The following is a 55,665-nucleotide window of genomic DNA, read 5'->3' on the forward strand; positions in this document are numbered from 1 at the left end:
CGCCCGGTTACATTCCGAACCCGGAAGCTAAGCCTTACAGCGCCGATGGTACTGCAGGGGGGACCCTGTGGGAGAGTAGGACGCCGCCGAACAAAATTTGGAGAAAACCCCCGTGCCATCGGCGCGGGGGTTTTCTGCGTTCCAGGGGGCCCCTCGCGTCCGCCGGGCAGGGCTGAGGGTAAAGTCAGGGGGCATCGTTGGCTTAATGACCCAGGAGGCCCCCGGGTGGAGGTCCAGGAGACCCGTGTCCAGACAGACCGGGTCCTCACCATCCCCAACATCCTCAGCATGGCGAGGCTCGTCGGCGTACCCCTGTTCCTGTGGCTGATCCTCAGGCCGGAGTTCGGCGGGCCGAAGAGCGACGGATGGGCGCTGCTCGTCCTCGCGCTGAGCGGTATCAGCGACTATCTCGACGGGAAGCTCGCACGTCGCTGGAATCAGATCAGCAGCCTCGGCCGGCTGCTCGACCCCGCCGCGGACCGGCTCTACATTCTATCCACCCTGGTCGGGCTGACCTGGCGCGAGATTCTCCCCATCTGGTTGACGGCTGCACTGGTGGCGCGGGAACTGGTCCTTCTGGTGATGGTGGGGATCCTCCGGCGGCACGGCTATCCGCCGCCCCAGGTGAACTTCCTCGGCAAGGCGGCCACCTTCAACCTGATGTATGCCTTCCCGCTCTTGCTGCTCAGTGACGGAAGTGGCTGGATCCATGAACTCGCTGCTATTTTCGGATGGGCGTTCGCCGGATGGGGTACAACCCTGTATTGGTGGGCAGGGATCCTCTATGTGGTCCAAGTCCGCCGAGTTGTCAAAGCGGACGCCGCAGCCGATTGAGCTCGCCACTGCGCGTAGGTGAGGCCAGGTCGCTCCCGCTCCTCATGGTGATGGGCGATACTTGACGAGCACAGTCGGCTGGACCGTCGTCTCTTAGAGGAGGACGCTTCCGACATGAAGGCCGTCGTGATGGCCGGAGGCGAAGGCACACGCCTTCGCCCCATGACCTCGAGTATGCCCAAGCCGCTCCTGCCCGTGGCCAACCGCCCGATCATGGAGCACGTGCTCAGGTTGCTCAAGCGGCATGGGCTCAGCGAAACCGTAGTCACCGTCCAGTTCCTGGCGTCACTCGTCAAGAACTATTTCGGCGATGGCGAGGAGCTCGGAATGGAGCTCACCTATGCCAACGAGGAGAAGCCACTCGGCACCGCCGGCAGCGTGAAGAACGCGGAGGAGGCGCTGAAGGACGACGCCTTCCTCGTGATCTCCGGTGACGCTCTGACCGATTTCGACCTCACCGAGCTCATCAATTTCCACAAGGAAAAGGGCGCGCTCGTCACCGTATGCCTGACGCGCGTGCCCAACCCTCTCGAATTCGGCATCACCATCGTCGATGAAGAGGGAAAGGTCGAGCGGTTCCTGGAGAAGCCGACCTGGGGTCAGGTCTTCTCCGACACCGTGAACACGGGCATCTACGTGATGGAGCCCGAGGTCTTCAACTACGTCGAAGCGGACGTGCCCGTCGACTGGTCCGGTGACGTCTTCCCGCAGCTGATGAAGGAGGGCAAGCCGGTCTACGGGTACGTGGCCGAGGGGTACTGGGAGGACGTCGGTACCCACGAGAGCTACGTGAAGGCCCAGGCTGACGTGCTCGAAGGAAAGGTCGACGTCGAACTCGACGGCTTCGAGATCTCTCCGGGGGTTTGGGTCGCCGAGGGAGCCGAGGTGCACCCCGACGCCGTACTGCGCGGACCCCTCTACATCGGCGACTACGCCAAGGTCGAAGCCGATGTGGAGATCCGCGAACACACCGTCGTCGGCTCCAACGTCGTCGTGAAGAGCGGGGCCTTCCTCCACAAGGCCGTCGTCCACGACAACGTGTACATCGGCCAGCACAGCAATCTGCGCGGCTGCGTCGTCGGCAAGAACACCGACATCATGCGCGCCGCCCGGATCGAGGACGGCGCCGTCATCGGCGACGAATGCCTCGTCGGCGAGGAATCGATCATCCAGGGCAATGTGCGGGTCTACCCGTTCAAGACGATCGAAGCCGGTGCCTTCGTCAACACGTCGGTGATCTGGGAGTCCCGCGGACAGGCCCATCTGTTCGGGGCCCGCGGCGTCTCCGGCATCCTCAACGTCGAGATCACGCCCGAGCTGGCGGTACGGCTCGCGGGGGCCTACGCGACGACCCTGAAGAAGGGGTCCACCGTCACCACCGCCCGAGACCACTCCCGCGGCGCCCGAGCGCTCAAGCGGGCGGTCATCTCCGCCTTGCAGGCCAGCGCCATCGACGTACGGGACCTGGAGAACGTGCCGCTGCCCGTGGCGCGCCAGCAGACGGCCCGGGGCAGCGCCGGCGGAATCATGATCCGGACGACGCCCGGGGTGCCGGACTCCGTCGACATCATGTTCTTCGACGAGCGCGGCGCCGACCTCTCGCAGGGCAGCCAGCGCAAGCTCGACCGCGTGTACGCCCGCCAGGAGTACCGCCGGGCGTTCCCCGGCGAGATCGGGGACCTGCACTTCCCCTCCAGCGTCTTCGACTCGTACACCGGATCGCTGCTCAGGAACGTCGACACCAAGGGGATCGCCGACGCGGGCCTCAAGGTCGTCGTCGACGCCTCCAACGGCAGCGCCGGCCTGGTGCTGCCGAGCCTGCTGGGGCGGCTCGGTGTCGACTCGCTGACCATCAACCCGGGGCTCGACGAGTCGCGGCCCACGGAGACCGCCGACGCCCGGCGGTCGGGGCTGGTCCGGCTCGGAGAGATCGTCGCGTCGGCGCGGGCCGACTTCGGCGTCCGGTTCGACCCGGTCGGTGAGCGGCTGTCGCTCGTCGACGAGAAGGGGCGGATCGTCGAGGACGACCGGGCACTGCTGGTGATGCTCGACCTCGTGGCCGCCGACCGCCGCAGCGGACGGGTCGCGCTGCCCGTCACCACCACCCGGATCGCGGAGCAGGTCGCCGCGTACCACGGGACGCAGGTGGAGTGGACGACGACGTCGCCCGACGACCTCACACGCGTGGGACGCGACGACGGGACCATCTTCGGCGGCGACGGGCGCGGCGGATTCATCGTGCCCGAGTTCAGCAGCGTGTTCGACGGCACCGCCGCGTTCGTCCGGCTCCTCGGACTGGTCGCGCGGACCCAGCTCACCCTGAGCCAGATCGACGCGCGGATCCCGCGGGCGCACGTCCTCAAGCGGGACCTCGCGACACCGTGGGCCGTCAAGGGACTCGTCATGCGGCGGGTCGTCGAAGAGGCCGGTGACCGCTCCGTGGACACCACCGACGGCGTACGGGTCGTGGAGGCCGACGGACGCTGGGTCATGGTGCTGCCCGACCCGGCCGAGGCCGTCACCCACCTGTGGGCGGAGGGCCCCGACGACGCCTCCGCGCAGCAGCTCCTCGACGAGTGGACGGCCGTCGTGGACAGCGCCGGCCGCTGAGCCGGCGACGGGCCGGTCACCCCCCAGCAGGGCGGTGACCGGCCCGTCCGTGGGGCCATTCGGAGGTAGCGGGCCCGACGTGCGACGATGTGCGGCATGCCGCAGCAGCACCCCGTTCGGAGCAGCCCCAAGCGCCTCACGCGCCCCGATGCGTCCATGTCGCTGCTGACCAACGTGATGGACCACAGCCTGGACGACGGGTACGCGGAGGCCGCGGCCCGCAAGCGGGCCGCGGGGCAGAGCGGGCTGCCGAAGACGCTGCGGGCGAAGCTGGGACTCGCTGCCGGCCTGGTGCTGGCCGCGCTGGTCGTCACTGTCGGGGCCGCGCAGGCCCGGATCGCGGCGCCGGTCGTGGCCAAGGAACGCGACGAGCTGATCGACCGCATCGACCGGGAGAGCGACTCCGCCGACAAGCTGGAGGGCCAGGTCGACTCGCTCCGTACCGACGTGGGCGCCAAGCAGCGCGAGGCACTGCGGAAACACGGTGGCGAGCAGGGCGAGTTGGTGGGGATGCTGTCCGGGGCGCTCGCCGTGCACGGACCGGGCGTCAAACTCGTCGTCGACGACGCCAAGTCGGCCCAGAGCGGGACGGGCGGACCGCGCGAGAGCGCCGACTTCTCCGACACGGGACGGGTGCGCGACCGCGACATGCAGCGCGTCGTCAACGGCCTGTGGGAGTCCGGCGCCGAAGCGGTCAGCGTCAACGGACAGCGGCTCACCGCCCTGTCCGCCATCCGGGCCGCCGGTGACGCGATACTGGTCGACAACAAACCGCTGGTGCCGCCGTACACGGTGCTCGCGGTGGGGGACGGACAGCGGCTGAGCACCCGGTTCCAGAACAGCTCCGACGGGTTGTACCTGCACGCCCTGACGGAGAACTTCGGGATCCGGAACAGCATTTCGACGCAGGACGACGTCAAGATCCCCGCCGCGCCCAGCGTGATCGTACGTACAGCACAGCCGAGAGCAGAGCAGAAGGGCACATCGTGATCGCCGTACTGGGCCTCGTCGTGGGAGTCGTGGTCGGGTTGTTCATCCGTCCCGAGGTTCCGGCGGTGGTGGAGCCTTACCTTCCGATCGCCGTCGTCGCTGCGCTCGACGCGGTGTTCGGCGGGCTGCGCGCCATGCTGGACGGCATCTTCGACGACAAGGTGTTCGTCGTGTCGTTCCTGTCGAACGTCGTCGTGGCCGCGCTCATCGTCTTCCTGGGCGACAAGCTGGGCGTGGGCGCGCAGCTGTCGACCGGTGTCGTCGTCGTGCTCGGCATCCGGATCTTCTCCAACGCCGCCGCCATCCGGCGGCACGTCTTCCGGGCGTGAGGCCGATGAACCCGGACGGGACTCCGCAGGGCCCCGAGCCCCGCGAGACGCCGCGGGCCGCCGCGCCCGCGCACGGGCTGCGCAAAGAGCTGCCGGCGGAGGTCCGGGCGGCCGCGCCGCAGGAGCCCCGGCCGGAGCCGGCGGGCGAGCCGCAGCTGACCGGGCGTCAGCGGCTGGCGAAGGGGCTGTGGCCGCCGCGCGTGTCACGCGCCCAACTCATCGTGGCCGTGCTCTTGTTCGTCCTGGGCCTCGGACTCGCCATCCAGGTGCGGTCCAACAGCGACAACAGCGCGCTGCGCGGCGCCCGCCAGGAGGACCTCGTGCGCATCCTCGATGAACTCGACGACCGCACTCAGCGTCTGGAAGATGAGAAGCAGGGCCTGGAGGACCAGCGCACCGAGCTGGAGAACAGCTCGGACCAGGCCGAGGAGGCCCGCAGGCAGACGGTCGAGAAGGAGCGCCAACTCGGCATTCTGGCGGGCACCGTCGCGGCCCAGGGCCCGGGGATCACGATGACCGTCAGGGACCCGAAGGGCGCCGTCGAGGCCGACATGCTGCTCGACGCGATCCAGGAACTGCGGGCCGCGGGCGCCGAGGCGATCCAGGTGAACGGGGTACGCGTGGTGGCCAACACGTACCTGACGGACGGAACCGGAGGTAAGGGGGTCAGCGTCGATGGACACAAGATCACTCAGCCGTACACCTTCAAGGTCATCGGCAAGCCGCAGGACCTCGAACCGGCCCTCAACATCCCCGGAGGTGTCGTGCAGACGCTGGAGAAGGAGCAGGCCACCGTGGACGTGAGCCGTTCGGAGAAGATCGTCGTGGATGCCTTGCGAGCGGCGCGACAGCCTGATTACGCTCGGTCGTCCTCGCAGTGAGGCACGCGTGCATGGGGGATGTAGTGCGAGGGCATGAGGTTGCGGGGGGTCGGCGCACCGTAGGCGGGGTGCGTGGTGGAAACTGTTTGGCGGATACGGACGTTGTGAGGATGTCCGTGTTCGTGATGTACGCCGATGTGTGCAGTCAGGGTTCGTCCTGCCCCACGGGCGGGTCTGTTTCGGTCAAGGGGAATCGCCCGTGAAGTTGTTTGCGAAGTTGTTCGGCAAGAGCGCACGTGAGGATGGTCGTCACCGTGCGTCGCGCCAGGGAGACGTGCCGGAGACGCAGGTGGGCGAGCGCCCGCTGTTCCGGGACCAGGTCGGTGGAGACAATTCGGGCGGACAGGGCGCGTCGTCTGTTGACCCTGCCGGTTCCGGCCGCATAGGTTTCGGAGAACCGTCGCCCTCAAGCTCGGGTGGAGGGTTTGGCCCTGGCCCGTACGCGTCCCAAGCCCCCGCGGGGCAGCCGCGGCAGGAGGATCCGTCCATGTCTGCTCTGGTGTGTCAGAGGTGCGGGAACCGGAACGGCGAGAACAGCCGGTTCTGCTCCAACTGCGGTGCGCCGTTGCGGGGCGGCGTGGCGGCGGAGGGGCCGTCGGAGACCACCTCCACGATCTCCATCTCCGGTCTCGAGTCGTACGACCCCGAGGCCACCGGCCAGACGCAGCTCCCGACCCTGTCGCCCGAGGCGCAGGCCGCGGTGGACGCGCTGCCGCTCGGCTCGGCGCTCCTGGTGGTGCGGCGCGGCCCGAACTCGGGCAGCCGCTTCCTCCTCGACGGCGAGCTGACCACGGCGGGCCGTCACCCGCAGAGCGACATCTTCCTGGACGACGTGACCGTCTCGCGCCGCCACGTGGAGTTCCGTCGTCTCCAGGACGGCTCGTTCACCGTGTCCGACGTCGGCAGCCTCAACGGCACGTACGTGAACCGTGAGCGCATCGACTCGGTGACGCTGAACAACGGCGACGAGGTGCAGATCGGCAAATACCGGCTGGTCTTCTACGCGGCGACCCAGCGAGGTATCTGACCCACCAGCGAACCGTCAGGAAGGTCCATGCTTCACACACCGAGGGGTGGTGCCGGCAGCGGCACCGCCACCGCGGACAGTCGGCTGATGAGCATCGGCACCGTGCTGAACGTGCTGCGCGACGAGTTCCCCGAAGTCACGATCTCCAAGATTCGCTTCCTGGAGTCGGAGGGTCTCATCGAGCCGCAGCGGACGCCCTCGGGCTACCGCAAGTTCAGCCCGGAAGACGTCGAGCGACTCGGCCACGTCCTGCGGATGCAGCGGGACCACTACCTGCCGCTGAAGGTCATCAAGGAGCAGCTCGACGCCCTGGAGCGGGGCGAGCCGCTGACCGTGCCCGCCGCGGGCCGGTCCGGCGACGCGGCCGCGGACGAGGGCGGTGACGTCCCGACCGCCGCGCGCGTCGGGCGGGACGAGCTGCTCGCCGCCGCCGGGATCGATGAGGCGGAGCTCGGCGAGTGGGAGTCCTACGGGCTCATCGCCCCGCTGCCCGACGGGGGCTACGACGCCTCGTCGGTGCTGGTGGCCGAGCTGGTCGGCGAGCTGGGCCGGTTCGGTATCGGGCCGCGCCACCTGCGGGTCATGCGGGCCGCCGCGGACCGTGAGGCGGGCCTGGTGGACTCCGTCGTCGCCCCCCTGAAGGTGCACCGCAACCCGCAGACCCGGACGCTCGCGCAGGCGCGCGCCACGGAGCTCGCGGGACTCACGGTGAAGCTGCACGCGGCCCTTGTGCAGACCGCTCTCGGGGTGCGTCTTCCCTGATCACAGGGGCGGGTGAGCGGCGCCGGCCCGGCATGCGGCGCATGCCCGACTACCCAAACCTGCCGGGCACGTCCTAGGGTTGCTGTGTGAACGAGCTCGACGTCGTAGGTGTCCGGGTCGAAATGCCCTCCAACCAGCCGATCGTGCTCCTGCGTGAAGTGGGAGGCGACCGCTACCTCCCCATCTGGATCGGACCGGGGGAGGCGACGGCCATCGCCTTCGCACAGCAGGGCATGGCCCCCGCGCGTCCGCTGACGCACGACCTGTTCAAGGACGTGCTGGAGGCGGTCGGGCAGGAACTCACGGAAGTACGCATCACGGACCTGCGGGAAGGCGTCTTCTACGCGGAGCTGGTGTTCGCGAGCGGCGTGGAGGTCAGCGCCCGCCCGTCCGACGCCATAGCGCTCGCGTTGCGCACCGGCACGCCGATCTTCGGCAGTGACGGGGTGCTGGACGACGCCGGGATCGCGATTCCGGACGAGCAGGAGGACGAGGTGGAGAAGTTCCGCGAGTTCCTCGACCAGATCTCGCCCGAGGATTTCGGGACGAACAGTCAATGACCGGTGGATATGCCCGCGTGTCGTGACGGGAGGCGGTCGCCTGGTGGCGGCCGCCTCGGCACATTCGGCTAGCCTTTCCCCGCGGTGGGGTACGGGAAACCACTCTTAGGGTGATTATCACTCGGCGTGGCGAGTGTGGCGTTCGTTGACGCACCCCCAGTGACTGCCTACCGTCGAGAAGGCAGGTCATAAGAGGAGGTCGGCGTGAGAAGCAGCGGCGACGGTACGGCGACGGGCGGTCCGTACTCGTTTCACGGCAGCGCGGCCGATCACACACCGCAGCGTCCGCAGGCGGTGCCTGTGGCGGCGGGGGCGGACGGCGACGCGACGTCCGAGCAGGTCGGATACCGGGGACCGACCGCGTGCGCGGCGGCCGGCATCACCTATCGGCAGCTCGACTACTGGGCCAGGACCGGCCTGGTCGAGCCCAGTGTGCGGCCCGCCTACGGGTCGGGCACCCAGCGGCTCTACAGCTTCCGGGACGTGGTCGTCCTGAAGGTCGTGAAGCGGTTCCTGGACACGGGGGTCTCTTTGCAGAACATCCGGACCGCGGTGCAGCACCTGCGGGAGCGGGGGTTCCGGGACCTGGAGCGCATGACCCTGATGAGCGACGGCGCCACCGTGTACGAGTGCACGTCGTCGGCCGAGGTCCACGATCTGCTCCAGGGCGGACAGGGGATCTTCGGCATCGCCGTGGGGGTCGTCTGGCGGGACGTGGAGGGCGCGCTGTCCCAGCTGCACGGGGAGCGCGTGGACACCGGCGAGAGCGTCGTCAGGCCCAACCCCGCGGACGAACTCGCGAGGCGGCGCAACCGGGCCGTGTGACGTGGCGCGGCCGCGTTGTCAGTGGCGTAGGGCAGCATCGGAGGGGTGAGGACCGCACCGACGATTCTGCATCTCGACATGGATGCCTTCTACGCCTCCGCGGAGCAGGCGGCGAAGCCCAGCCTGCGCGGGAAGGCCGTGGTCGTGGGCGGGCTCGGGCCGCGCGGGGTCGTGGCCACCGCGTCGTACGAGGCGCGCGTGCTCGGGGTGCACTCCGCCATGCCGATGGGGCAGGCGCGGCGGCTCGCGCCGAACGCGGCGTACCTCGTGCCGAGGTTCCGGCTGTACCGGGATGTCAGCGAGCAGGTGATGGCCCTCCTGCGGGAGCTTTCGCCGCTCGTGGAGCCCCTGAGCCTCGACGAGGCGTTCGTCGATCTGGAGGCCGGTGAGAGGGCCTGGGACGCGTCCTCTGCGGAGGCCGTGGGGCAGCGTCTGCGCGAGGACATCCGAAGGGTGACCGGACTGAGCGGGTCCGTGGGCCTCGCCGTGTCCAAGATGCTGGCCAAGATCGCCTCCGAGGAGGCCAAGCCGGACGGGCTGCTGCTGATACCGCCGGGGACCGAGCGCGAGCTGCTCGGGCCGAAGTCCGTACGGATCCTGCCCGGCGTCGGCCCGGCCACCGGGGACCACCTGCGCCGGGCCGGGATCCACACCGTCGAGGAGATCGCCGAGGCGGGCGAGGACGAGCTGGTGCGGATGCTGGGGAAGTCCCACGGCAGCCATCTGTACGCCATGGCGCTCGCCCGGGACGAGCGGCCCGTCGTCGCCGAGCGGGACTCCAAGTCCGTGTCGGTCGAGGACACGTACGACGTGGACATCCACGACCGGGTGCGGGTCCGCACGGAGGTGCAGCGGCTCGCCGACCGGTGCGTGGAGCGGCTGCGGGCCGCGGGGCGCTCGGGGCGGACCGTGGTGCTCAAGGTGCGGCGGTACGACTTCTCGACCCTGACCCGGTCCGAGACGCTGCGCGGGCCGACCGACGACCCGGGGGTGGTGCGGGAGGCGGCGGCCCGGCTCCTGGAGGGCGTGGACACCACGGGCGGCGTGCGGCTGCTCGGTGTCGGGGTGACCGGGCTCGCCGACTTCACGCAGGAGGACCTGTTCGCGCAGGCCGCGGCCGCGGCGGCCGCGGAGGAGGAGGCGGTGGCCGCGACGGCGGCACGTGCCGAGCCCGAGACCGCCGGGGGCGGGGGGCCGGCCGAGGGCGCCGCCGAGGAGGCCGTCGCCCGGCGCTGGATGGCGGGGCACGACGTGCGGCACGCCGAGTTCGGGCACGGCTGGGTGCAGGGGAGCGGGGTCGGGCGGGTCACCGTGCGGTTCGAGACGCCCTACTCGGTCGTGCCGGGGCGGGTGCGGACGTTCGCCGTCGACGATCCGTCGCTGGAGGCCGCCGAGCCGCTGCCGCTGGTGGAGGTCCCCGTCGGGACCTGAGGGGGCTTCGCGCCGGGCTCAGGTGGGGTCGGGGTCCGGGGAGCCCGCGATGCGGCCGAAGGCGACGTCCGGGTCCGCGGGGGCGGTGATGTCCAGGCCGTAGTGGTGGTACAGCTGGAGTTCCTGCTCGGGGGAGAGGTGGCGGCCCACGCCGAAGTCGGGTGCGTCCTTGATCAGGGAGCGGTCGAAGGGGACCCGCAGGGTGCCGTCGACCAGATCGCTCGGCTCCAGGGGGACGAAGGCGTCCCGGCTGAACAGGCCGGTCCGTATGGCCGCCCACTCCGGAACGCCCGTGGCGTCGTCGAGGTACACCTCGTCGATGGTGCCGATCTTCGTCCCGTTGCGGTCGAGTGCCTTGCGGCCGATCAGGTTGCGCGGATCGATGTCGGTCTGCACGGGCCCTCCAGCTGGTCGCAACTCGTCTGTAAGCACTACGAAAGAGCACATTGAGGAAGGTGGCCACTCGAGGGTGACGGCCAAGTCGCCGCTGGTACGCTGGCGAGTGGCTGCTGACCCCGTGCGGGAGAGTCCACCGACTGCCGTCGGAGGACGCCGAAGGAGCAAATCCTCCCCGGAATCTCTCAGGCCCCTGTACCGCACGGACGAGGTCACTCTGGAAAGCAGGGCGGGTGCACGGTGCCCGCCCTCACCGACGGTGAAAGCCGGTGTGCTCCCTTCCGTGATCGGGCGGGGCGGCCGGTGAAGCTCTCAGGTTGAGATGACAGAGGGGGAGGCCGTCCGGGCACCAGCGCCTTGGTGCCCCTCGCAGGTCGTGCTGACCAGGAGGCCTCCGCCCATGACCGCCCACCGCATTCCGCTCGCGCAGCTGGAGCAGGGAATCCCCTTCGAACAGCGTCACATCGGTCCCGACGACGCCGCTCGGGCCAAGATGCTCGCGCAGGTCGGCTACGGCTCGCTCGACGAGCTGACGGCGGCCGCGGTGCCGGACGTGATCAGGAGCGCCGACGCCCTGGAGCTGCCGGAGGCCCGCACCGAGGCCGAGGTGCTGGCCGAGCTGCGCTCGCTCGCCGACCGCAACCAGGTCCTCGGTTCCATGATCGGCCTCGGCTACTACGGGACCTTCACGCCGCCCGTCATCCTGCGCAACGTCATGGAGAACCCCTCCTGCTACACGGCCTACACGCCGTACCAGCCGGAGATCTCGCAGGGCCGCCTGGAGGCGCTGCTCAACTTCCAGACCATGGTCGCCGAGCTGACCGGGCTGCCCACCTCCGGCGCCTCGCTGCTCGACGAGGGCACGGCCGCCGCCGAGGCCATGGCGCTGTCCCGGCGCATCGGCAAGGTCAAGAACGGCGTGTACGTCGTCGACGCCGACGCGCTGCCGCAGACCACGGCCGTCATCCGGACCCGGGCCGAGCCGACCGGCGTCGAGATCGTCGTCGCCGACCTGAGCGCGGGGATCCCGAGCGAGGTCGCCGAGCGCGGAGTCGTCGGTGTGCTCGTGCAGTACCCGGGAGCCTCCGGCGCCGTGCGGGACATCAAGCCCGTCGTCGACCAGGCGCACGCACTGGGCGCCGTCGTCACCGTCGCCGCCGACCTGCTCGCCCTCACCCTGCTGACCTCGCCCGGCGAGCTGGGTGCCGACATCGCCATCGGCACCACGCAGCGGTTCGGCGTCCCGATGGGCTTCGGCGGGCCGCACGCCGGCTACATGGCCGTCCGCGAGAAGTTCGCCCGCTCGCTGCCGGGCCGGCTCGTGGGCGTCTCCGTCGACGCCGACGGCAACAAGGCGTACCGGCTCGCCCTCCAGACGCGCGAGCAGCACATCCGCCGCGAGAAGGCGACCAGCAACATCTGCACCGCGCAGGTGCTGCTCGCCGTCATGGCCGGCATGTACGCCGTCTACCACGGGCCCGACGGACTGCGGTCCATCGCCGGGCGCACCCACCGCTACGCCACGCTGCTGGCCGCCGGTCTCACGGCGGGCGGCGCCGAGGTCGTCCACGAGGCGTACTTCGACACGGTGACCGTGCGGGTGCCCGGGCGCGCCGCCGCCGTGGTGGGCGCGGCCCGGGAGAACGGGGTGAACCTGCGGCTCGTCGACGCCGACCACGTCTCGGTCGCCTGCGACGAGACCACCACCCGGGCCCAGCTGGGCATCGTGTGGGAGGCCTTCGGCGTCGACCGCCCCGACATCGAGGCGCTGGACGCCGCGACCGGGGACGCGCTGCCGGACGCCCTGCTGCGCGGCGACGAGTACCTGAGCCACCCGGTCTTCCACCAGTACCGCTCGGAGACGGCGATGCTGCGCTACCTGCGCCGGCTCGCCGACCGTGACTACGCGCTGGACCGCGGCATGATCCCGCTCGGCTCCTGCACGATGAAGCTCAACGCCACGACCGAGATGGAGCCGGTCACCTGGCCCGAGTTCGGTCAGCTGCACCCCTTCGCGCCCGCCGAGCAGGCCCAGGGCTACCTCACGCTCATCCGTGAGCTGGAGGAGCGGCTCGCCGAGGTCACCGGCTACGACAAGGTGTCCCTCCAGCCGAACGCCGGGTCGCAGGGCGAACTCGCCGGGCTGCTCGCCGTCCGCGGCTACCACCGGGCCAACGGCGACGACCAGCGCACCGTCTGCCTGATCCCGTCCTCGGCGCACGGCACCAACGCGGCCAGCGCCGTCATGGCCGGCATGAAGGTCGTCGTCGTGAAGACCGCCGACGACGGCGAGATCGACGTCGAGGACCTGCGCGCCAAGATCGAGCAGTACGCGGACCAGCTGGCCGTGCTCATGATCACGTACCCGTCGACGCACGGGGTGTTCGAGGAGCACGTCGCGGACATCTGCGCCGCCGTGCACGACGCCGGCGGCCAGGTCTACGTCGACGGCGCCAACCTCAACGCGCTGGTGGGGCTCGCCAAGCCGGGGCACTTCGGCGGCGACGTCTCGCACCTGAACCTGCACAAGACCTTCTGCATCCCGCACGGCGGCGGCGGCCCGGGTGTCGGGCCGGTCGGTGTGCGGGCGCACCTGGCGCCGTACCTGCCGAACCACCCGTTGCAGCCGAGCGCCGGTCCCGAGACGGGCGTCGGGCCGATCTCCGCCGCGCCGTGGGGCTCCGCCGGGATCCTGCCGATCTCCTGGGCGTACGTGCGGCTCATGGGCGGCGAGGGGCTGAAGCGCGCCACCCAGGTGGCGGTGCTGTCGGCGAACTACATCGCCAAGCGGCTCGAACCGCACTTCCCGGTGCTGTACACCGGCCCGGGCGGGCTCGTCGCGCACGAGTGCATCATCGACCTGCGGCCGATCAGCAAGGCCACCGGGGTCAGCGTCGACGACATCGCCAAGCGGCTCATCGACTACGGGTTCCACGCGCCGACCATGTCGTTCCCGGTCGCCGGGACGCTGATGATCGAGCCGACCGAGAGCGAGGACCTCATCGAGCTCGACCGGTTCTGCGACGCGATGATCGCGATTCGCGGCGAGGTCGAGCGGGTCGCCACGGGCGAGTGGCCGGCCGACGACAACCCGCTGCGGAACGCTCCGCACACGGCCGGGATGCTCGGCGGGGAGTGGGCGCACGCGTACAGCCGGGAAGAGGCTGTCTTCCCGGCCGGGGTGTCGGCCGCCGACAAGTACTGGCCGCCGGTGCGGCGGATCGACCAGGCGTTCGGTGACCGGAACCTGGTGTGCTCCTGCCCGCCCATGGACGCCTACGAGGGGTGAGTCCGCAGAACGGCGCGGCCGGCCGTCGTCGGTGGCCGGTCGCGCGGTTCCCCCTCGCGCCCCTGGTGCGGCTCTAGGCCGCCGTCACCACCGTCAGGGGGCGGTGCGGGGCGATCACCGTGCCGTTGGGCAGCAGTTCACCGGTGTCCTCGAAGAGGAGGACGCCGTTGCACAGCAGGCTCCAGCCCTGCTCCGGGTGGTGGGCCACTGGGAGTGCGGCTTCCCGGTCGGGGGAGTCCGCTGTCGGGCACGGTGACTGGTGCTGGCACATGGAGGGGTTCTTTCGCTGCGTAGTGGTCTCGATGAGGAGGGCCGTGCTGGTCGCACGGGTCGTGCTGGTCGTGCTCGCTGTGCTGCGGCGTGAAGGCTTGTTCATGGCCGCCCCCGTTTTCCTTTGGTCGGAACCCAGTGTTGCCCTGCGGGCGTCGTTCCGCAGGGATTTCGTTGCAGCGGTCCTCACAGGTTGGAGACGCGTCACCCGTGCGGACGGTTCAGCTCAACGGCACTGTCCCTTCGGGTGGTTCGGGGTGGCCGGATGGGGCTAGTCCGCCCGGGGCGGGCGGGTGGGCAGCACTGTGCCCCGCGTCCGGACGGCGGCGACGCGGGGCACAGGTCCGCGCACGGGTCAGGCGAGCAGGGTCGTGGCGGCTCGCGCGGGCGTCAGCCGCAGGCTGAGCACCGGCAGCAACTCGGCCACGCGGTGCGGTCGGTGGGCCGCGATGCCGGGCGGGGCCGGCGCGAGCGGTACGAGGATGTCGTCGGCCGCCGGATGACCGGTCGCCGGGTCGGCGGTGTGGTCCCCGTGCAGCCACAGGGTGAGCATGTACAGCTCGGGCACCGAGAGCAGCCGGGGCTGGTAGTGCTTGGGCAGGGTCTCGGCCTGGCGCAGGGCGTGCTCGGTGGACGTGATGTAGGGGCCCTCGAAGAAGTGCGAGAAGGCCCAGCCGTCGGGGGTGAGCATGGTGTCGGCCGCGGCCACCGCCCGCTCCCCGCAGCGGATCAGGAAGCGCCAGCCGGTGAGCCGGGCGTGCGAGGGACCGGTGGTCTCGCCGATGCGGTCCAGGACATGGACGGGAAGCGGCAGTTCGGGGCTCGCGGGCCCCTGGGCGGCACGCAGTGACGGGGTACGGGCCTCACGGACGGCGGTGGGGGAACCGAGGGCCGTGAGAACGCTGCGCAGGGCGGGCGCGGGAGCCGGAGGGACATGCAGCGGCATGGTGGGTCGCCTCTCATTCGACAGGCACATGGTGCGAGGGCGGTGCGGGAGAGCGGACGGCGCTGTCTGCTGCTGGGGGCACGTGAGTACACAGAAGGTGCGGGGCGGGCCAGAGAGGGCGGGGGCATCGGCCACGGGCGCCCATACTCTGTCTCGTCGCGGAGTTTATACGACGTATGTTCACTCGATGTTTCGGCTACCAGACCCCGTGGTAACGGCAAGGGCTTAATCGGCCGGAGATTCCGAGATATTTTGCGGGTATATCCCGTGGTTCCTGCGAGCGATCCGCTCGTGACCTCGGTATCTTTCCGTCGAGCGGTCGGCCGGTTCTCGTCGGCGTTTTTCACCAGACCCCTGCCCGATGAATCTGCGAACGGCCGCATGCCTAAGGAATGTGCCTCGGGGTAACTGCGTGGAGCGTACTGCTCCGCGGGCCCGCGCGGGGCGTTATCGATCACATCGCCTGGGCATCATCCACCGTGACATGCGGCCGGATGGTCGGGCTGCCCGTGCGAGGAGGGACACTTCCATGGGGGAGAAGGTCGTTGCGGGTTCGGTCGATCCGACGGACCGGCGGCGCTACCGGGACAAGCACCGTGAGTGTCTCGAGGGGCTCCAGAGGCTGCTGGACGAGAAGCGGTTCGACCGGCCCAAGAATCTCATGGGTCTGGAGATCGAGCTGAATCTCGCCGGGCCCGACGGCATGCCGAGAATGATGAATGCGGAAGTACTGGAGAGGATCGCGAGCCGCGATTTCCAGACGGAACTCGCGATGTTCAATCTCGAAGTGAATATCGCGCCCCACCGGCTCGGTGGCCGGGTGCTCGACCAGCTGGCGGAGGAGCTGCGGACCGGCCTCGGATATGCGCACCGCAAAGCCAACGAGGTCGCCGCGGGAATCGTGATGATCGGCATTCTGCCGACGCTGGGCGCGGAGGACCTGGTGTCCGCGAACCTCTCGGACGTCGACCGCTACACCCTGCTCAACGACCAGATCGTCGCCGCGCGGGGCGAGGAGTTCGCCCTCGACATCGACGGTGTGGAGCGGCTGACCTGCACCTCGGCCTCGATCGCCCCGGAGGCGGCGTGCACCTCGGTGCAGCTGCACCTCCAGGTCACGCCGGGGCGTTTCGCCGACGTGTGGAACGCGGCGCAGGCCGTCGCCGGGGTGCAGATCGCACTCGGTGCCAATTCGCCGTTCCTGTTCGGGCGCGAGCTGTGGCGGGAGTCGCGGCCACCCCTGTTCCAGCAGTCGACGGACACCCGGCCGCCGGAACTCGTCGCGCAGGGGGTGCGCCCGCGGACCTGGTTCGGGGAGCGGTGGATCGATTCGGCGTACGACCTGTTCGAGGAGAACCTGCGGTACTTCCCGCCGCTGCTGCCGCTCATCGACGACGAACAGCCGCTGGAGGTCGTCGAGAAGGGCGGGACGCCGAGCCTCGCCGAACTCGTGCTGCACAACGGCACCGTGTACCGGTGGAACCGGCCGGTGTACGGGGTCGCCGACGGGGTGCCGCACCTGCGGGTGGAGAACCGGGTGCTGCCGGCCGGTCCCACCGTCACCGACGTCATCGCCAACGCGGCCTTCTACTACGGCGTCGTACGGGCGCTGGCCGAGGACGCGCGGCCCGTGTGGTCGCGGCTCCCCTTCGAGGCGGCGTCCCGCAACTTCGACACCGCCTGCCGGTACGGGATCGAGGCCCGGCTGGAGTGGCCGCGCCGGGGCCGGTTCGGCGGCACCGAGGAGATCCCGGCCGTGACGCTCGTACGGGACGAACTGCTGCCCCTCGCCGCGGCCGGGCTCGACGCCTGGGGGGTCGAACCCGCCGACCGGGACTTCTACCTCGGGGTCATCGAGGAGCGCTGCGTCCGGCGGACCAACGGGGCGCAGTGGCAGGCCGCGACCTACCACCGCGCCCTGGAGAGCGGGCTGGACCGGGACGCGGCGCTCGCGGCGACCACCCGCCGGTACGCCGAGCTGATGCACATCGGCGATCCGGTCCACACCTGGCCCGTGGGGCTGCCCGAGCCCGCCGTGCCGCTGCGGTGATCAGTTGGTCCGCGCCCCCGCCTCCATGATGGCCTTGAGGATGACCTGCTGGATGTCGGCGGGGTCGCGGACCTGGTGGCCCGAGCCGCCGGTGGCCTCGGCGATCTGCTCGATCTCGTCCTTGTCGGTGTGGGGGCCGACGGCGATCGCGATGAGGGGCACCGGCCGCTCCGCGTCGGTCAGCGACTGCAACTGCTGGAGCAGGCTGCTGCGGGAGATCGAGCCCGGGTCCTCGTTCACGCCGTCGGTCACCACGACCACGGCGTTGAACTTGCCCTTCTTGTACGTCGCCTTCGCGTCCTTGTAGGCGGCGAGCGTCGTGTCGTACAGACCCGTCGCGCCGTCGGGGACCGGCTGGAGCGCGGCGAACGCGGCGGACAGGCGCTCGCGCTGGGTGCCGGAGCCGCTGCGGTCGCCGAGGCGGGCGGTCGGCACGAGCTTCTTGAAGTCGCGGTCGCCGTCGAGCTTGGTCGCGAACTCCCACAGGCCGATGTCGTCCTCGTCGGTGAAGGAGGTGGACAGGGCCGCCAGCATCGACGCCTTGGTCACCTCCATCCGGGACTCGTCGCGGCCCGGCGCCGGGTTCGCCATCGAGCCGGAGGCGTCCACGACCACCAGGACGCGGGCGCTCTGCACCGTGATCGTCCACATGCCGAGGGTCTGTTCCAGCTGCTCGTCCGTCGCCGGTTCGCCGGCGGCCTCGGCGTACGGCTGCGGCGCGCGTCCGCCGGCGCCCTCGGCGACGGACTTCACGGCCGTGTCGTCCTCGCTGCGGAACCCGTACCTGCTCAGGATCCGGTGTCCCTCGGTGGTGTTGAGCAGCGTCATGAAGCGGACCGCGGCGCGGCTCTCCTCGGTGCTCAGCGAGGCCTCGTCGACCAGGGTGAAGGGGTAGGTCAGCGCCGGCGAGCCGTCCTTGGGGTAGAAGAGGTCGAGGTCCGCGGAGTCGTCCGCCTCGGCGTTGTGCGCGAAGGCGGCCTGCTCGGAGAGGACCAGCGCCTCGTTGCGCTTGGGGTTGCCGCTCTCGGTGCCGGAGTCGTCGCGGGCGACCGTGTCCATCAGCTGCCCGTCGCTGTCGGATGTGCGATGGGAGAGGATCTTCGCCATGGCGGCGGCCTGGGTGCCGTCGTCGCCGGACTCGGCCGAGGCCGCCGCGAGCTTGGTGAGGGCGAGCAGTCCCGTGGCGCTGCGCGCCGGATCGGCGGCGCCCAGCCGGAGCTTGTTCTCCTGGAACGCGGCGCCCGCCAGCTCCGTCCAGCTGTACTTCTTGGCGGGGAAGCCGAAGGTCTTGGCGGCCGCGGGGACCATGCCCACGCCGATCGGTGACGTGGCGACCGTGCCGGTCGTCGACACGCTCGTCGCCTTGTCGTTCTGCTCGACGCGCTTGACCCACAGCTCCGCGTCCGGCACCCAGGCCTGGAAGTCCTCCCCGCCCCCGCCGGAGCGCAGGCCGTCGGCGACCTTGTACGAGTCGCGGGCCGAGACGGCCACGTCGAGGCAGGCGCCGTCCGAGGTCACCTCCTCGTCCTTGGCGTGGGTGGCCGCGGCGCGCAGCGCCGGGGCGATGTCGGGGGAGGCGGCCACGCTGAGACGGACCGTCTTTCCACAGGAGCCGCCGAGGTGGATCAGGTCGCCGCGGAGGGCCACGGCCGTGCCCGCCGCGACGACGAGGACCAGGGCCGTCGCGATCGCCACCGTCCGGCCGCGTGCTCGCGGCCGGCGGTCGGCCGTGGCCGTCCCGTGTTCGTCGGGCATGCTGCTGTGACGTCCCATGACGTTGGAGCCCCTCCCTGAGCCGTGAAGGCAGTTGCGATATAAGCGGTGAAGCAAGAGAGGGGAGCGGTTCGCCGGACTGCGGCGCCCCGTCCCCCTCGGCCTGTCGCGCGCGATCTTCGTACCTGCATTCGAGACCCTAGCGGGGCGGCGTGAGGCATGAGGCGGGAATACACAACTGAAGGCAGGTGTACAGGTGGAGGCAGGGTCAGTGGCCGGATCTTTTCCCGGCGAGCGGCTTTCACAGCGATTCCTACGGGACGAGACGCTGCTCGTTCTGGGGCTTTCGCTCGGTGCGAGTGGCGTGTCCGCGCTGATCAGCTTTGTCGGATCGGTCACCAAACCGGGGGGTCTGAAGGATCAGGCGGCGACCCTCAACGCTTCGGCGGCTCCCGGGCGACCATGGCTGGATCTGGCGTGGCAGTTGTTCGGGATCGCCAGCGCGCTCGTGCCCGTCGCGCTCGTCGCGCATCTGCTGCTGAGGGAGGGCGGGAGTCTGCGCACGCTCGGCTTCGACCGTACGCGGCCGGGGTTCGACGCGGTGCGCGGCGCCGCGATCGCCGCCGTGATCGGCAGTTGCGGGATCGCCTTCTATCTGGCGGCGCGCGGGCTCGGGTTCAACCTCACGGTGGTGCCGGAGGCGCTGCCCGACGTGTGGTGGAAGTATCCGGTGCTGATCCTCTCGGCGGCGCAGAACGCCGTGCTGGAGGAGGTCATCGTGGTCGGCTATCTGCTGCGCAGGCTCGGGCAGTTGGGCTGGACGCCGGGCACGGCCCTCGTCGCGTCGTCCGTCCTGCGCGGCTCGTACCACCTGTACCAGGGTATCGGCGGCTTCTTCGGCAACCTGGCGATGGGCGTCGTCTTCGCCTGTCTGTACCGGCGCTGGGGCCGGGTCGGGCCGCTGGTCGTGGCCCACACCCTGCTGGACGTCGGCGCGTTCGTCGGATACGCGCTGCTGGCGGGGAAGGTGGGCTGGCTGCCCACGGCCTGAGCGCCACCGGGCTTCGGTGGCGCCCAGAGGCCGGTCAGCGGCCCGCGTCGCCGACGGCCGTCTGCGCCAGGCGGCGGCGGACCGCGGCGAGTTCCGCCGCGATGGCGGCGGTGCGTTCCGTGTCGCAGTGGACCGACGCCTCGTGCTGGACGCCCTCGGTGACGCGCCGGTGGCGCAGGTGGGTGGGGGGATGCGTGGAGTCGGCGGCGTGGCCGCGCCGGACGCCGACGCGGCGCAGACGCTCGTACTCGACCTCCGGGACGAGCGCGACGCACGCGGCGACGCGCTCCCACAGGTGCTCCTCCGCCTCGCGGCGGGCGGCGGAGCCGCTGGAGCGGGACGCGACGATCGCCTCGCGGCGCCGCGCGTTGTCGGCGGACGGGGTGACGAGGAGCCGGTCCAGCAGGCCGGCCGCCGCCGCGCTGGAGCCGACGCGCGCCGCGGTCCCGTCGGCCAGGTACTCGGCGCGCTGGGACGCCCGCAGCGTCAGCCGGTCGAGACCGCTCAGCAGCCCGCGCGCGATCCAGCGCGGCGGGGCCATGACGACGTTCGCGAACCACTGGGCGAGACCGGGAGCGCTGCCGGGGGCGAGGAAGTAGAGCCACAGGGCGAGGGTGTCGAGGGCGCGTGCGACGACCGCCGTGTGCCGGAGGTCGCCGTGGGCGAAGTGGCCGAGCTCGTGCCCCAGGAGCGCCACGCGTTCCTGGGGGGTGAGGATCTCCCAGAGGGTGAGCCCGAGGTGGAGGAGGCGGCGGTGCCGGATGCCGTAGGTGGTGACGTGCGCGCCGGCGTCGGGGCCGAGCACGATCACGTCGACGCCCGTGGTGCCCGCCGCGGCGGCGATCTCGTCGATCAGCGCGAAGAGGCGGGGCGCGTCGGGGCGCCGCAGGACCGGGGCGTCGGCCGGCAGCCTGCCGAATCGGGGCCGCAGGGTGCAGCCGAGCACCAGCAGCAGCGCGCCGATGACGGGCAGGGCGCCGTGTCCCCAGCCGAGCACGAGCAGGAGCAGTCCCGCCACGGCCAGGCCTGCGCTGACGGTGTGGACGGCGAGCGCGACCACCACGGCGAGCACGCCGGACGGGTCCCGGCGCGCGGGTTCGTCCATCGCGGCGAACAGCCGTTCGCCGTAACGCCGTGCCAGCCGGCGGCGCAGTGCCTCGGCGCGTCCGGGGACGGGGTCGGGGGCGCCGGGGTCGACGTTCCAGTCGCAGGCGGCGCACCACGCGACGTACTGCTCGTCGGCGGGCAGCGCCGCGTCGCAGTCGGGGCATCTCTGGCCCCGCCCGGTCTCCGTGCTCCGAACCGTCATGGTCTCTCCCCACCCCTGGGCGCGCGGGCGCCGTCGTCGACGCGTCCGGCTCCCCTGCCGGGCACGTGAGTGCTCCCGGAGCGGGTTCCGGAGCGACGACGCTCGCGGCCCGGCTCCGGAGTCAGCGCCGAGGATACGACAGGGCACCGGCCGGGGGATCATGGATTTCGGTGCGATGGCGGGGTGATGGGGCGTGGAGAGGGGTGGGGGCAGGGGAGGGGAGGAGGGTAGGGACGACTTGGGACGGCTCGGGAAGGTTCAGGGGCGGGTGTTGAGGTCGCCGTCGATCACCGTCACGGCGGTACCGGTGAGCAGGGTGCGCCCGCCCCGCACCGCGACCCGGACCAGGCCGGTGCGGGCCGACGCCTGGAGGCCCGTGAGGTCGGTGCGGCCGAGGCGCTCGGCCCAGAACGGGGCGAGGGCCGTGTGGGCGCTGCCGGTCACCGGGTCCTCGGCCACGCCGACGTTCGGGAAGAAGCACCGGGACACGAAGTCGTAACCCCGTGCCGGGTCCTCGGCGGGCGCGGTGGCGATGATGCCGCGCGCGGAGTGGAGGCCGAGCGCCCTGAGGTCCGGGGCGAGGTCCAGGACCGTGCGCTCGTCGGGGAGTTCGACCAGCAGGTCGCCGACCGAGGGGCCGGTGTCGCGCACGGACAGCGGCCGGGCGCCGAGCGCCTGCGCGAGACCGTCGGGCACCGGCTCCTCGGTGAGCGGCGCGGTCGGGAAGTCCAGGGTGAGGGAGCCGTCCTCGTTCGGGGTGGCCACGAGGATCCCGCTGCGGGTGGCGAACCGGACCGGGCCGTGCGTCGTCCCCGTGGAGCGGAGCACGTGGGCGGTCGCGAGGGTCGCGTGCCCGCACATGGCCACCTCTGTCGTGGGCGTGAACCAGCGCAGGGCCCAGTCCGCGTCGCCGCCCGCGGGCAGCGGGTGCGCGAAGGCCGTCTCGGCGTGGTTCACCTCCGCCGCGACGCTCTGCATCCAGGCGTCGTCGGGAAAGGCGTCGAGGAGCAGGACACCGGCGGGGTTGCCGGCGAAGGGGCGGGAGCTGAAGGCGTCCACGATTCGAATCCGCATGTCAGTGACGGTAGGCGATGGCGGGGGCCTTGGCCGGGGGCGTGGGCGTGGGCGTGGTGGGGGCTGGGGCCGTGGGGGTGGCCGGGTGGTGACCTGTCGTACGTGATCTGGTGCCTCGGACGCGGGATGACGTGGGATGTCGGCGAAGGTCGGCCGACTGACCCCGAGTGGGTTCATCCGTGCGCTGTCGGGTGTCAGTGGCAGGCGGCAGACTGCGCGCATGGACGATGCCCTTGGATCTGATCGCGGCGACCGTACTCGCAGCGACCGTACTAGCGGCGATCGTGCTCGCGGCGACCGTGCTGCGCCGGTCTGGGTCCGCTCCATGGGCGGGCCGTTGATCGTGGTGCCCGAATCCTGCGTCGGTGCGTGGGACGGGTGCACGGAGGACGGATCCGTGCTGGGTGAGGAGGCTGGCCGCGATGACTACGACCGAGCTTGCGAGGTCGATGACTTGGCTGGCGTGATCGCCGTGCGCGGGAAGGGCGCCACCGCGCTGGTCCTGGCCGATGAACCCGCCACGACGTGCTTCCTGCCGGAGGAACTGCTCTTCGTGCGCTGGCTGGCAGCGGATGCGGAGGAAGAACTGTTCGCCGGGGTGGACGCGGTCGTGGCCGACCCGGACACCCCGTGGGAGGACAGCGGCCTGTGGGTCGTCGACGGCCCGGCGGTGCTGATGGACTCGGCCGTGGCCGGCGCGGATCTCGGCGTGGAGTATCCCGGGGGCGGCCGCCCGGAACAGGCTCCCGTACGGCTTCCGGCAGGCCGGTGGAGGGTCCGCGCCGTCCACACGAAGACCGAGTTCGCGTGGGTCGGCGTGGTGCGGCTCGTCGCCGAGGACGGCTCGGTCCGCAGACCTCCTACGACCAGTGCTGTTCGAACTCGCTCCGGCTGATCTCTTCTTTCACGAGCACCGGGTCGAAGAGGTCCACGATCGGTGGGTTGAACGGCCAATCGTCCGGGCCGCTGCGCACGGCGGTGCCGTCCTCAGCCAGCTCCCCCTGCGCACGCTGGGCGTCACGCTCGGCGCGCGGACCCTCCAGCCCAGGAGGCATGAGCGGACCCTCGATGTCGACTTCCTCCAGGCCCGCGTCCCGCGACCGGGCCACAGCGTCCGGGGCGGTGACGACCTCGACCCACGCGAACGTTTCGAGCACCTCCCGCTCGGAACGCGCGCGGACCCACCATCATGAACCGCCCATCCCGTAGTCGTGCAGCACGCAGATCAACTGCGTCAGAGCCCCTGGAGCGTGGCTGGATCATCACTGCTGCATCTCATGTTCCACATCTACGGTCTGGTGCCGCGTAGTCCCGTCTGGCCGCAACCGTCACATGGAGAAACTCATGCGATTAAGATCCGTTTTCGGAGCATTCGCCCTGGGAGTGGTACTGACCGCCGCGGGCACGCAGGGCGCACTGGCGGATCCTCCGTCAAACCCGTACCCGCCGGAGGCCACGGTGGTCTTGCCGGGATCGTCTTCCATGCAGAGCATCAGCTGTACCTTCAACGCCATCAAGCCCAACCACAGCGGCTCGAAGATGACGGGCGTCGGCGGCATCAAGACGTGTTCGGGCGGGCCTGTGGCCTGCTCCAGCGAGGCCGATCTTGAGTTCTACAACAACTTCTCCAACATGTGGATGACAGCTGCCACATCGCGCCAGCACAATTGCGCGCCGCCAGCGCGCACCTCGACCTCGACAGCCACCTGTGTGAGCCACTCCGGTGACCCGAAAGTGAGCTGGCGCACCTCCACAGTCGGCTCCTTCGTCGCCAGCGACGGCCGGGTAGGAACGGGCGCCGTGAACAGCTCCCTTCTGTCCATAGGCTGCTCATAGCGGAAGAATGGAGGGCTTGCAGTCGAAGAGAGGACGACGTGAGCTTGGATCACAGGCTGCTCTGGCATCAGTGCGTGCACTTCGGGCGCGTTCTGTTGCCCATGGCGGACCGGCAGGAGTTTGGGCGGGCCCGCCGTCACGACACGTTGAGGGCCTGGGACATCCAGATCACCGAGGGCGAGTACCTCCTGGAGGTCTTTGCCGCTCTGGCGGCCCAGGTTGCTGCGGTTGAAGTCGCCTCGTCCGCTGCGTCCGTTGCCAAGCTCGCTTCCCTGCCCCTGAGTGCCGTGGCAGATGTGGCCACGGGGAAACAGGAATTCGAACTGCTCGTTGGGGTCCCCGATGCTCCTGTCGACGCTCGCGACGAGCAAGGACTTGCTCTCTTGCGCCTGTATGCCTACTCCGGCGGGAAGTACAGCCGCCAGCTGTTCCGGCTGAGCAGGGAACTGCGCAGCATCCTGCTGGACCTTGCCACCCACGAGCAGCGACCGGCGCGCACGTGCGGAGATCTTCTCCGCCAAGCGGCCGAGGACGACCTACACCCGTGAGCAGGTCCGGCCGAAGGCGGGGGAGGGCGGTCCCATGTTCATCCGGCGTCTTGCGCAGGCCAACCACCTCCCACCCCTCTACCTGCGGAGGTTCCTCAACGAACCGCCTGGCCCCCGGGGTAAACCGTCGTGGGCCGGCCTCGCCGCAATCACGGGTCGACGGCAAACCACGGCGTCCTGCCGGATCTGCGAGAAGCCGATGAAGATTCAGATCGGACAACGCCACCGGCTCTGTTCATCGGCATGCCGCCGCACCGCCTACCTTCAACGCCAGCGTGATGGAGATGCTGCCACGACCCCGCTCCGATGACGGCCGGAGCGTTCAGGAGACCCGTCTCTGCATGGCCTGTGAGAAGCCCCTGCCTCCAGGCGCATACGCCCACCGTCGGACGTGCTCAGCCACCTGCCGGCTGCAGGCAAGCCGCTGGAGTCGCATTGCCTCACCGGCAAAGTTCACCCAGCCACTGGCGGATCGGTGCGAGTTCTGTCACGAGCCGTTCCCGAAAAGCAGGCCCAGTACCGGTATGCGTCGCTGGTGCTTTAGGCGATGCAGGCAACGAGCCCACCGAGGACTCGACCCGGCTCCCTACAGAATCCGGACCTGTGGGCACTGCCAGGAGCTCATCGAGCGAAACGAGCTCGGCACAGCACCTCAATGGTGCTCAAGGAGTTGCCGGGAGAAGGCCAAGCGCCGCCGCAGGGCCACTGCCGCCGGTAGTTAGTCCGACGAAGCTGATTCATCAGGCGATGCACGGAGCGGCTCGGATCAGGGGTCCCCGCGGGTGGGGTGGAGAACAGCCTCGGCGATTTCGCGAACGCGATCCAGCGTGATGCCGTTGCGTTGTTCGACGGCGAGGGGATGGTCGGTGGGCTCCAGCTCGATGAAGGGACGCTGACCGACAGGACGTATGTGGACGTGCGTCTTCAGGTTGATGGTGCTCGGCGAGTACGGCGAGAGTTCGGTGGACAACCACCCGAAGTACGGACTCTCGGCCTCGCGTCCGGGTGTCTCCCACATGTCTGCCGCGCGGGAGAAGTTCTCCCTGCTCAGGGACGCCCAGACGGCCCATGAGAACACATCGTCACTGCCTATGACTGGTATCTCGACCAGCCCCTTAACGACATAGTGCTCAGCCTTGATCACGCACTGGTCGGAGGAGAGCAGGCTGTCGTCTGTGTCGGTGAAGCTGGGGTCCCCGTAGTAGGGAGCCGTGGCCGAGTAGTTCATCGACAGCGAGTGCGACGCACCTCGCTGTCAGGCCCCGCCTGAGTCTGCAGAGAGATCGGGGGAAAGTGCGTCACCACCGTCACCCCAACAGGGATCCGCAGGACAAGGTGTCAGTACGGGCCTGAGACTGCGTCACCTGGAGCCCCTCGCCAGAGCAGATTCGCTGAGACGAACGGTCGAGACGGCATGGTCACTGAGACGAAGTCGGATCCGAACACCTTCGTTGAGACCTTCGCAACCTTCGCTAAGACAGGTCAGTCGTGCAGCACGAGGATCGGGCCCTGTTGCCAAACGAACTGTTCCGATATATCGTTGAGGCATCGCGATCGGTCAATGATCGCGGTCATCGAAACCCACGATCAGTTTGCGAAAGGACTGATTCCCATGCGTACCCACGGACACGACCACGGACATGGACATTTTGGACCCGGTCACCACGAAGGTCGGCCCGGATTCGAGGAGCGGCGGGCGTTCGGACCCTTCGGGCCCGGCTTCGGACCCGGCCCCGGCGGCCCCTGGGGCGGTCGAGGCGGGCGCGGTGGCGGCCCGCGCGGCAGGGCCCGGCGCGGCGACGTGCGCGCCTCGATCCTGGCGCTGCTCAAGGACCGCTCGATGCACGGCTACGAGATGATCCAGGAGATCGCCGAGCGCAGCGGCGGCGCGTGGAAGCCGAGCCCCGGCTCGGTCTACCCGACGCTCCAGCTGCTGGAGGACGAGGGCCTGATCGCCAGCGCCAGTGAGGGTGGCAAGAAGCTGTTCTCGCTCACCGACGCGGGCGCCACCGCCGCCGAGGAGGGCCCCGAGGCCCCCTGGGAGGAGGCCGGCCGCGGCGTCGACTGGGAGGCCATGAACGAGATCCGGCAGGCCGGCTTCGGTCTGATGGAGGCGTTCGGCCAGGTCTGGAAGACCGGCAGCAAGGGCCAGCGCGAGCAGGCCGTCGGCGTCATCAACGAAGCACGCAAGAAGCTGTACCTGATCCTCGCCAACGAGGACTGAGCCCGGTGCGGGCCCAGGCCGAGGCCGGGGGCAGACAGCTGAAGAGGCGTCCCGTACAAGAAGTGCGGGGCGCCTCTTCGTGTGCGTGTGCGGGGACGCCCGGAGTCACGCCACCAGGCCGGCCAGCTTGCGCAGCGACTCGTTGAGCGCCGCGGTCGCCGAGTCCTTCAGCTTGCCCGCCATCAGCGAGACGGCCGCACCCGTGAACTCGCCGTCGACCCGGACCGCCGTCGCCGCACCGTCCGCGGTCAGCGTGTAGCGCGTGCCGACGTTCACGCCCATCGGGCCCTTGCCCCTGATCGCCAGGGTGCGGGCGTCCGCCAGGTCCTCGACGGTCCAGGTGACCTCCGCCGGGAAGCCCATCAGCTTCATGTTCTCCTCGAACCGGCCGCCCACCTCCAGGTGCGTCGGGGGGCCCTTGGGGAAGCTGGTGTGGGTGGCGTTCCACTCCCCGTACACGGAGAAGTCGGTGAGCGTGGCCCAGACCTTCTCGGCCGGTGCCTCGATGCGTGCTTCCGCGCTGACTTCGGCCATGCGGCCACCCCTTTGACGAGTAGTGAGCCATGATGCGTCGTCGCGGAACGTAGCCGGGCGGCGTCGAACATTCAATACTGATGAACCGTCAGAACCGCGTGATCCGTGCGCTCAGTCCAGGAGCTGGATCTCCGCCGCGTCGAAGACGTCGTACGCGCGTGGATGCGGGCCCTCGTCGTGGCAGTGCCAGGCGTCCCAGAACAGATCCGCGGGCAGCGCGTCGGCCGGGGCGTACACCCGGTACACGTAGAGCCAGCCGTCCGTCGCGGGCAGCGCCACGAGCCAGCACCTGCTCTCCATGACTGTGACGGACGAGGAGCGCGGGGGGCGCGGTTGCGTGCGCGGCGCGGTGCGCAGGGGCGCGCGCCCCTGAGGGGCGGACCCGCGGACGTCCTCCGCGGACGTCATCCGCAAGGAGGAGACGCCACCCGTCCGTGCCCACCTTGCGTCGGACGCGAAGATGCTCCCCTCCGGGGATGCTCGCGTGCATCGCGCCTGATGGGGTGGGGTACGTGCAAAGTTCTTCCCCGTCCGGCGCCGACGCGTGCGGCCACCTCGTGCCCGATCCCGACGACGCCCCGCTCAGTGACGAGCTGGCCCTGGTCGTCGCGGGGGCCCGGCGGCGCGCGGTCCGGGACGGGGACCGGCAGGTCGACTCCGCGCATCTGCTGCACTCCCTCCTGGAGGCCGACCCCGACGTGCGCGCCGCCTTCGCCGACGGCGAGCAGGTCGTACGGCTGCTCGGCTATCTCGTCCAGCGCAGCATCGGTTACGGGCTCCAGTGGCAGGGCGCCCTGGAGGACTCCGGCGCCGTGCCCGTGGTCCGCGGCGGCGCCCCGGGATGGTCGCCGGTCGCGGCCGCCGCGATGGAGGCGGGCACCCGGCGGGCCGCGGAGCGCGGTGACGAGCGGGCGCGCGGGGTCGATGTCCTGGCGGCGCTCGCGACGGTGGAGGAGTCGCGGGCCGTCGAGGTGCTCGGCCGGGCCGGCGTGGACGTCGACGGGCTGCGGCGGCGCCTGAGCTGAGTCGGCGGGTGGCGGGAGCCGGCCGGTGGGGCGGGCGTCGGGGGACGGGGCGCGCCGGTGGTCGAGCCGCGCTGCCGGGTGGTGTGGTGGGCCGGCGGGTGGTGTGAGTCGGCGTGGTTTTCACTGGTATGCGGCGCTGTCGACGGCTGTTGGGTCATCTCCGACGGTATCTACGGGCATCTAAAGGCATCTACGGGTATCTACGGGTATCGGCGGATGCCAGTGTCCGGGCCGTGAGACAGGCGTCATCCGGGGTGACGGTCATGACGGGTCCTGTCATGATGTGCCGATGCACGGGTCACAGGGATCTCAGGGCTCCGCGACGGCGCGGGGGAGTGCGGCACCGGGGAGCGGGGCGGCAGCCGGGCGGGGCTTCGGGCTCGGGCTCGCGCTGGTCTCCGCGCTCGCCTTCGGCGGTTCGGGCGTCGCCGCGAAGCCGCTGATCGAGGCGGGGCTCGACTCGCTCCACGTGGTGTGGCTGCGGGTCGCCGGGGCCGCGCTCGTGATGCTGCCCGTCGCCTGGCGGCACCGCGCGCTGGTCCGCGAACGGCCGCTGCTGCTGGCCGGGTTCGGCCTGCTCGCCGTCGCCGGGGTCCAGGCGTGCTACTTCGCCGCGATCTCCCGCATCCCGGTCGGGGTCGCCCTGCTGGTCGAGTACCTGGCGCCCGCGCTGGTGCTCGGCTGGGTGCGGTTCGTGCAGCGCAAGCCCGTGACGCGGGCCGCGGCGCTCGGCGTGGTCCTCGCCGTCGGCGGTCTGGCCTGCGTCGTCGAGGTGTGGTCGGGGCTCAGCTTCGACGTACTCGGGCTGCTGCTCGCGCTGGGCGCCGCCTGCTGCCAGGTCGGCTACTTCGTCCTGTCCGACCAGGGCAGCGACGCCGACGAGCGCGGGCGAGGCGTCCCCGATCCGCTCGGTGTGATCGCGTACGGGCTGCTGCTCGGCGCGGTGCTGCTCACCGTCGTCGCCCGGCCCTGGGGCATGGACTGGTCGGTCCTCGCGGGCAGCGCCGACATGGACGGCACCGCCGTGCCCGCCTGGCTGCTGCTGTGCTGGATCGTGCTGCTCGCCACCGTCGTCGCGTACGTCACCGGCGTGGTCTCGGTGCGGCGGCTCTCGCCCCAGGTGGCGGGGGTGGTGGCCTGCCTGGAGGCGGTCGTCGCGACCGTCCTCGCCTGGATCCTGCTCGGCGAGCACCTGTCACCGCCGCAACTGGTCGGCGGGGCCGTGGTGCTGGTCGGGGCGTTCATCGCCCAGTCGTCGAAGACGGCCGCGCCGCCCGCCGCCGTCGAGCCCGACACCGTGCTGTCCCCGGAGAAGAGCTCCGTCTGACCCGTGCCGGCCCCGGCGGCACCGCACACGGCGCAGTGCAGTCGCTCGCCGGGTGCGGCAGGGCCACGGCGGGCACGGGGGCCGCGCCCGTAGCGCGCGTGCCGCTCCTACGCCTCCCGGCGGCGCCGCTCCTGCGCCGCGAGCGCGGCGGCGTCGCGGGGGTCGCCGCGATCGGCCAGCCCCCGGGCGATCCGGTCCTGGACCTCCTCCGGCTTGTGGCCCGCGTACTTGAACTTGGCGCGGACCTCCGTGACGTCCAGCCGGAGCCCGCGGATCCCGGCGAGCAGCCGCCCGTACGGCGCCGCACCGACGGCCGCGGCGGCGGACATGCCGGGCGGCTGGAAGTGGCCCAGCTGACGGTTGAGCAGCGCGGCCTTCTCCTCGGGGTCGTCCACGACGTGCGCGGTGCAGCGCAGTTGCACGGCGGTGTAGACACTGGTCGGCGTGCCGTGTTCGGGCGGGTCGCCGGGCAGCGCCTGCCACGGGCCCCGGACGAAGGCGTAGTCGTCGACGACGCTCAGCAGCACCTCGGGGTCGGCCGCCAGGGCGGGCCACACCGGGTTCGGGCGGGCCAGGTGGGCGACGACCTCGCCGTACGGGCCGCGCCCCGCCTCGTACGCGAAGTGCATCGGCTGGACGGACGGGGGCTCGCCCGGCAGGCCGTTCACCGCGAGCTGCCCGAAGTCGTGGGCGGCGAGCCACGCGTGCCACTCGGTGTCGGCGCGTGCCGCGTCCCAGGGGTGGATCAGCATCACAGGTCCCGCAGATAGTCCGGGACGTCGATGCCGGCGGCGAGGTCGGTCGACGGGACCACGGGGTCGTAGCCCTTCCGGAGCGGGACCACGCCCGACCAGTGCGGCAGGTCCAGGTCCTCGGGCTCGTCGTTCGGTCCGCCGGTGCGCAGCTTCGCCGAGACCTCGGCCAGATCGAGGCTGAGCACGGAGGTCGCGGCGAGCTCCTTGGCGTTGGCGGGGCGCGAGTCGGCGGCCCGGCCCGGTACGACGTGGTCCACGAGGGCGTCGAGCGCCCGCCGCTTCTCGTCCGCGTCCGTGACCGGGTGCGCCGTGCCGTGGATGACCACCGAGCGGTAGTTGATGGAGTGGTGGAACGCCGAGCGGGCCAGGACCAGGCCGTCGACGTGCGTCACCGTCAGGCAGACCGCGAGCCCCGGGTCCTGCTGCCCCGCCATGCGCAGCGGGCGCGAACCGGTGGAGCCGTGGACGTAGAGCCGGTCGCCGACCCGGCCGAAGAGGGTCGGCAGCACCACCGGGGCGCCGTCGCGCACGAAGCCGAGGTGGCAGACGTAGGCCTCGTCGAGTATCGCGTGCACGAGGGCGCGGTCGTAGGAGGCGCGTTCCTTGGACCGGGTGGGAACCGTGCGGTCCGTGGGGGTGTAGGCGTCGGGCTGGGGCTGCGACTGCTGCTCGGCGGCCGTACTCATGTTGCGAACTCCATTGCACTAGTGCAAACTACGGATTGTGCTAGGAGAGTATCCGATCAGAGGGCGGCGCGCAGCGGACATTTCCGCGAGCGTCGAGCAGGCGGTCGCCGACGGCGGCCTCGAACCGGGGCAACTGCTGCCGCCGATGCGGGAGTTGGCCGAGCGGCTGGGGGTGAACCCCAATACGGTCGCCGCCGCGTACCGCACGCTGCGCGAGCGCGGGATCATCGAGACGGCCGGGCGGCGCGGCAGCCGGGTGCGCCCGAAGCCCGCCATCACCGCTCGCGAGCACATCCGGGTGGAGGTGCCGGAGGGGGTGCGGGACGTCTCCGACGGCAATCCGGACGTCGCGCTGCTGCCGAAGCTGGCGGAGGCGTTCGCCGCCGCCGCCGCGGCCGGTGACGCGGACCCCGTGCTGTACGGCAGCGAGGCGCTGGAGCCCGGTCTCGAACTGCCGGCCCGCGCCGCGCTCGACACGGACGGGGTGCCCGCCGGTCCCGTCGCGGTGCTGTCCGGCTCGCTCGACGCGATCGAGCGGGTCCTCGCCGTGCATCTGCGGCCCGGGGACGCGGTCGCCGTCGAGGATCCGGGCTGGGGCAGCGTGCTCGACCTGGTGCCCGCGCTGGGGCTGCGGATCGTGCCGGTCGGTGTCGACGACGACGGGCCGCTGCCGGACGACGTGGAGCGGGCGCTGCGGGAGGGGGCCCGGGCCCTCGTCGTGACCTGCCGGGCGCAGAACCCGACGGGGGCGGCCGTCGGCGCGGCGCGGGCGGCGCGGCTGCGCGCGGTCCTCGCCCGCCACCAGGACGTGCTGCTCGTCGAGGACGACCACGGGCACGGCATCGTCGACCTGCCGCTGCACCCGCTCGCCGGGGCGACCCGGCGCTGGGCGTTCGTGCGCTCGGTGGCCAAGGCGTACGGGCCCGACCTGCGGCTCGCCGTCCTCACCGGCGACCCCGGCACCGTCGACCGGGTGTGCGGGCGGCAGCGGCTCGGGCCCGGCTGGGTCAGCAGGATCACCCAGCGCGCCGTGGCCGGGCTGTGGGCGAGCGGCGCCGTCGACGCGCGGGCCGTCGCCGCGTCGTACGGCGAGCGGCGCGACGCCCTGATCGCGGCGCTCGGGGAGCGCGGGGTCGCCGCGTCCGGGCGCAGCGGGATGAACGTGTGGGTGCCCGTGCCGGACGAGACCGGGGCGGTGGCGCGGCTGCTGCACGCCGGCTGGGCGGTGGCGCCGGGCGCCCGCTTCCGGATCGGGGCCGGGCCCGGCGTGCGGATCACCGTGTCCCGGGTGGCGGCGGGCGAGATCGCCGGTCTGGCGGACGTGGTGGCCGCCGCCGTCCGGCCGGGGAGCGGGCGCCGCTATGCGTGAGCGGGGCGCCCGCGGCGGGGGCGCGCGGTCGGGCGTCGCCCCGTGCTGAACCTGGAGCGGCTGCGGGTGCTCGACGCGCTCGCCCGTCACGGATCGGTCAGCGCGGCCGCCGGGGCGCTGCACGTCACGACCTCCGCCGTCTCGCAGCAGATGGCCAAGCTGGAGCGCGAGGCGGGGCAGCAGCTGCTCGCCCGGCACGGGCGCGGGGTGCGGCTCACGGACGCGGGGCGGCTGCTCGCCGACCACGCGGCGCGCATCCTGTCCCAGGTCGAGCTGGCCCGGTCCGCCCTGGAGGCCCAGCGCGGGCAGGTCGTCGGCGAGCTGCGGATCTCGGCGTTCCCGACCGCCGCCCGCGGGCTGTTCCCCCGGGCGCTGGCCGCACTGCGCGCCGCCCACCCCCAACTGCGTGTACGGTCACGCGAGTTGGAACCCGAGAGCGGGGTCGCCGGGGTGCTGCGCGGCGACCTCGACCTGGCCGTCGCGCTCGACTGGTACAACAAGCCGATGCCGCTGCCCGACGGGCTGGTCACCGCGAACATCATGGACGACCCCGCCGATGTCGCCCTGCCCGCGGGCCATCCGCTCGCCGGGCGGGCCGCGGTGGGCCTGGAGGACTTCGCGGACGACGAGTGGATCACCTGGGGCGAGGGCGAGTTCTGCCACGAGTGGCTGATGTTCACGCTGCGCGCCAAGGGCATCGAACCGCAGATCGTCCACCGCGCCGCCGAGACCCACACCCAGCTGGGCCTCGTGGCGGCCGGCCTCGGGGTGTGCGTGGCGCCGCTGCTCGGGCGCGAACCGGTCCCCGAGGGCGTGGTGACCGTGCCGGTGCGCCAGCGGGTGCGGCGGCATGTCTACGTCGTGTGGCGGGCGGACGCCGACCGGCGGCCCTCCATCAGGGCCGCCGTCGACGCGCTGCGGAAGGCCGGGGCGGAGGTCGGTGCGGCGGGCGGTGCGGCGGGCGGTGCGGCGGGCGGAGGTGGCGGCGAGGGCGGCGCCGGGGGTGGTGGCGCGGGGTGACGGGTGCCGGTTGCCGGGCCCCGGCTGGGCAACGGGCGCCGTCTACAGGTCCGCCAGCTTGCGGAAGTCCCATGAGGTGATCTTGTCCGGGGTCAGCCGGGCCCACGCGTGCCGGCCGTCGTAGACCATGGTCGGCAGGCCGAAGTTCTTCTGCGCGAACCGCCGCTCGGGCGCGTCGAGTTCGGGGCACGGCTCGCCCGTGCGCGGGGACTCGCCGACGAACTCGACGCGGCCGGACAGCTCGACCCCGCGCAGCTCGCCGTAGTCCTCGCCCGCGTCGACCACCACGGCCACCCGCCCGTCGGCCCGCAGATCGGCCCAGCGGCGGCTGCGGTCGAGCGAGTACAGCCACAGCGCGCTCCCGTCCCACAGGAACCACAGCGGACTGACGTGCGGGGTGCCGTCGGCCGACACCGTGGCCACCCGGCAGGTGCGCTGCTCCGCGAGGAAGGCGTCCCGCTCCTCGGGGCTCATCATGATTCTGCGGCCCCTGCGCTGGGCGACGGTCATGGGTACTCCTCGACGAGATCACTGACGACGTGTCAGGAAGGCAGCATGGGGGCTCTTCCCTCCCGGCGCAATGGTGGCTACTCTCCACCAGCCCCCACGGCACCGGCACGGCGCACCGACACCGACGACGGGCAGGGAGAATCATGCCGACACACGAGAAGCTGGTCGAACTGCTCGCCCCGGCCACCACCGTGCTGCTCACCGTGGAGTGCCAGCAGGGAGTCGTCGGCACCGACAGCGCCCTGCCCGAACTGGCCGACGAGGCACGCAGGTCGGGCGCCCTCATCCGCGTCGCACGGCTCGTGGCCGCCGCCCACGAGAGCGGGGTGCAGGTCCTGCACGCGGTCGCGGAGCGCCGCCCCGACGGCCGCGGCGCGAACCGCAACGGCCGCCTCTTCCGCGCGGCGGAACGCCTCCCCGTGCAGCAGCTCACCGGCAGCAGGGCCGTGCGGATCGCCCCGCCCGTCGAGGTCGCCGACGAGGACCTCGTCGTACGGCGGCTGCACGGGCTCTCCCCGATCGCGGGCACCGACGTGGACCCGCTGCTGCGCAACCTCGGCTGCCGCACCCTCGTCGTCACCGGGGTCTCCGCGAACGTGGCGATACCGAACGCGGTCTTCGACGCCGTGAACCTCGGGTACGACGTCGTCGTGCCCGGCGACGCGATCGCCGGGGTGCCCGCCGACTACACCCCGGCGATGATCCGGCACACGCTCGCCCTGGTCGCCACCGTGACGACGACGCAGGACGTGCTCGGCGCCTGGAAACGCCGCTGACCCGACCCGTGCGGGGGCGGGCCCGGCCGTCAGGCGAGGGTGATCGAGTCGCCGCTCACCTTGATCTGCTTCGCGGGCAGCGGCTGGGTGGCCGGCGGGTTCTTGACGCTGCCGTCCTCGATGGAGAACTTGCTGCCGTGGCACGGGCAGTCGATGGTGCCGCCCTCCACCTTCGTCACCTTGCAGCCCTGGTGCGTACAGGTGGCGGTGAACGCCTTGAACTCGCCCTTCCTGGGCTGGGTCACCACGACCCCCTGGTCGGCGAAGATCTTGCCGCCGCCCTCCGGGATGTCCGAGGTCCTGGCCAGTGCTCCGCCGTCGGCCGCCGTGGCCCGGCCCGCGGGCTCGGACCCGCCGTCGTCGCCGGAGCCGCACGCGGTGAGCGCCGCGGCGATCCCGGCCGCGCCGACGGCCGCGACGACACTGCGGCGGCACGGGCCGGGAGCGGCGGGGCCGGTGGGAAGGTTGGGGCCGGTCGGGGCGGACTCCTGCGAAACGGTCATGCCGTCGGTTCCTTTCGATGGGGCGGGCCGGATCCGTGGGGGGTTCCCTCTCCGGTACGTGTGGTCGCCCCGGAGTGTTCAACGCCACGCCGATCCCATCATTCGGCGCCCCGCGCCGCGACGGCGCCACGACCCGTGATGTCATCCCATCGGGCGAGACATCGGGCCGGTGCTCCCGGTGCCGCTCGTCACACCCGGAGCAGCAGGCGGACGCGCAGTCCCTCGGCCGAGGTGGAGGACACGTCGAGCTTGTCCGCGACGGACGCGGCGATCGTCCAGGCCCAGCCGTCCGTGAGCGCCGCCTCGACCTGGCCCTGCGGCTGCGGCTCGTAGGCGATGTTCAGGTCGACCCAGTCGTCCTCCGCGCGCGCCGTGACGCTGGACACGTCGATGCCGTGCTGCTGGGCCGCGGAGATCAGCTCCGAGACGGTGAGCAGGGCGTCGGAGCGCGCCGACGGGGAACAGTCCGGCAGGGTGTCGAGCAGACGCCCCAGGGCCTCTTTCGCTTCCCCGGCGTCGGCCGGTCGCCCGGTGAGTCGATGATCGGCGGGCAGCGTAGTCATGCCTTCTCCTCGGTTTCCGGTCCCGCGGTCCGGCGGCGGGGCCTCAGGCCACACGTGACCTGTGGCGCGTCATCCAAACGCCGCGGCGCCGGGAGCCAGGCCCGCGGCCTCGGCCAGGCGCCACCCGTCGGCGCAGGCCACCGCGGCGCGGGCGGCGCGGAGCGGGTCGTGCCAGGAGTGCGCGGGCGGCGCGGGATCGCCCGCCTTGAACCGGGCCTCGGCCTCCACCCACAGGGTCAGCGCGTCGGGCTCCGGCGACCGGTGCCCCCGGGGCGCCGCGCCGTCCGCCGCGGGGAAGCGGCGCCGCACCAGCGCGCGCCCGGGCGGTACGCGCCCGTACGGCTCGACGTCGACGCCCACCCGGCCGGGCCCGGCGGCCGCCGCGACCAGCCCGTCCGCGTGACTCAGGCTGATCCCCAGCCCGGGGCGGCGGGGCAGGAACGGCCGGCCGTGCCCGGCGCGGTCGCAGTCGGGGCAGTGCTGGTCGAGCTCCACCTGGTGCGCCGGGCGGCCGGTGACCCGGGCGGCGCACCAGCGCAGCAGCAGCCGGGCCGCCAGGACGTCGTCGCGCCGGGCCGGGACCCGTACCCGCGCGAGCCGGTGGCGCTCCCAGCCGGCGAGCGCGCGCTCGTCCGCGCCGGGGGCGCCCAGCACCTCGGCGGTGCGGGCGACCACGACGAGCGTCGGGCCGCCGGACGGCCGGGGCGCGGACGGTTCCGGCGCCCGCGCACTCACGCGGGGGCGGTGCCGGACGTGCTCAGGAACCGTTCCCGGATGCGGTCGAGCGTGCGGAAGTCGTCGATGGTCGACGTCTGGAGGTCGATCGTCTCGCCGCTGATCGACTCCAGGAGGTCGATGAACTCAAGGAAGTCCATCGAATCGATGAGCCGGGCCTCGATCAGGTCCTCGTCGGGGGCGAGGGTCCCTTCGAGCCCGGGGTTCTTCTCGTGGATCCACTCGATGACGGATTCCATGGCGCTGCGCGGTCCTTACTGTGCGGAGGGGAGGGCGGATCCGGCCGGCCGGCCGGCCCGGTGGAGGACGTCGAGGGCGGCGTCGGGGGAGCCGTGGGTGAGGATCATCGCGTGCACCCAGCGCTCGACGCCGAAGGCGACGCAGGCGCTGAACGCGCTGCCGTGCGCGCCGGCGCCGATGTCCAGCCGTTCCCCGAAGAAGTTCCGGTGCCGGTTCACGGAGGCGATGGCCGTGCCGTCGGAGGTGCTGTACTCGTGCTTGACGGGATCCAGCGCCATGAGCCTGGCCCGCGAACCCTGCCGGTCGTAGAACGGGTCGTCCGCCGCCGCCCGGGTCAGTTCCAGCCCGAGCCGCTCCGCCAGCCCCGTCACGAACCGGGCGCCCCGGTCGAGGTGTTCGGCGCAGCCGTCCTTGGTGCCCAGGTACAGCACTTCGCGCATGTGGAAGCCGTGCAGCCGGCGCAGACCGTCGTAGTGGGTCTCGTTGCGGAAGCAGCGGCCCGTGGCGGACAGCCGCAGCCCGTCGTCGCCGACGTCCTGGCCCGCCAGGGACAGCAGCAGGCCGTAGCAGGTGGCCGAGGGCAGCAGGTGGCCGGTGGCGTGCAGCGCGGCGTCCACCGGCGGGCCGCCGTCGGCCAGCGCGTCGAGCGCGTCCGGGGCGAACCGGCCCGCGGGGACGCCCAGATGCGGGAAGTTGCGGAAGTAGTCCAGGCGCGCGAGACCCTCGGCGGGCAGCAGCGGCGGTCCCACGACCTCGGGGGCGGCCAACTCCTCGGCCAGGCCCCGCAGCAGGGTGTCGAGGCCGTGCAGCAGAGCCGTGTGCACGGGGTCGAGGGCGAGCAGTCCGGCGCCAGGGCTGCGCAGCGCGGGCAGCGGCCGGGTGGTGGTGTTCATGCGAACCGCTTCCTGGGGCATGGGCGGGTGCGGGGGAGCCGGGGCACGGATCGGCGGCACGACGGCGGGGTGCCGTCATGAGCGGTGTCACGGCGTCGAGTTGTGGACCTTAGGCGGACTCGGCCGAGGTTGTCTAGACCAAAGGGTCACCGAGGGGTCCCGTGGCCGAATCGTGCCGTTCGGTGGCTCAAGACGCGGCAGGGCGAGGGGACTTGACAGGGCTCGCGGTCTAGACCAGTGTTCGAGCGCCCCTTCGTCGCGCCCCTCGCTCCCGGCCGGCGGAGGCGTTGAGCACGGCCCCGGCCGTGCCGTGCGCATGCCCAACCGACCCGACTGCCGGACGTCGCCGAAGGACCCGCATGACCACCACAGCGCCCACCCGTTCCCGCCGCCCCCGCCTGCACCGGGCCGCCACCGAGCGCCCCTACTTCAGCACCGACGGCGAGTCCTACCTCGCCCAGACGACCCTGCGGGAACTGGACAAGACCCGTCCGCTGCGCGTCCTGTCGGCCGAGCAGTTCGCCCACTGGCAGACCTACGGCTACGTCATCGTCCGCGAAGCGATCCCGGCCGCCTCCGCCCGCCGGCTGCTCGACTTCACCTGGGAGTTCCAGGGCCTCGACCCCGACCGCCCGCAGACGTGGTTCGAGGACCGGCCCTGGCGCTCCCAGCTCGACCGGCAGCTGCACATCTACGGCTTCGTGGAGGCCTACCACCACCAGCTGCTCTGGGACAGCCGTCAGAACAGCCGGGTCTACGACGCCTTCGTCGACGTGTGGGACAGCGAGGAACTCTGGGTCACCCTCGACCGGCTGAACCTCAACCCGCCCAACCGCGGCAACCGCGACCGCGCCCTGATCGACCCCACCGACCGCGGCTTCGACATCGAGCTGCACTGGGACATCGACACCACCCTCGGCGTCCCGCCCCAGCGGGTCCAGGGCATCATCGCCCTCAACGACACGAGCCCCGAGACCGGCGGCTTCCAGTGCTGCCCCGAACTCTTCCGCCGGTTCGACCGGTGGGCCCCGCTCCAGCCCGCCGACCGCGACCCGCTGCGCCCGGAGGCCGACCGCGACGAATTCCCCGTCGTCCGGCCCGACCTGCACCCCGGCGACCTGCTCATCTGGAACGGGCTCCTCGCCCACGGCGTGGCCCGCAACACCTCCGACAACGGCGTGCGCGCGGTGCAGTACCTCTCGATGATGCCCGCCCTGGAGGAACACGAGCGGCTGCGCACCTCCCGCGTCGAGTCCTGGCGCCACCTGCGCACCCCGCGCTGGAACCGCACCCTCGTGGGCGACCCCGTCCGGCACGAGTCCAAGCGCTACCCCACCGCCGAACTCGACGGCCTCGGGAGCCGGTTGCTCGGCCTCACCTCCTGGAGCGAGCCCGCCGCCACCGGATCCACGGAGGAGCGCGCGTGCGCCGCGTCTGCCTGACCCTCCCCACCGACCGGCCCTGCGTCCCCGCCATCGGCGACGTCGCCCGCGAGGCCGCCCACGGCGCCCGCGCCTTCGGCGTCGAGGTGCACGTCCTCGTCCTGGACTCGGCGCCCGCCGCCGCGCGCGCCGAGCACCGCGCCGCGATCGAGGAGCTGGCCCCCGCGCCGGGCGTCGTCGTCCACCACCTCGACGAGGAGGCCCAGCGGCACCTGCTGCGGGGCCTCGCCACCGCCGCCGCGCCCGAGGCCGCCGACCGGCTGCTGGACCTGCTGCTGCCCGACGCCGTCTCCTACGGCGCCTGCACCGACCGGGCGTTCCTCATCGCGGAGACGCTCGGCTGCGCGTCCGTGCACCGCCGCGACTCCGACAGCCGCTACCAGGAACACGCCGGCGGGACCGTCTTCCCGATCCACCAGGAACTGGCCTTCCTCGACACCCCGGCGGCCGAGGCCGCCACGCGGGTGTCCGTGCGCAGACTCCGCCCCGAGGCCCTCGAACGGCCCGTGGCCCTGGTGGGCGGCTCGTTCATCGGCGCCATGTCCGTCGACCTCGACGCGGTCCGCCTGCGCGACCCGTCGGCGTTCGAGCGGATCATCGCCCTCACCGTGCCCGACGACTATCCGCCGCTGTGGCGCACCACCCTGGTCGCCGAGTCCTTCCGCGGCGGGGGCACCACCCCCTTCACCGGGGACCGCACCACCCTCACCGGGGTCCCGCCCACCCGTGTCGACATGTGCAACATCGCGCTCTCCCGCGCGGTGTACGGGCGCGTGCCGCTGCCCCCCGCCACGGACACCGTCGGCAGCGACTACTTCCTGCTGCACGTGGTGCACGCCGCCGGACTGCCCGGTGTGCTGCACAACCGGCACATCGTCAACCACCACACCCCGGACCGGCGCACCGACCCGGCCTTCCTCGCCTACCAGGTCAGACTCGCCAAGTACTTCCTGGCCGTGCCCCGGCTCCACGAGATCCACACCGCCCTGGGGGCCGCCGGCGCGGACCTCCTCGACGCCGAAGGACGCATCCGGACCGCCGCCGTCGCCGGACCGGTCCGCCGCAGCGCCGCCGACGCCCGCGCCGCGGACGCCCACCGGCTGGACACCCTCGACTCCGTCCACCGCGGTCTCGGCGGACGCTGGGCCGAGGCCGCCGACCTGCTGGCGGCGCGCCGGGAGCGGCTGCTCGCCGAGGCCAGGACCGACATGGCGGACTTCGCGTTCCTGCTCGACGCGTGGCCCGCGCTGATCGGCGCGGCCCGCGCCGGGGAACCGGTGGGCGGACGATGACGAACAGCACCACCGGGCCCGGGACGCGGACCGGGACCACGCACCGCGTCCGCTACTCCGGCGGGGTCGCCCGGCGCGGCCCGCTCGCCGTCGGCCAGACCAACATGATCCGCTGCATCCTGCGCGACGACCCCGTACAGATCAACATCCACGACGTGTGGCCCGCACCCGACGGCACCTCCGTCGCACGCGCCCTCGACGCCCTGCGCGTCCTCGTCGAACGGCACGAGGCGCTGCGCACGACCTTCCCGCACCGCCCGGGCGAACTGCCCGACGAACAACGCGTCGCCGCCGCCGGCACCTTCGACGTCACCGAACGCGCGCACCACGCCGACCCCCCGGAAGCGGCCCGCTCCGCCGAGTCCGTCGCCCGGGACGCCCGCCACGGCCGCTTCCGGCTCGACCGGGACTTCCCGCTGCGCGTCACCCTCCTCACCCGCGACGGCGCCCTCACCCACGTCGCCCTGGCCGCCAGCCACGCCGCCACCGACGGCACCGCGCTCGCGATCCTGCACGACGAATGGCGCACCCTCGTGACGGGCGGCACCCTTCCCGCGCCCGACGCCGTCACCCCGCTCGACCTCGCCACCGAGGAGACCTCACCGGCGGGACGCCGCAAGAGCGAGGCGTCCCTGCGCTACTGGGAACGCGTCCTGCGCACCGCGCCCCAGGCGATGTTCGCCGAGCCGCGCCTGCGGCCCGGCGACCACGACACCGCACAGCTGTCCCTGCGGTCCGTGCGCGCCGCCCGCGCGCTGCGCGCCGTCACGGCCCGCACCAAGAGCCCCGCCCCGACCGTCCTGCTCGCGGCGTGGTGCACCCTCGCCGCCCACCGGGCCGGACAGGACACGTGCGTCGCCGCGGCGCCCACCTCGAACCGCAACCGGTCCGGCCTCGCCCGCAGCGTGACCACCCTCTCCCAGGACGCCCTGCTCAGCCTCGACATGAGCGGGCCGACCTTCGACACGGTGCTGCGCCGGGCCTGGGGCGCCGCGCTGGACGCCTACCGGCACAGCAGGTTCGACTCCGTGCAACTCTGGGACATGATCGGGACGGTGACCCGCGAACGCGGCAGCCGCTTCGCCCGCGACGTCGTCTTCAACGACGTGAGCAGCATCCCGGCGACCTCCGCCGGCCCGGCCCACGACGACAGGGCCGACGGGACGACGGACCCCGGCGACGAGGGCCCCGCGCTCGCCCTGACCTGGGGCCCGGAACAGCAACTGCCCACCCGCCTGCTCACCTTCGTCCACGCGATCGAGCCCGAACTGCGCCTGTCGCTGTGGGCCGACCCGGCCCTCTTCACCCGCGCCGAGGCCGAGGCCCACCTCACCGGACTCGTCCGGCTGCTGGAGGCCGCCGCGCTCGCAGACGTGCCCCTCGCCGACCTCACCGCCGTCACCGGAGTGCGCCCCGCGACCCGCGACGCGGACTGGTACCGGGCCGACGGCTGCTGGATCTCCCGCACCGCCGTCGAGCAGGCCGTACGCCTCGCGGCGGGCGGGCTCCCCGCCCATGTCGCCATCGGCGGCGGCCCGGCCGGCACCGCGCCCGACGGCGCCGGCCCGACCGCGTTCGTCGTGGCACCCCCGGACGGGCCCGCACCGACCCCGCGAGAGCTGCACACCGCGCTGATGGCCCAGGTCGCCGCGCGGTCCGAACTCCTCGCACCGCGGCACTACGTCGTCGTCCGCGCCGCCCCGACCGACCCCGCCGACAGCGCGGCCTGGCACCGACTGCCCGTCCTCACCGAAGGGAGCGGCCGGGAACCGGCCGATGCGACATGACCACCGACGACGCCCCCGACACCCCCGAGGCACCGCCCAGCCCCTGGCGATCGGCGCCCTTCCGGCTGTTCTTCACCGCGCGCAGCGCCTCGCTGCTGGCCGACGGCATGCTGATGGTGTCGCTGACCACCGCGGTGCTCGCCACGGGCTTCGGACCCTCGGGCGTCGGCTACGCGCTCGCCGCGTGGATGGCCCCCATCGTCCTGCTGGTCCTGATCGGCGGCGTGCTCGCCGACCGGTTCTCCCCGCAGACGACGATGGTCGCCGCCGACCTGCTGCGCATGGTCGCCATGCTGCTCATGGCCGCCCTCCTCGCCTTCGGCGACCCGGAACTGTGGCAGATCATGACGCTCATGGCGTTCAGCGGCGCCGCGACCGCGCTGTTCCAGCCGGGCCTGGCCGGCCTCGTCCCGCAGGTGGCGCAGGACATCCAGCGCGCCAACGCCCTGCTGCGCGTCTCCGAGGCGATGAGCGCACTGCTCGGCCCCGGCCTCGCCGGCCTGCTCGTCGCGTACTGGGACGTCGCCGGGTCCTACACGGTGATCGCCGCCGCCTACGCGCTCAGCGCCCTCGGCCTGCTCCCGCTGCGCCGCCTCGCCACCCGCCGCGACGAGGAGACCGCGCCCATCTGGCACCGGCTGGCCGTCGGCTGGCGGGAGTTCCGCTCCCGCGACTGGCTGTGGAGCGTCATCCTCATCTGGTCGGTGTTCGGCCTGTTCGTCTTCGGTCCCGCGCTGCCGCTGGGCGCCGCGCTCATCACCGAGCAGCACGGCGCGAACGGATTCGGCTGGATCGCCTCGGCGGACGGCGCAGGCACGATCGTCGGGGGCCTGCTCGGCATGCGGGTCCGCCCGCGACGGCCGGTCGTGGCCGGGGCGCTCGCCATGCTGCTGTTCGCCCTCAACCCGCTGGCCCCCGCGCTGGGCTGGTCCTTCGGCGCCACGGCGGCCGCCCATGTGCTGGGCGGCTGCGGATTCGCCTTCTGGGGGGTGATGTGGGCGACGAGCGTCCAGACGCACATTCCGCTCGCCGTCCTCAGCCGTGTCTCCGCCTACGACGTCGCGGGCTCCATCATGGTCATCCCGCTGGGCCGCGCCCTGTCGGGGCCGGCCGCCGAGGCGTTCGGCGCGGCACACGTCCTGGAGTTCTCGTCCGCGGTCGCCGTCGTGCTGCTCACGGCCATGGTGGCCGTCCCCGCGATCCGCCGCCTGGGCCGCGAACCCCGGAGCGCCACTCCTCCTCGTCCGGGCCGACTGGCGCCGGCCGACGGCTAGCACCGCCGGACGCCCGTACGGCTGTCCCGTACGGGCGACGTACTACGACGGCCTCGTCCGGCCCCCTGAGGCGGCTCCCCGGGGCGGCCCCCTGGGGCCGTCGCATCCGGCGGACCGTCAGATGCGGCCCTGGCCGGGACGGTCGGACGTGCCGGTGCCGGGCGCGCGGTGGGCGCCGTAGTGGGTGCCCACCTGCTGGTGGTAGTCGGCGTTGCCGAGGTGCTTCTCCTTGTCGAACTCGGGCGCGCTCTTGATCTCCTCCTTGGTGCGGGAGACCTGGATCGTCCGGGAGTCGGCGTCGATGGACACGATCGTGCCGGCGGGCAGCAGGACCTCCTTGCCGAAGATCCAGACACCGGTGTCGACGACGATGTACTGCGAGCCCACGTCGTTGGAGTGCTTGTCGACCTTGCCGATGTTCCCGTCGGTGGCGTCGACCTTGTAACCCGTCAGGTCCGCGTCGGCCCGGTGGCCCGCGGTGCCCGGGTAGTCCCACATGTTCTCGCTCATGGCCAAACCTCCGTGCGGATCGGTTGCCCGGCGGACATCGCGTCCGCCGCACCGGGACGTGTGGCCAGAGAACCGCGCGGCAAACACGGCATCTAGAAGACGGTTCAGTGGGCATACGGCAGCTTCAGGGCAGCAGTCCCCGGACCTGCCCGAGCCGTCAGAACGACCCCTGGGGGGAACCCGATGCCAGCCGTCATACCGGACAGACCGGCCCACAGCACGAGGACCGGTGCGCGCTCCGCCTCCGGGCAGCAGCAGCCGTCCCACGCGGGCACCGTCGCCACGGTCCGCCGGGCCGCGGGACGCATCACCGTCCTGACGGCCGTACAGACCGCGGTGATGATCGGCCTCGGGCTGCTCATCACGGGGCCCGCCCACGGCCTGTGGCCCCTCGCGCACGAGGACGCCGTGGACGAGGGCCTGGAGGGGATACGCACCTCCGGCCTCACCGCCGTCTCCTTCGTCGCGTCCGAGGCCGGGAACACCCTCACCGTCATCATCGGCACGGTGCTCGCGTGCCTGGCGCTCGTGCTGATCCCGCACCGGGCCCGCTGGCGCGAGGCGATCTTCCTCTCCGTCGGCGTGGCACTCCAGTCGCTGGTGTTCCTGTTCATCACCCTCGCCGTCGACCGGCGCCGGCCCGAAGTGGACCGCCTCGACGCCTCACCGCCCACCTCCAGCTACACCTCGGGCCACACCGGAGCGGCCACCGCGCTGTACGCGGGCCTCGCCGTCCTGGCGCTCTCCCGGATCCGGGGACCCTGGCGCAGGATCGTCGGCTGCCTCCTGCTGCTGATCCCGCTGCTGGTCGCCTCGGCCCGCCTCTACCGGGGCATGCACCACCCGACCGACGTCATGGGCGGCATGCTCAACGGAGCCCTGTCGCTGCTGATCGTCGGCAGCGCGGTCCTCACCCGCGACCCGCACGGCGCCCCCGCGCCGGACGGCTCCGCGGGCACCTCCGCCCCCGACGGCACCGACGGCACCGACGGCACCGGGCAGCGCCGCGGCCTCGCCGTGGTGGTGTACAACCCCCTGTCCGCCGGCGCGGCCACCCTCGACACCGTCCGGCGGTCCCTGGCACGCCACGGGTACGCCGACGCCCGGCTCGTCGCGACCACCGCCGACGACCCCGGGTACGGCCAGTGCGCCGCCGCCCGGGACGCGGGCGCCGCCCTGGTCGTCGTGTGCGGCGGCGACGGCACCGTGCAGGCCGCCGCGGACGCCCTCGCGGACAGCGGCGTACCCCTCGCCGTCGTCCCCTGCGGCACCGGCAACCTGCTGGCCCGCAACCTCGACCTGCCCCTGACCCCCGCCAAGGCCCTGGACGGCGCGCTCTCCGGCACCGCGCACCGGCTGGACCTCGGCCGCGTCGAGGGCGACGGCCTGCCCGCCACCCACTTCACCGCCATGTCCGGCGCCGGGCTCGACGCCGCGGTGATGGACGGCACCGGCGAGCGCGCCAAGGCCGTCATCGGCTGGGCCGCCTACGTGCTGTCCGTCCTGCGGAACGTCCGCTCGCCCCGCACGGAACTGACGCTGCGCCTGGACGGGGAGCGCCCCCTGCGGCGCAGCGCCCGCATGGTCCTGATCGCCAACGTCGGCACCCTGCAAGGCGGCATCTGCCTCGTCCCGGCCGCCCGGCCCGACGACGGAGCGCTCGACCTGCTCGTCCTCGACCCGCACGGCGTGCGCGGCTGGCTCGGCGCCCTCACCACCCTGTTCCGCGGCGCCCCTGCGGCCCCCGCCACCGAGCGGGCGCACGCCGGGGAGCCGTCCGCGGCCGGTCCGGTCGAGTACTTCCGCTTCCGGCGGGCCGAGATCGAGTTCGACACCGGGCAGCCGCGCGAGATCGACGGCGACCCCGTCGCCCCGGGACGGTTCCTGCGGGCAGAGGTGCGGCCCGGGGCACTCACCGTGCTGCTGCCGGCGGGGGGCAACTGACATGGGAACCGCGACCCGCGTACCGCCGACGCGCGACATGGAGGGCGACGAACTCTCCGGCGACGAGGCGCTCGTCACGCTGCGCAGGTACGGCCGCTGGCCGTTGCTGCGCGACGCGTTCATGCGCTTCCGCTACGCCGACGGATTCAGCCACTCGCGCGCGCTGGCCCTCCAGACGGTCCTGTCGGTGGTGCCGCTGTCCATCGCCTTCGTCGGACTCTCCACCGCCCTGCACACCGAGAACATCGGCAAGATGGCCGAACTCACCATCCACCGCATCGCGCAGGGCCCGAGCGCCGCGGTCGTCGAGGACGCGCTGGAGCGCAGCCGCAGCCACGCCGGGGACGGCAACCAGCTCGCCCTCTGGCTCGGCCTGGTCTTCTCCCTGGTCAACGTCACCACGGCGATGTGCCAGGTCGAGCGCGGCGCCAACCGCATCTACGGCTGCGAGCGCGACCGGCCGTTCGCGCAGAAGTACTCCCGCGGCCTGCTGATGTCGCTGACCGCGGGAGTGCCGCTCGGGCTGGGCTTCATCATGGTCGTCGCCGGCGACGACCTCTTCGAGTCCGCCGCCACCGTGTACCACCTCGGCGGCACCGCCTCGATGGCCTGGAACCTGCTGCGCTGGCCGCTCGGCCTGCTCCTGGCACTGCTCTCCGCCAGCGTCATCTTCCGCCGCTCCCCACGGCGGGTGCAGCCCGGATACACCTGGCTGGCCTTCGGCGCCGCCGTCTACCTCGTGCTGTGGAGCGCCCTCACCGGCGCGCTCAGCATGTACCTGAACCTCAGCGGTTCCTTCGACACCGTCTACGGCCCGCTGAGCGCCTTCATGTCGCTGCTGCTCTGGGCGTACCTCACCTCCATCGCGCTGTTCCTCGGCCTGTCCTTCGCCGCGCAGCTGGAGGCCGTACGCGGCCAGCGCCCCGACCCGATCCAACCCGACCCGGGAGTCTGAACCATGGTGGTGCGCGCAGGCGCCCGTCGTCTCCGACAACACCGTCGCGGCATCGCCGACCGGCGCTTCGCCGTCCGCCTGGCGGCGGCGGCGGCCGTCGCCGCGATCGCGGCGGCCCCGTTCGCCCTCGTGGCCGTGCTCGTCGAGCGGCAGTGGCGGCCGCTGCACCGCGTCGACGTGGACGCGGCCCGGCAGCTGCACGCGGTGGCCACGGACCACCCCGGGTGGACCGGGACGCTGCGCTTCCTGTCCGACTGGGTGTGGGACCCGCTGACCCTGCGCCTCGCGGTCCTGGCGGTCACGGTCTGGCTGCTGTACCGGCGCGCGTGGCGGCTGGCCGCCTGGTCGGCGACGACGGCGGTGGTCGGCGGCCTGATCGGGCTGTGGGTCAAACTCCTGGTGGAACGGGCCCGGCCGTCGCTGGAGGACCCGGTGGCCCACGCACCCGGCTACTCGTTCCCGTCGGGCCACGCGATGACCGCGGCCACGTCGTGCGCGATCCTGCTGCTGGTCGCCCTCTCCCTCGTCCCGCGCCGCGCCCGGCCGGTGTGCTGGGCCCTCGCGGTCCTCTCGGTCGTCGGCGTCGGCTTCACCCGGGTCGCCCTGGGGGTGCACTGGTTCAGCGACATCGTGGGCGGCTGGCTGCTGGGGGCCGCCGTCGTCACCCTGACGACCTGGGCCTTCGAGGCGTGGCGGGCGGACGCCGGGATGCGCCGCACCCCGCTGGCGAGCGGCCTGGAGCCCGAGCTGCGCACCGAGGACCCGGAGGACACCCCGGCCTCGCGCACCGGCACCGGGGTCCGGCCGGGGGACTGACCGGCCGGCGGCTCAGCGGACGGCGCCGGCCGCGGCCCCCGGGCCCGGCCGCCGCCCCCGCACCACGAAGAGCGCGGCGCCCGCGAGGAGCAGCAGCACGCCGGCCGCGATCCACCACCGGGGGTCGAACTCCTCCACGCAGGACCCGCCCGAAGCGGTGGACGTGCAGACGGTGCCGGGACCTGCGCGGTTGAGGTACGCCACGTAGAACAGCGGGACGCCGAGACCGCTGACCAGCCCCGGCAGCCCGGCGGACCAGCCCCGCCGGGTGGCGGCCAGCACCGCCGCCGCCACGGCCACCGGCGTCAGCCAGACGCCGATGGTGAACAGGGTCAGCAGACCGAGCGCGGCCAGCGCGCCCACGCCGGTCCAGCTGACGAACCCCCACCAAGCCGTACGCGGCACGGTCGCCCTCCCTCGTCGTGTCGCCCCCATCCTCCCCCTCCCCGGCCGCCGAGGGGAGACCCCGGGGGCCCGGCACGACGCAGGGCGCCCTGACCGGGGCCGGCCCCTGAGGCATGATCGACGCATGACGGACGAGTGGTTGTCGGAACGGGCCAGGTCGGCCGAGGCCCTGGCGGGCGCGGAGTTCGACCTCTCGGTGTGCGTGCAGGAGCGGATCCACCGGCTGGGCGGCGTCCAGTCGCACGGCACCCTGCTGGCGGCGGACCCGGCGAGCGGCCTCGTGGACACCGCGGCCGAGAACACCGCGGACCTCCTCGGCGTGCCCGCCGACGGCCTGGTCGGCCGGCACGTCACCGCCGTGCTGGCGGCCGCCGACTGGACGGAGGCCCTGGAGGCGTCCGCCGAGGGCGACTCCGTCGCCGTGACGCTCCCCGTCACGGCGGGCGCCGACGGGCACCGGAGGGGCTTCGACCTCTCCGTGCACCGCCGCGAGGGCCTGGCGGTCCTGGAGTTCGAGCCGCGCGAGACGGCCGACGCCTTCCAGTTCGCCGCGTTCTACCAGGAGGTCCGCCGGGCCCTGCGCCGCCTGCGCTCCGCCGCCACCGTGCTCGACTGCTGCCGCGCGGCGGTCGGCGAGGTGCGCCGGCTCACCGGGTACGACCGGGTCGTCGCCTACCGCTTCGACGGCGCCGAGGGCCCCGGCGAGGTCGTCGCCGAGGACGTCCGGGAGGGCTGGGAGCCGTGGCTCGGCCTGTGGTTCCCCGCCACCGACATCCCGCCCCAGGCCCGGCGCCTGTACGAGGAGAACTGGATCCGCGTCATCGCGGACGTGGACGACCCCACGGCCCGGCTGCTCCCCGAGCGCCGCCCGGGCACCGGCACCCCGCTCGACCTGTCCGGTGCGGCGCTGCGCACCGTCTCCGGCTTCCACCTGGAGTACCTGCGCAACATCGGCGTGCGCTCCTCCATGTCCGTGTCCCTGATGCGCGAGGGCCGCCTGTGGGGCCTCATCGCCTGCCACGGCGAGGCACCGCGCACCCTGGCCCCGGAGGTCCGCTCGGCGTGCGAGCTGTTCGGCACCGCCTTCTCCATGCAACTGGCCGCCATCGAGGAACGCAGCCGCGCCGACGCGCTGGAGAGCTCGGGCTCCGACGTGGCCGCCGTCGCCGGGCTGCTCGACGAGGACGACGAGGACGTGGACGCCTCGCTGCTGCGGCACGAGCGCGAGGTCCGCGAACTGGTCGGCGCCGACGGCGTCCTGCTGGTGCGCGCGGGCCGGGTGTCCGCCGCCGGCCTGCCCGTCCCGGAGGAGATCGTCCACGTCCTCGGCCGCCTCGCCACGTCGTCCGACGGCGTGTGGTCCACCGACCGGCTGCCGGAGCGGCTCGCCGCGGACGACGTGGCCGCGCCGGACGCCTGCCCCGCGGGAGTGCTGCTGCTGCCCGTCGGACGCGGCGGCGACTACCTGGCCTGGGTCCGGCGGGAACGCCCTACACCCCGCGAGTGGGCCGCCGACCCCGCCCGCCCGGTCCTCGTCGGCCCGCAGGGCGAGCGTCTCACCCCGCGCGGCTCGGGCGCCGTCTACCGCTCGATGATCCGCGACCGCAGCCTGCCCTGGACCGCCCGCGACCGGGCCGCCGCGGTGGAGATGGGCCGCCTGCTCACCGGACTGGTCCTGCGCCACGCCGCCGAGCTGGACCAGCTCAACACCGAGCTGCGGATGACCAACCTGGACCTCGACTCCTTCGCGCACGTCGCCGCCCACGACCTCAAGGAGCCGCTGCGCGGCATCGCCAACGCCGCGACCTTCACCCTGGAGGACGCCGCGGACCGCCTCGACGGCACGAGCGTGCGCCGCCTGGAGACCATGCAGTGGCTCGCCGCCCGCATGGACGACCTGCTGAACTCGCTGCTCCACTACGCGCGGATGGGCCGCACCGGCCTGCGCCGGACCGACGTCCGCCTCGACGAGGTCCTGGACGCGGCCCTGGAGGTGGCCGGGCCGCGCCTCGCGGAGGAGGGGGTGCGGGTGGTGCGGCCGCGGCCGCTGCCCCGGGTGCACGCCGACCCCGACCGGCTGTTCGACATCCTGCTCAACCTGCTGGTCAACGCGGCGAAGTACGCGGCCGACCGGCCGGACCGCACGGTGGAGGTCGCCGTCGAGGACACCGCGGCCCCCGGCGCCGGGCGGCCCGTGCCGGCGGTGGTGGTCCGCGACAACGGCATCGGGATCCCGTACGACAACCAGGCGGAGGTCTTCGACCTCTTCCGCCGCCTGCACGGGCCGCGCGAGCACGGCGGCGGCACCGGTGTGGGCCTCGCCGTGGTCAAGCGGATCGTCGAACGCCACGGCGGCCTGCTCTGGCTGACCAGCACACCCGGCGAGGGCTCCGCCTTCTATTTCACGCTGGGCGGCGAACCGGCCGACGGCGCGGACGGCTGACCCTTCGACTCCAGCCAGTAGTCGATCGCGCCCTTGAGGACCGTGCGGAACAGGTGGAAGTTGAGCGGCTTGTAGATGTAGCTGTCCGCCCCGGCCGCGTAGCAGGCGTCGACCTCCGGCGGCGCGGTCGACGAGGTGAACACCACGACGGTGATCTCCGCCAGCTCGGGCCGCGCCCGCAGCGCCCGGAGCACCGCGTGGCCGCTCACACCGGGCATGTTCAGGTCGAGCAGCAGGATGCCGGGCACGTCGTCCGCGGCCAGCAGCCGGTCCACCAGGCCGTCGCCCCGGTCGAGGAACTCCAGCCGCAGCTGCGGATGGCTGCGCGCCAGCGCCCGCTCGATCGCCTCGGCGTCCTCCTGCGAGTCCTCCACCACCAGGATCCGGCCGCTGTCCAGCCGCTTGCCCGGTGCCCGCGTCTGCGTCACGGTCGTCCCTTCAGATGGGCGATGAGGACGGCGGTGTCGTCGTCGCCCCTCGCGCGGAAGTCGGATGCGGCCGTGACGAGCTGTCGCGCCGACAGCTCACCGACCGGCCCGATCCGCCGTACGGCGTCGGGCAGATGGGTCTCGAAACAGGTGCCGTCCGCCGACCTGGCCTCCGTCAGCCCGTCGGTGAACAGCACGAGGGAGGCGCCGTCCGCGAGCCGCACCCGGTGCGGCGCGTACACCGCGCCGGGCACGACGCCCAGCAGGAGTCCGCGGGTCGCCAGCTCCTCCACCGCGCCGTCGGCGTGCCGGACCAGTGGCCACGGGTGGCCCGCGCCGGCGATCTCGGCGTCCCAGCCGCCGTCGACGGCCCGGGTGAGGGTGATGACGACGGCGGTGACGAAGCGGGACGCGCCCTCGTCGATCAGCGCGCCGTTCAGCCGGGCCAGGGCGCGGCCCGGCGCCGTGCCGTCCGCCAGCAGCGTGCGCAGGGTGTGCCGGGCCAGCGCGGTGTACGCCGCGGCCTCGGCCCCGCGACCGCAGACGTCGCCGATGAACAGCGAGATCCGGTCCGGGGCGAGCACCACGTCGTAGAAGTCGCCGCCGACGTCCAGCGTGGGGTCGCCCACCTCGTAGGCCGCGCTCAGCACCACCCCGGGCGCCCGGGGCAGCGAGCGGGGGAGCAGCTGGCGTTGCAGGGTCTCCACGTGCTGGCGGCGCTGGGCGTAGAGCGTGGCCGTGTCGATGGCGAGCGCGGCGCGCCCGGCGAGGTCGGCGAGGGTCGGCAGATCCGCCAGGCTCGTGTCGTGCCGGTGGTACAGGAAGGTCAGGGTGCCCAGGACGCGGCCCCGGGCCCGCAGCGGACTGACGCTCAGGGCGCGGATCGTCTTGCCCTCGCCCGTGGCGTCCGGGCCGAACGGGCCGCCGCTGAGGTCGTCGTCCTTCAGCACCCGCCCCCAGGGCCGCTCGGTGAACTCGTGCAGCCGCCCGGCCAGCCAGGCGTCGTGCTGCGCGACCTCGCCGAGCCAGGTCTGCGCGTCGGCCGCGACATGGGCGGTGGCGACCGGTTCGAGGCCGCCGTCCGGCCGGAAGAGGTGCACCGCGCAGCCCTCGGCCACCGCGGGCACCGCCAGCCGCGCCACCCGGCGCAGGGTCTCCTCCACCTCCAGGCTCTCGTCCATCTGGAGGGACGCCTCGGCGAGGAAGGCGTCGCGGGCCTGGCGCCGTTCGTGGAGCTCGTCCTCCACGATGCGCCGGTTGCTCGCCATGAGGACGTCGGCGATCTGCGTCAGCTGCTCCGTGAGCAGCGGCTCCTCGGCGGCGGACGGCTCGTGGTCCAGGCCCAGCCACAGGCCCGCGGAGTCGCCGGTGGCGAGCGGGAAGACGCACTCCACGACGGCGACCGCACCGGTCTCCCGCAGCACGGGCTCCACCAGCGGAGGCACGCCGCCGGGGGCGAGGCGCACGACCTGCGGCCGTTCGTCGGCGGCGCGCACGGGCGGCGGCCGGTCGCCGCCGGGCCAGTCGGCGCCGACCGGGAGCCAGGTGACCGGGCCGCCGGACCCGGGGGTCCAGCGGCGCAGATAGCGCGGCGCGCCGGCGTCCCAGCGCGCGCCGATCACCGCGACGGTGCCGGGCAGCTCGGACAGGGCGGCGTAGACACGCGTGGCGAGCACGGTGACGTCCGGCGCGCGCACGGCCGCGAACCACAGCTCGTGCAGGTGGCGCCACCACCCCGACGGCGGCGGGGGCGCCTCGCGGGTCCGATCGTTCACGCAACTGTCTCCATCCGGGCATTTTATCCGGTCGGCCGCACCGCCCGGCGTGCGTGTGGGGCGAACGGCCGCGCCCCGGACGGGTCAGCGCACCCGGTCGTAGACGAGGGCCAGCGTGCCGTGCTCGCCCGCCGTCTGGCTGACCAGCGTCCACTGCCCCGCGGGCAGGCCGTCCTCGAAGAGGCGCGGTCCCTCCCCGAGGAAGACCGGGAAGACCGTCAGGGCGAGGCGGTCGACCTGGTCGGCCGCCAGCAGGGCCTTGATGACGCTGGCGCTCGACAGGACCAGGATGTCGCCGCCCTCGGCGCTCCTCAGGTCGGCGACGACCTCGGCGGCCGGTCGGTCGGCGAGGGTGGTCCGCTCCCACGGCGCCTCGTCGAGGGTGCGGGAGAGGACCACCTTGTCGGCGCCGACGAGCCACTTCGCGAAGCCCTCGTCGCGCGGGTCCGCTCCCTCCATGCCGATGACGGTCGGCCAGAAACCGAGGAACCCCTCGGCGTTGACCCGCCCGAGCAGGGCCGTCGTCGCCGAGTCCCACAGGCTCGTCAGATGGTCGCGGGCGACGTCGGTGACCGCGTACGGCATCACCCAGCCCATGTCCATGGGGTCGGTGCCCGCGTAGTGGCCGTCGAGGGAAAGGCTCATGTTCGTGACGACCCTGCGGCCGCCGGTCTGCTCGCTCATGTCGTGCTCCCTGGGTCGGTACCGGTGGTGAGGGGGCCCGCGGCGAAGGCCGCCGCGAGTTTGTCGAGGCTCTGTCCGAAGCCGATCTCGACGCCGGCGACGAAGTCCGCCGACTCGACGGCGCTGTCGGTGATCCGGTAGCGGACGTCGAGGTCCGTGCCGGTCCCGGCCGGGCGCAGTCCGACGTCGACGTGCGAGGTGAACGCGGTGCTCCCGTCGGGCAGGCGGGGGGAGAGCCGGTAGGCGAGGTGCTCGCCGGGGCGGGCCTCGCGCACCGTGCCCTCCGCGCGCCCGACCACCGCGTCGCCGCCACTGCCGTCCCCGTCGTCGGCGTCGCGGTACTCCTGGACGATCCGGCCGCCCGGCCGCGCCTCGAAGACCAGCTCCGACAGGCGCAGGTCGTCCGGCGCCCACCAGCGGGCCAGCAGCGACGGCTCGGTCAGGTGCGCCCAGACCTGCTCGGGGCGGCCCGCGAGGGTCCGCCGGAAGAGGAACGTGCGGCCGTCGGCCCAGCCCGGCCCCCCGGCGGCGGCGCGCTGCGCCTCGACCTCGCGGGTGTACTTCTCGTACGTGTCGTACGGCGGCGGGGCGCCGTCGGCCGGGGCCGCGGCGTCGGCGAGCCGGCCCAGCACGGCCGCGAGGTCCCGCAACGGGCCGGGGCGCAGGGCGTAGACCCGGCGGCTGCCCGTGCGTCGCGACGTGACGATGCCGGCGCGCTCCAGGGTCTGGAGGTGCTTGGTCGTCTGGGGCTGGCGTGCGTCGGCGAGCTGGGCGAGCACGCCGACGGGGCGTGGTCGCTCGCCCAGCAGGGTCACGAGCCGCCAGCGGGCCGGGTCGGCCAGGGCGGCGAGGAGGGCATCCATGGCACCGAGTATTCCCCCAGGAGAATATTCGTGTCAAGGAATATGTGGAGAGCGCTGCGCCCGCTCCTCCCCGCCGGGGTCAGGGGGCGCCGGCGTCCGCGCCCTTGCCGGCCTCGGGGGACGGCTCGTCCTGGTCGGGCGCCGGGGGCCGGAAGCAGGCCGTGACGTCCTTGCCGCGCGGGCACTCGTGGGACTGCCAGGTGTCGGCGAGCGCGTCGATCAGCATCAGGCCGCGGCCCCCGGTCGCCTCCTCGTCGGGCTGGCGCGGCACCGGCGGCGCCGGGTCGTTGTCGTGGACCGTCACGTGCAGGCAGTCGCCGTCCCAGGTCAGCACGAGCTGGGCGGTGGAGCGCGCGTGGACGTGCGTGTTCGTGACGAGCTCCGAGACGGTCAGCAGCACGGCGTCGACCGTGTCCGGCGCGCTCTCGGACCAGTGGAGGTCCGCCAGCCGCTCACGCGTCCAGTCCCGGGCCGCCTTGATCCCGCTGCTGACCGGCAGTGAGCGAGCCCACCCCACGGCCCTGAGTGAGGAATTGCGCATGATCGTTCCCTTTCGTCGTCCCCGCCCGAGTGCCCGCGATCCGGCAGTCCACTTATGGGCGGGGCGACGGATGACGGCCGGGCGGGGTCCGCCGTGAAATGCTGGGCATTTGATCCGTGGAGCCTTGGACGATGATGAGAGAGTTCACCGCGACCCGCTACGTCGCGCCCCTGCGTGAGGGAGGTTCGCTTCCCGGGCTCGTCGAGGCGGACGACCTGAACACCTACGTCATGAAATTCACCGGAGCCGGGCAGGGCCGCAAGACGCTCGTCGCGGAAGTGATCTGCGGGCAGCTCGCGCGGCGGCTCGGGTTCCGCGTGCCCGGCCTCGTCACGCTCGCGCTCGACCCCGTGATCGGCCTCGGCGAGCCCGACACCGAGGTGCAGGGGCTGCTCAAGAACAGCGGCGGCACCAACCTCGGGATGCGGTTCCTGCCGCGCGCGCTCGGCTTCGACCCGCTCGCGTACGCCGTCGACCCGGCCGAGGCGGGCCGCGTCGTCTGGTTCGACGCGCTCGTCAACAACGTCGACCGCTCCTGGCGCAATCCCAACCTGCTCGTGTGGAACGGCGAGTTGTGGCTCATCGACCACGGCGCCAGCATGATCTGGCACCACA

At 72.6% G+C, this 55,665-nt stretch carries 56 protein-coding genes, 1 rRNA gene and 1 riboswitch (1 of these 58 only partly in view); of the genes, 32 read left to right on the plus strand and 25 right to left on the minus strand.

The genetic code is table 11. The features are described from left to right. From rrf to ACIP5K_RS23460, 11 genes are all read left to right on the plus strand, one after another. A 5S ribosomal RNA gene (rrf, locus tag ACIP5K_RS23410) occupies positions 1-92 on the plus strand; the annotation flags it as partial. Between the two features lie 133 nt (positions 93-225). Beyond that, positions 226-834 (plus strand): CDP-alcohol phosphatidyltransferase family protein, encoded by a 609-nt coding sequence (locus tag ACIP5K_RS23415; RefSeq protein ID WP_401412305.1) that lies wholly within the window; start codon positions 226-228, stop codon positions 832-834. A gap of 114 nt (positions 835-948) precedes the next feature. Next, complete coding sequence (locus ACIP5K_RS23420) at positions 949-3,444, plus strand: sugar phosphate nucleotidyltransferase (protein ID WP_401412307.1); 2,496 nt, start codon at positions 949-951, stop codon at positions 3,442-3,444. 87 nt (positions 3,445-3,531) lie between these two features. Next, positions 3,532-4,434 (plus strand): DUF881 domain-containing protein, encoded by a 903-nt coding sequence (locus ACIP5K_RS23425; protein ID WP_401412309.1) that lies wholly within the window; start codon positions 3,532-3,534, stop codon positions 4,432-4,434. Next, positions 4,431-4,763, plus strand: coding sequence for a small basic family protein (locus ACIP5K_RS23430; protein ID WP_111663691.1), 333 nt, complete (start codon positions 4,431-4,433; stop codon positions 4,761-4,763). The genes ACIP5K_RS23425 and ACIP5K_RS23430 overlap by 4 nt, the downstream gene beginning before the upstream one ends. A 5-nt stretch (positions 4,764-4,768) precedes the next feature. After that, the gene (locus tag ACIP5K_RS23435; protein WP_401412311.1) at positions 4,769-5,644 is read left to right on the plus strand and encodes a DUF881 domain-containing protein; all 876 of its coding nucleotides are present in this window, start codon (positions 4,769-4,771) and stop codon (positions 5,642-5,644) included. An 82-nt stretch (positions 5,645-5,726) separates the two neighbouring features. Further along, a complete protein-coding gene (locus ACIP5K_RS23440; RefSeq protein WP_401412757.1) occupies positions 5,727-6,671 on the plus strand; it encodes an FHA domain-containing protein in 945 nt (314 codons plus the stop codon). Positions 6,672-6,698: 27 nt separating this feature from the next. Continuing rightward, on the plus strand, positions 6,699-7,433 hold the full coding sequence (locus tag ACIP5K_RS23445; RefSeq protein WP_401412314.1) for a MerR family transcriptional regulator: 735 nt from the start codon (positions 6,699-6,701) through the stop codon (positions 7,431-7,433). 86 nt (positions 7,434-7,519) lie between these two features. Further along, entirely contained in the window at positions 7,520-7,993 is a 474-nt protein-coding gene (locus ACIP5K_RS23450; protein ID WP_005475662.1) for a bifunctional nuclease family protein, read from the plus strand. Between the two features lie 204 nt (positions 7,994-8,197). Next, complete coding sequence (locus tag ACIP5K_RS23455; protein WP_401412316.1) at positions 8,198-8,818, plus strand: MerR family transcriptional regulator; 621 nt, start codon at positions 8,198-8,200, stop codon at positions 8,816-8,818. A 45-nt stretch (positions 8,819-8,863) separates the two neighbouring features. Beyond that, the gene (locus ACIP5K_RS23460) at positions 8,864-10,249 is read left to right on the plus strand and encodes a DNA polymerase IV (protein ID WP_401412318.1); all 1,386 of its coding nucleotides are present in this window, start codon (positions 8,864-8,866) and stop codon (positions 10,247-10,249) included. Positions 10,250-10,267: 18 nt separating this feature from the next. Here the strand turns inward: ACIP5K_RS23460 and ACIP5K_RS23465 are convergent, their stop codons facing one another. After that, positions 10,268-10,645: a PRC-barrel domain-containing protein gene (locus ACIP5K_RS23465; protein ID WP_401412319.1), complete on the minus strand. Its 378-nt coding sequence runs from the start codon at positions 10,643-10,645 to the stop codon at positions 10,268-10,270. Positions 10,646-10,759: 114 nt separating this feature from the next. Continuing rightward, a riboswitch (glycine riboswitch) is annotated at positions 10,760-10,856 on the plus strand. Between the two features lie 189 nt (positions 10,857-11,045). Here ACIP5K_RS23465 and gcvP point away from each other — a divergent pair. Next, positions 11,046-13,934: an aminomethyl-transferring glycine dehydrogenase gene (gcvP, locus tag ACIP5K_RS23470; RefSeq protein ID WP_401412321.1), complete on the plus strand. Its 2,889-nt coding sequence runs from the start codon at positions 11,046-11,048 to the stop codon at positions 13,932-13,934. A 73-nt stretch (positions 13,935-14,007) separates the two neighbouring features. Here gcvP and ACIP5K_RS23475 read toward each other — a convergent pair whose 3' ends face one another. Together ACIP5K_RS23475 and ACIP5K_RS23480 are read right to left on the minus strand one after the other, a co-directional pair. After that, positions 14,008-14,205 carry a DUF5999 family protein gene (locus ACIP5K_RS23475; RefSeq protein ID WP_401412760.1) on the minus strand — a complete coding sequence of 66 codons (198 nt, stop codon included), beginning with the start codon at positions 14,203-14,205 and terminating at the stop codon, positions 14,008-14,010. Positions 14,206-14,559: 354 nt separating this feature from the next. After that, a complete protein-coding gene (locus ACIP5K_RS23480) occupies positions 14,560-15,150 on the minus strand; it encodes a hypothetical protein (protein WP_401412322.1) in 591 nt (196 codons plus the stop codon). A gap of 529 nt (positions 15,151-15,679) precedes the next feature. Here ACIP5K_RS23480 and ACIP5K_RS23485 point away from each other — a divergent pair. Further along, positions 15,680-17,200, plus strand: coding sequence for a glutamate-cysteine ligase family protein (locus ACIP5K_RS23485; RefSeq protein ID WP_401412324.1), 1,521 nt, complete (start codon positions 15,680-15,682; stop codon positions 17,198-17,200). Here ACIP5K_RS23485 and ACIP5K_RS23490 read toward each other — a convergent pair whose 3' ends face one another. Continuing rightward, positions 17,201-18,973, minus strand: a complete 1,773-nt coding sequence (locus ACIP5K_RS23490; RefSeq protein WP_401412326.1) for a substrate-binding domain-containing protein — start codon at positions 18,971-18,973, stop codon at positions 17,201-17,203. It lies immediately after the preceding gene. 178 nt (positions 18,974-19,151) lie between these two features. Here ACIP5K_RS23490 and ACIP5K_RS23495 point away from each other — a divergent pair, with 178 nt between their 5' ends. Then, positions 19,152-19,964 (plus strand): CPBP family intramembrane glutamic endopeptidase, encoded by an 813-nt coding sequence (locus ACIP5K_RS23495; protein WP_401412762.1) that lies wholly within the window; start codon positions 19,152-19,154, stop codon positions 19,962-19,964. 34 nt (positions 19,965-19,998) lie between these two features. Here the strand turns inward: ACIP5K_RS23495 and ACIP5K_RS23500 are convergent, their stop codons facing one another. Both ACIP5K_RS23500 and ACIP5K_RS23505 read right to left on the minus strand, forming a co-directional pair. Next, the gene (locus ACIP5K_RS23500) at positions 19,999-21,273 is read right to left on the minus strand and encodes a M48 family metallopeptidase (RefSeq protein WP_401412328.1); all 1,275 of its coding nucleotides are present in this window, start codon (positions 21,271-21,273) and stop codon (positions 19,999-20,001) included. 258 nt (positions 21,274-21,531) lie between these two features. Continuing rightward, positions 21,532-22,347 carry a PhzF family phenazine biosynthesis protein gene (locus tag ACIP5K_RS23505; RefSeq protein ID WP_401412330.1) on the minus strand — a complete coding sequence of 272 codons (816 nt, stop codon included), beginning with the start codon at positions 22,345-22,347 and terminating at the stop codon, positions 21,532-21,534. Between the two features lie 325 nt (positions 22,348-22,672). Between ACIP5K_RS23505 and ACIP5K_RS23510 the strand changes: the two genes are divergently transcribed. Then, on the plus strand, positions 22,673-23,242 hold the full coding sequence (locus ACIP5K_RS23510; protein WP_401412764.1) for an Imm21 family immunity protein: 570 nt from the start codon (positions 22,673-22,675) through the stop codon (positions 23,240-23,242). Here the strand turns inward: ACIP5K_RS23510 and ACIP5K_RS23515 are convergent. Then, on the minus strand, positions 23,208-23,504 hold the full coding sequence (locus ACIP5K_RS23515) for a hypothetical protein (RefSeq protein WP_401412332.1): 297 nt from the start codon (positions 23,502-23,504) through the stop codon (positions 23,208-23,210). The genes ACIP5K_RS23510 and ACIP5K_RS23515 overlap by 35 nt on opposite strands. Before the next feature lie 325 nt (positions 23,505-23,829). Here ACIP5K_RS23515 and ACIP5K_RS23520 point away from each other — a divergent pair, with 325 nt between their 5' ends. Both ACIP5K_RS23520 and ACIP5K_RS23525 read left to right on the plus strand, forming a co-directional pair. Beyond that, entirely contained in the window at positions 23,830-24,183 is a 354-nt protein-coding gene (locus ACIP5K_RS23520; RefSeq protein ID WP_401412333.1) for a hypothetical protein, read from the plus strand. 38 nt (positions 24,184-24,221) lie between these two features. Further along, a complete protein-coding gene (locus ACIP5K_RS23525) occupies positions 24,222-24,731 on the plus strand; it encodes a hypothetical protein (RefSeq protein ID WP_401412335.1) in 510 nt (169 codons plus the stop codon). A 766-nt stretch (positions 24,732-25,497) separates the two neighbouring features. Here ACIP5K_RS23525 and ACIP5K_RS23530 read toward each other — a convergent pair. Further along, positions 25,498-25,959: a DUF2199 domain-containing protein gene (locus ACIP5K_RS23530; RefSeq protein ID WP_401412337.1), complete on the minus strand. Its 462-nt coding sequence runs from the start codon at positions 25,957-25,959 to the stop codon at positions 25,498-25,500. Between the two features lie 384 nt (positions 25,960-26,343). On the opposite strand from ACIP5K_RS23530, the gene ACIP5K_RS23535 reads away from it, so the two are divergent. After that, on the plus strand, positions 26,344-26,955 hold the full coding sequence (locus ACIP5K_RS23535; protein ID WP_401412766.1) for a PadR family transcriptional regulator: 612 nt from the start codon (positions 26,344-26,346) through the stop codon (positions 26,953-26,955). Between the two features lie 105 nt (positions 26,956-27,060). Here ACIP5K_RS23535 and ACIP5K_RS23540 read toward each other — a convergent pair whose 3' ends face one another. Beyond that, positions 27,061-27,489: an SRPBCC family protein gene (locus ACIP5K_RS23540; protein ID WP_401412339.1), complete on the minus strand. Its 429-nt coding sequence runs from the start codon at positions 27,487-27,489 to the stop codon at positions 27,061-27,063. Between the two features lie 111 nt (positions 27,490-27,600). Next, positions 27,601-27,789, minus strand: coding sequence for a hypothetical protein (locus ACIP5K_RS23545; RefSeq protein WP_401412341.1), 189 nt, complete (start codon positions 27,787-27,789; stop codon positions 27,601-27,603). Between the two features lie 212 nt (positions 27,790-28,001). Here ACIP5K_RS23545 and ACIP5K_RS23550 point away from each other — a divergent pair, with 212 nt between their 5' ends. Then, entirely contained in the window at positions 28,002-28,514 is a 513-nt protein-coding gene (locus ACIP5K_RS23550; RefSeq protein WP_401412343.1) for a Clp protease N-terminal domain-containing protein, read from the plus strand. Positions 28,515-28,797: 283 nt separating this feature from the next. Further along, positions 28,798-29,841 (plus strand): EamA family transporter, encoded by a 1,044-nt coding sequence (locus tag ACIP5K_RS23555; RefSeq protein ID WP_401412345.1) that lies wholly within the window; start codon positions 28,798-28,800, stop codon positions 29,839-29,841. Positions 29,842-29,948: 107 nt separating this feature from the next. Here the strand turns inward: ACIP5K_RS23555 and ACIP5K_RS23560 are convergent, their stop codons facing one another. Next, complete coding sequence (locus ACIP5K_RS23560; RefSeq protein WP_401412347.1) at positions 29,949-30,593, minus strand: FMN-binding negative transcriptional regulator; 645 nt, start codon at positions 30,591-30,593, stop codon at positions 29,949-29,951. Next, positions 30,593-31,282 carry a pyridoxamine 5'-phosphate oxidase family protein gene (locus tag ACIP5K_RS23565; RefSeq protein WP_401412349.1) on the minus strand — a complete coding sequence of 230 codons (690 nt, stop codon included), beginning with the start codon at positions 31,280-31,282 and terminating at the stop codon, positions 30,593-30,595. The genes ACIP5K_RS23560 and ACIP5K_RS23565 overlap by 1 nt, the downstream gene beginning before the upstream one ends. Before the next feature lie 37 nt (positions 31,283-31,319). Between ACIP5K_RS23565 and ACIP5K_RS23570 the strand changes: the two genes are divergently transcribed. Next, positions 31,320-32,651, plus strand: coding sequence for an aminotransferase class I/II-fold pyridoxal phosphate-dependent enzyme (locus tag ACIP5K_RS23570; RefSeq protein ID WP_401412351.1), 1,332 nt, complete (start codon positions 31,320-31,322; stop codon positions 32,649-32,651). Positions 32,652-32,693: 42 nt separating this feature from the next. Continuing rightward, the gene (locus ACIP5K_RS23575) at positions 32,694-33,671 is read left to right on the plus strand and encodes a LysR family transcriptional regulator (protein WP_401412353.1); all 978 of its coding nucleotides are present in this window, start codon (positions 32,694-32,696) and stop codon (positions 33,669-33,671) included. Positions 33,672-33,713: 42 nt separating this feature from the next. Here the strand turns inward: ACIP5K_RS23575 and ACIP5K_RS23580 are convergent, their stop codons facing one another. Next, positions 33,714-34,181, minus strand: a complete 468-nt coding sequence (locus ACIP5K_RS23580) for a pyridoxamine 5'-phosphate oxidase family protein (protein ID WP_401412355.1) — start codon at positions 34,179-34,181, stop codon at positions 33,714-33,716. Between the two features lie 143 nt (positions 34,182-34,324). On the opposite strand from ACIP5K_RS23580, the gene ACIP5K_RS23585 reads away from it, so the two are divergent. After that, on the plus strand, positions 34,325-34,957 hold the full coding sequence (locus ACIP5K_RS23585) for a cysteine hydrolase (RefSeq protein WP_401412357.1): 633 nt from the start codon (positions 34,325-34,327) through the stop codon (positions 34,955-34,957). A gap of 29 nt (positions 34,958-34,986) precedes the next feature. Here ACIP5K_RS23585 and ACIP5K_RS23590 read toward each other — a convergent pair whose 3' ends face one another. From ACIP5K_RS23590 to ACIP5K_RS23610, 5 genes are all read right to left on the minus strand, one after another. After that, positions 34,987-35,460, minus strand: coding sequence for a Rieske (2Fe-2S) protein (locus tag ACIP5K_RS23590; protein WP_401412359.1), 474 nt, complete (start codon positions 35,458-35,460; stop codon positions 34,987-34,989). 188 nt (positions 35,461-35,648) lie between these two features. Next, on the minus strand, positions 35,649-36,023 hold the full coding sequence (locus tag ACIP5K_RS23595) for a hypothetical protein (protein WP_401412361.1): 375 nt from the start codon (positions 36,021-36,023) through the stop codon (positions 35,649-35,651). Between the two features lie 69 nt (positions 36,024-36,092). Then, entirely contained in the window at positions 36,093-36,758 is a 666-nt protein-coding gene (locus ACIP5K_RS23600) for a 4'-phosphopantetheinyl transferase family protein (protein WP_401412363.1), read from the minus strand. Beyond that, entirely contained in the window at positions 36,755-36,997 is a 243-nt protein-coding gene (locus tag ACIP5K_RS23605; RefSeq protein ID WP_401412365.1) for an acyl carrier protein, read from the minus strand. The genes ACIP5K_RS23600 and ACIP5K_RS23605 overlap by 4 nt, the downstream gene beginning before the upstream one ends. 15 nt (positions 36,998-37,012) lie before the next feature. After that, positions 37,013-37,891 carry a hypothetical protein gene (locus ACIP5K_RS23610; RefSeq protein WP_401412367.1) on the minus strand — a complete coding sequence of 293 codons (879 nt, stop codon included), beginning with the start codon at positions 37,889-37,891 and terminating at the stop codon, positions 37,013-37,015. Positions 37,892-38,250: 359 nt separating this feature from the next. Between ACIP5K_RS23610 and ACIP5K_RS23615 the strand changes: the two genes are divergently transcribed. From ACIP5K_RS23615 to ACIP5K_RS23630, 4 genes are read left to right on the plus strand one after another with little or no spacing between them, the layout of a single operon-like run. Then, positions 38,251-39,333, plus strand: coding sequence for a phytanoyl-CoA dioxygenase family protein (locus ACIP5K_RS23615; protein ID WP_401412369.1), 1,083 nt, complete (start codon positions 38,251-38,253; stop codon positions 39,331-39,333). Further along, positions 39,315-40,625 (plus strand): DUF6271 family protein, encoded by a 1,311-nt coding sequence (locus ACIP5K_RS23620; protein ID WP_401412371.1) that lies wholly within the window; start codon positions 39,315-39,317, stop codon positions 40,623-40,625. Before ACIP5K_RS23615 ends, ACIP5K_RS23620 begins: the two co-directional genes overlap by 19 nt. Continuing rightward, a complete protein-coding gene (locus ACIP5K_RS23625) occupies positions 40,622-42,412 on the plus strand; it encodes a condensation domain-containing protein (protein ID WP_401412374.1) in 1,791 nt (596 codons plus the stop codon). Before ACIP5K_RS23620 ends, ACIP5K_RS23625 begins: the two co-directional genes overlap by 4 nt. After that, positions 42,409-43,686, plus strand: coding sequence for an MFS transporter (locus tag ACIP5K_RS23630; RefSeq protein WP_401412376.1), 1,278 nt, complete (start codon positions 42,409-42,411; stop codon positions 43,684-43,686). The genes ACIP5K_RS23625 and ACIP5K_RS23630 overlap by 4 nt, the downstream gene beginning before the upstream one ends. A gap of 117 nt (positions 43,687-43,803) precedes the next feature. On the opposite strand, the gene ACIP5K_RS23635 is transcribed toward ACIP5K_RS23630, so the two are convergent. After that, entirely contained in the window at positions 43,804-44,196 is a 393-nt protein-coding gene (locus ACIP5K_RS23635) for a PRC-barrel domain-containing protein (RefSeq protein WP_401412378.1), read from the minus strand. Positions 44,197-44,379: 183 nt separating this feature from the next. Here ACIP5K_RS23635 and ACIP5K_RS23640 point away from each other — a divergent pair, with 183 nt between their 5' ends. Genes ACIP5K_RS23640 through ACIP5K_RS23650 form a run of 3 tightly spaced genes read left to right on the plus strand, consistent with a single transcriptional unit; the run spans position 44,380 to position 47,911 of the window. Next, entirely contained in the window at positions 44,380-46,140 is a 1,761-nt protein-coding gene (locus ACIP5K_RS23640) for a diacylglycerol kinase family protein (RefSeq protein ID WP_401412380.1), read from the plus strand. Position 46,141: 1 nt separating this feature from the next. Further along, complete coding sequence (locus tag ACIP5K_RS23645) at positions 46,142-47,095, plus strand: YihY/virulence factor BrkB family protein (RefSeq protein WP_401412382.1); 954 nt, start codon at positions 46,142-46,144, stop codon at positions 47,093-47,095. A gap of 3 nt (positions 47,096-47,098) precedes the next feature. Next, positions 47,099-47,911, plus strand: a complete 813-nt coding sequence (locus tag ACIP5K_RS23650) for a phosphatase PAP2 family protein (RefSeq protein ID WP_401412384.1) — start codon at positions 47,099-47,101, stop codon at positions 47,909-47,911. 12 nt (positions 47,912-47,923) lie between these two features. Here ACIP5K_RS23650 and ACIP5K_RS23655 read toward each other — a convergent pair whose 3' ends face one another. Then, entirely contained in the window at positions 47,924-48,316 is a 393-nt protein-coding gene (locus tag ACIP5K_RS23655) for a hypothetical protein (RefSeq protein ID WP_401412386.1), read from the minus strand. Positions 48,317-48,440: 124 nt separating this feature from the next. Here ACIP5K_RS23655 and ACIP5K_RS23660 point away from each other — a divergent pair, with 124 nt between their 5' ends. Continuing rightward, complete coding sequence (locus ACIP5K_RS23660; RefSeq protein ID WP_401412388.1) at positions 48,441-50,759, plus strand: ATP-binding protein; 2,319 nt, start codon at positions 48,441-48,443, stop codon at positions 50,757-50,759. On the opposite strand, the gene ACIP5K_RS23665 is transcribed toward ACIP5K_RS23660, so the two are convergent. The 5 genes from ACIP5K_RS23665 to ACIP5K_RS23685 all read right to left on the minus strand — a co-directional run bounded on the left by ACIP5K_RS23665 (position 50,714) and on the right by ACIP5K_RS23685 (position 55,050). Beyond that, entirely contained in the window at positions 50,714-51,187 is a 474-nt protein-coding gene (locus ACIP5K_RS23665) for a response regulator (RefSeq protein WP_401412390.1), read from the minus strand. The genes ACIP5K_RS23660 and ACIP5K_RS23665 overlap by 46 nt on opposite strands. Next, a complete protein-coding gene (locus ACIP5K_RS23670) occupies positions 51,184-52,962 on the minus strand; it encodes a PP2C family protein-serine/threonine phosphatase (RefSeq protein ID WP_401412392.1) in 1,779 nt (592 codons plus the stop codon). The genes ACIP5K_RS23665 and ACIP5K_RS23670 overlap by 4 nt, the downstream gene beginning before the upstream one ends. Positions 52,963-53,046: 84 nt before the next feature. After that, positions 53,047-53,646 (minus strand): dihydrofolate reductase family protein, encoded by a 600-nt coding sequence (locus ACIP5K_RS23675; RefSeq protein ID WP_401412393.1) that lies wholly within the window; start codon positions 53,644-53,646, stop codon positions 53,047-53,049. Further along, complete coding sequence (locus ACIP5K_RS23680) at positions 53,643-54,509, minus strand: metalloregulator ArsR/SmtB family transcription factor (protein ID WP_401412395.1); 867 nt, start codon at positions 54,507-54,509, stop codon at positions 53,643-53,645. Before ACIP5K_RS23680 ends, ACIP5K_RS23675 begins: the two co-directional genes overlap by 4 nt. Positions 54,510-54,588: 79 nt before the next feature. Beyond that, on the minus strand, positions 54,589-55,050 hold the full coding sequence (locus ACIP5K_RS23685; protein WP_401412396.1) for an ATP-binding protein: 462 nt from the start codon (positions 55,048-55,050) through the stop codon (positions 54,589-54,591). A 131-nt stretch (positions 55,051-55,181) separates the two neighbouring features. On the opposite strand from ACIP5K_RS23685, the gene ACIP5K_RS23690 reads away from it, so the two are divergent. Further along, positions 55,182-55,665, plus strand: the 5' portion of a protein-coding gene (locus tag ACIP5K_RS23690) for a HipA family kinase (RefSeq protein ID WP_401412398.1). The gene runs 332 nt beyond the window's last position; only the first 484 of its 816 coding nucleotides appear in the window; it begins with the start codon at positions 55,182-55,184; the stop codon falls past the right edge of the window.

The sequence above is a fragment of the Streptomyces sp. NPDC088785 genome (assembly GCF_044750685.1).
GTDB lineage: Bacteria > Actinomycetota > Actinomycetes > Streptomycetales > Streptomycetaceae > Streptomyces.

Coding starts and splice junctions, on each gene's coding strand:
- ACIP5K_RS23445 (WP_401412314.1), top strand. CDS start 6,699: ATGCTTCACACACCGAGGGGTGGTGCCGGCAGCGGCACCGCCACCGCG.
- ACIP5K_RS23605 (WP_401412365.1), bottom strand. CDS start 36,997: ATGGAATCCGTCATCGAGTGGATCCACGAGAAGAACCCCGGGCTCGAA.
- ACIP5K_RS23425 (WP_401412309.1), top strand. CDS start 3,532: ATGTGCGGCATGCCGCAGCAGCACCCCGTTCGGAGCAGCCCCAAGCGC.
- ACIP5K_RS23540 (WP_401412339.1), bottom strand. CDS start 27,489: ATGGCCGAAGTCAGCGCGGAAGCACGCATCGAGGCACCGGCCGAGAAG.
- ACIP5K_RS23545 (WP_401412341.1), bottom strand. CDS start 27,789: ATGGAGAGCAGGTGCTGGCTCGTGGCGCTGCCCGCGACGGACGGCTGG.
- ACIP5K_RS23500 (WP_401412328.1), bottom strand. CDS start 21,273: ATGACGGTTCGGAGCACGGAGACCGGGCGGGGCCAGAGATGCCCCGAC.
- ACIP5K_RS23435 (WP_401412311.1), top strand. CDS start 4,769: ATGAACCCGGACGGGACTCCGCAGGGCCCCGAGCCCCGCGAGACGCCG.
- ACIP5K_RS23615 (WP_401412369.1), top strand. CDS start 38,251: ATGACCACCACAGCGCCCACCCGTTCCCGCCGCCCCCGCCTGCACCGG.
- ACIP5K_RS23530 (WP_401412337.1), bottom strand. CDS start 25,959: ATGAACTACTCGGCCACGGCTCCCTACTACGGGGACCCCAGCTTCACC.
- ACIP5K_RS23630 (WP_401412376.1), top strand. CDS start 42,409: ATGACCACCGACGACGCCCCCGACACCCCCGAGGCACCGCCCAGCCCC.
- ACIP5K_RS23590 (WP_401412359.1), bottom strand. CDS start 35,460: ATGACCGTTTCGCAGGAGTCCGCCCCGACCGGCCCCAACCTTCCCACC.
- ACIP5K_RS23585 (WP_401412357.1), top strand. CDS start 34,325: ATGCCGACACACGAGAAGCTGGTCGAACTGCTCGCCCCGGCCACCACC.
- ACIP5K_RS23510 (WP_401412764.1), top strand. CDS start 22,673: ATGGGCGGGCCGTTGATCGTGGTGCCCGAATCCTGCGTCGGTGCGTGG.
- ACIP5K_RS23520 (WP_401412333.1), top strand. CDS start 23,830: ATGCAGAGCATCAGCTGTACCTTCAACGCCATCAAGCCCAACCACAGC.
- ACIP5K_RS23595 (WP_401412361.1), bottom strand. CDS start 36,023: ATGACTACGCTGCCCGCCGATCATCGACTCACCGGGCGACCGGCCGAC.
- ACIP5K_RS23490 (WP_401412326.1), bottom strand. CDS start 18,973: ATGGGACGTCACAGCAGCATGCCCGACGAACACGGGACGGCCACGGCC.
- ACIP5K_RS23645 (WP_401412382.1), top strand. CDS start 46,142: ATGGGAACCGCGACCCGCGTACCGCCGACGCGCGACATGGAGGGCGAC.
- ACIP5K_RS23660 (WP_401412388.1), top strand. CDS start 48,441: ATGACGGACGAGTGGTTGTCGGAACGGGCCAGGTCGGCCGAGGCCCTG.
- ACIP5K_RS23650 (WP_401412384.1), top strand. CDS start 47,099: ATGGTGGTGCGCGCAGGCGCCCGTCGTCTCCGACAACACCGTCGCGGC.
- ACIP5K_RS23535 (WP_401412766.1), top strand. CDS start 26,344: ATGCGTACCCACGGACACGACCACGGACATGGACATTTTGGACCCGGT.
- ACIP5K_RS23610 (WP_401412367.1), bottom strand. CDS start 37,891: ATGAACACCACCACCCGGCCGCTGCCCGCGCTGCGCAGCCCTGGCGCC.
- ACIP5K_RS23485 (WP_401412324.1), top strand. CDS start 15,680: ATGGGGGAGAAGGTCGTTGCGGGTTCGGTCGATCCGACGGACCGGCGG.
- ACIP5K_RS23505 (WP_401412330.1), bottom strand. CDS start 22,347: ATGCGGATTCGAATCGTGGACGCCTTCAGCTCCCGCCCCTTCGCCGGC.
- ACIP5K_RS23680 (WP_401412395.1), bottom strand. CDS start 54,509: ATGGATGCCCTCCTCGCCGCCCTGGCCGACCCGGCCCGCTGGCGGCTC.
- gcvP (WP_401412321.1), top strand. CDS start 11,046: ATGACCGCCCACCGCATTCCGCTCGCGCAGCTGGAGCAGGGAATCCCC.
- ACIP5K_RS23675 (WP_401412393.1), bottom strand. CDS start 53,646: ATGAGCGAGCAGACCGGCGGCCGCAGGGTCGTCACGAACATGAGCCTT.
- ACIP5K_RS23640 (WP_401412380.1), top strand. CDS start 44,380: ATGCCAGCCGTCATACCGGACAGACCGGCCCACAGCACGAGGACCGGT.
- ACIP5K_RS23420 (WP_401412307.1), top strand. CDS start 949: ATGAAGGCCGTCGTGATGGCCGGAGGCGAAGGCACACGCCTTCGCCCC.
- ACIP5K_RS23480 (WP_401412322.1), bottom strand. CDS start 15,150: ATGCCGCTGCATGTCCCTCCGGCTCCCGCGCCCGCCCTGCGCAGCGTT.
- ACIP5K_RS23685 (WP_401412396.1), bottom strand. CDS start 55,050: ATGCGCAATTCCTCACTCAGGGCCGTGGGGTGGGCTCGCTCACTGCCG.
- ACIP5K_RS23560 (WP_401412347.1), bottom strand. CDS start 30,593: ATGCTGATCCACCCCTGGGACGCGGCACGCGCCGACACCGAGTGGCAC.
- ACIP5K_RS23625 (WP_401412374.1), top strand. CDS start 40,622: ATGACGAACAGCACCACCGGGCCCGGGACGCGGACCGGGACCACGCAC.
- ACIP5K_RS23580 (WP_401412355.1), bottom strand. CDS start 34,181: ATGACCGTCGCCCAGCGCAGGGGCCGCAGAATCATGATGAGCCCCGAG.
- ACIP5K_RS23635 (WP_401412378.1), bottom strand. CDS start 44,196: ATGAGCGAGAACATGTGGGACTACCCGGGCACCGCGGGCCACCGGGCC.
- ACIP5K_RS23565 (WP_401412349.1), bottom strand. CDS start 31,282: ATGAGTACGGCCGCCGAGCAGCAGTCGCAGCCCCAGCCCGACGCCTAC.
- ACIP5K_RS23475 (WP_401412760.1), bottom strand. CDS start 14,205: ATGTGCCAGCACCAGTCACCGTGCCCGACAGCGGACTCCCCCGACCGG.